The 55648-nt window shown below is 71.3% G+C and carries 51 protein-coding genes, 2 tRNA genes and 1 pseudogene (1 of these 54 cut by a window edge); 29 read left to right on the top strand and 25 right to left on the bottom strand.

What is annotated here, in order from left to right; all coding sequences use genetic code 11:
• The 3 genes in view from Ade02nite_RS31130 to Ade02nite_RS31120 are tightly spaced (at most 48 nt apart) and all read right to left on the bottom strand, a layout consistent with a single transcriptional unit that may run on beyond the window.
• Nucleotides 1–606, bottom strand: the start of a protein-coding gene (locus Ade02nite_RS31130; RefSeq protein ID WP_203771684.1) for a metallophosphoesterase family protein. It extends 1032 nt beyond the left edge of the window; only the first 606 of its 1638 coding nucleotides appear in the window; its start codon is at nt 604–606; its stop codon lies off the left edge, out of view.
• A gap of 47 nt (nt 607–653) precedes the next feature.
• On the bottom strand, nt 654–1832 hold the full coding sequence (locus tag Ade02nite_RS31125; protein ID WP_239169193.1) for a PQQ-dependent sugar dehydrogenase: 1179 nt from the start codon (nt 1830–1832) through the stop codon (nt 654–656).
• Between the two features lie 48 nt (nt 1833–1880).
• The gene (locus Ade02nite_RS31120; RefSeq protein WP_203771682.1) at nt 1881–2294 is read right to left on the bottom strand and encodes a PH domain-containing protein; all 414 of its coding nucleotides are present in this window, start codon (nt 2292–2294) and stop codon (nt 1881–1883) included.
• 64 nt (nt 2295–2358) lie between these two features.
• Between Ade02nite_RS31120 and Ade02nite_RS31115 the strand changes: the two genes are divergently transcribed.
• The 3 genes from Ade02nite_RS31115 (at nt 2359) to Ade02nite_RS31105 (ending at nt 6477) form a co-directional block, all read left to right on the top strand.
• On the top strand, nt 2359–3432 hold the full coding sequence (locus tag Ade02nite_RS31115; RefSeq protein ID WP_203771680.1) for a WD40/YVTN/BNR-like repeat-containing protein: 1074 nt from the start codon (nt 2359–2361) through the stop codon (nt 3430–3432).
• A complete protein-coding gene (locus Ade02nite_RS31110; RefSeq protein ID WP_203771678.1) occupies nt 3432–3707 on the top strand; it encodes a MoaD/ThiS family protein in 276 nt (91 codons plus the stop codon). Before Ade02nite_RS31115 ends, Ade02nite_RS31110 begins: the two co-directional genes overlap by 1 nt.
• Before the next feature lie 184 nt (nt 3708–3891).
• Nucleotides 3892–6477 carry a putative bifunctional diguanylate cyclase/phosphodiesterase gene (locus Ade02nite_RS31105; RefSeq protein ID WP_203771744.1) on the top strand — a complete coding sequence of 862 codons (2586 nt, stop codon included), beginning with the start codon at nt 3892–3894 and terminating at the stop codon, nt 6475–6477.
• Between the two features lie 1218 nt (nt 6478–7695).
• Here Ade02nite_RS31105 and Ade02nite_RS31100 read toward each other — a convergent pair.
• Nucleotides 7696–8067 carry a VOC family protein gene (locus tag Ade02nite_RS31100; RefSeq protein WP_203771676.1) on the bottom strand — a complete coding sequence of 124 codons (372 nt, stop codon included), beginning with the start codon at nt 8065–8067 and terminating at the stop codon, nt 7696–7698.
• Between the two features lie 64 nt (nt 8068–8131).
• Here Ade02nite_RS31100 and Ade02nite_RS31095 point away from each other — a divergent pair, with 64 nt between their 5' ends.
• The gene (locus Ade02nite_RS31095; protein WP_203771674.1) at nt 8132–8581 is read left to right on the top strand and encodes a MarR family winged helix-turn-helix transcriptional regulator; all 450 of its coding nucleotides are present in this window, start codon (nt 8132–8134) and stop codon (nt 8579–8581) included.
• 271 nt (nt 8582–8852) lie between these two features.
• On the opposite strand, the gene Ade02nite_RS31090 is transcribed toward Ade02nite_RS31095, so the two are convergent.
• From Ade02nite_RS31090 to Ade02nite_RS31075, 4 genes are all read right to left on the bottom strand, one after another.
• Nucleotides 8853–11327 (bottom strand): glycoside hydrolase family 2 protein, encoded by a 2475-nt coding sequence (locus tag Ade02nite_RS31090; protein WP_203771672.1) that lies wholly within the window; start codon nt 11325–11327, stop codon nt 8853–8855.
• Nucleotides 11328–11354: 27 nt separating this feature from the next.
• Nucleotides 11355–12134: a carbohydrate ABC transporter permease gene (locus tag Ade02nite_RS31085; protein ID WP_203771742.1), complete on the bottom strand. Its 780-nt coding sequence runs from the start codon at nt 12132–12134 to the stop codon at nt 11355–11357.
• 77 nt (nt 12135–12211) lie between these two features.
• The gene (locus Ade02nite_RS31080; RefSeq protein WP_203771670.1) at nt 12212–13195 is read right to left on the bottom strand and encodes a carbohydrate ABC transporter permease; all 984 of its coding nucleotides are present in this window, start codon (nt 13193–13195) and stop codon (nt 12212–12214) included.
• Between the two features lie 56 nt (nt 13196–13251).
• Nucleotides 13252–14538 (bottom strand): ABC transporter substrate-binding protein, encoded by a 1287-nt coding sequence (locus Ade02nite_RS31075; protein ID WP_203771668.1) that lies wholly within the window; start codon nt 14536–14538, stop codon nt 13252–13254.
• Nucleotides 14539–14849: 311 nt separating this feature from the next.
• Here Ade02nite_RS31075 and Ade02nite_RS31070 point away from each other — a divergent pair, with 311 nt between their 5' ends.
• A complete protein-coding gene (locus Ade02nite_RS31070) occupies nt 14850–15899 on the top strand; it encodes a LacI family DNA-binding transcriptional regulator (protein WP_203771666.1) in 1050 nt (349 codons plus the stop codon).
• Here the strand turns inward: Ade02nite_RS31070 and sigJ are convergent.
• The 3 genes from sigJ to ilvD all read right to left on the bottom strand — a co-directional run bounded on the left by sigJ (nt 15870) and on the right by ilvD (nt 19716).
• Nucleotides 15870–16775: an RNA polymerase sigma factor SigJ gene (gene sigJ, locus Ade02nite_RS31065; RefSeq protein WP_203771664.1), complete on the bottom strand. Its 906-nt coding sequence runs from the start codon at nt 16773–16775 to the stop codon at nt 15870–15872. The two genes, Ade02nite_RS31070 and sigJ, sit on opposite strands and share 30 nt — an antisense overlap.
• On the bottom strand, nt 16775–17719 hold the full coding sequence (locus Ade02nite_RS31060) for an NAD-dependent epimerase/dehydratase family protein (protein WP_203771662.1): 945 nt from the start codon (nt 17717–17719) through the stop codon (nt 16775–16777). Before Ade02nite_RS31060 ends, sigJ begins: the two co-directional genes overlap by 1 nt.
• A gap of 149 nt (nt 17720–17868) precedes the next feature.
• The gene (ilvD, locus tag Ade02nite_RS31055) at nt 17869–19716 is read right to left on the bottom strand and encodes a dihydroxy-acid dehydratase (RefSeq protein WP_203771660.1); all 1848 of its coding nucleotides are present in this window, start codon (nt 19714–19716) and stop codon (nt 17869–17871) included.
• A gap of 224 nt (nt 19717–19940) precedes the next feature.
• On the opposite strand from ilvD, the gene Ade02nite_RS31050 reads away from it, so the two are divergent.
• The 6 genes from Ade02nite_RS31050 to serA all read left to right on the top strand — a co-directional run bounded on the left by Ade02nite_RS31050 (nt 19941) and on the right by serA (nt 28693).
• A complete protein-coding gene (locus Ade02nite_RS31050; protein ID WP_307871238.1) occupies nt 19941–22127 on the top strand; it encodes a putative bifunctional diguanylate cyclase/phosphodiesterase in 2187 nt (728 codons plus the stop codon).
• A 204-nt stretch (nt 22128–22331) separates the two neighbouring features.
• Entirely contained in the window at nt 22332–24164 is a 1833-nt protein-coding gene (locus tag Ade02nite_RS31045; protein ID WP_203771658.1) for an acetolactate synthase large subunit, read from the top strand.
• A complete protein-coding gene (gene ilvN / locus Ade02nite_RS31040; RefSeq protein WP_184955320.1) occupies nt 24161–24676 on the top strand; it encodes an acetolactate synthase small subunit in 516 nt (171 codons plus the stop codon). Before Ade02nite_RS31045 ends, ilvN begins: the two co-directional genes overlap by 4 nt.
• A gap of 20 nt (nt 24677–24696) precedes the next feature.
• Nucleotides 24697–25710, top strand: a complete 1014-nt coding sequence (gene ilvC / locus Ade02nite_RS31035) for a ketol-acid reductoisomerase (protein WP_203771656.1) — start codon at nt 24697–24699, stop codon at nt 25708–25710.
• A 122-nt stretch (nt 25711–25832) separates the two neighbouring features.
• The gene (gene mpgS, locus Ade02nite_RS31030) at nt 25833–27044 is read left to right on the top strand and encodes a mannosyl-3-phosphoglycerate synthase (RefSeq protein WP_203771654.1); all 1212 of its coding nucleotides are present in this window, start codon (nt 25833–25835) and stop codon (nt 27042–27044) included.
• 44 nt (nt 27045–27088) lie between these two features.
• A complete protein-coding gene (serA, locus tag Ade02nite_RS31025) occupies nt 27089–28693 on the top strand; it encodes a phosphoglycerate dehydrogenase (RefSeq protein WP_203771652.1) in 1605 nt (534 codons plus the stop codon).
• Here the strand turns inward: serA and Ade02nite_RS31020 are convergent.
• Nucleotides 28680–29051 (bottom strand): hypothetical protein, encoded by a 372-nt coding sequence (locus Ade02nite_RS31020; protein ID WP_379036850.1) that lies wholly within the window; start codon nt 29049–29051, stop codon nt 28680–28682. The genes serA and Ade02nite_RS31020 overlap by 14 nt on opposite strands.
• Nucleotides 29052–29408: 357 nt before the next feature.
• Between Ade02nite_RS31020 and Ade02nite_RS31015 the strand changes: the two genes are divergently transcribed.
• The 3 genes from Ade02nite_RS31015 to Ade02nite_RS31005 all read left to right on the top strand — a co-directional run bounded on the left by Ade02nite_RS31015 (nt 29409) and on the right by Ade02nite_RS31005 (nt 33446).
• The gene (locus Ade02nite_RS31015) at nt 29409–30440 is read left to right on the top strand and encodes a 3-isopropylmalate dehydrogenase (RefSeq protein ID WP_203771648.1); all 1032 of its coding nucleotides are present in this window, start codon (nt 29409–29411) and stop codon (nt 30438–30440) included.
• Nucleotides 30441–30589: 149 nt separating this feature from the next.
• Entirely contained in the window at nt 30590–31687 is a 1098-nt protein-coding gene (locus Ade02nite_RS31010) for a branched-chain amino acid aminotransferase (RefSeq protein ID WP_203771646.1), read from the top strand.
• 778 nt (nt 31688–32465) lie between these two features.
• Entirely contained in the window at nt 32466–33446 is a 981-nt protein-coding gene (locus Ade02nite_RS31005; protein ID WP_239169191.1) for a LacI family DNA-binding transcriptional regulator, read from the top strand.
• 12 nt (nt 33447–33458) lie between these two features.
• Here Ade02nite_RS31005 and Ade02nite_RS50405 read toward each other — a convergent pair whose 3' ends face one another.
• A complete protein-coding gene (locus Ade02nite_RS50405; RefSeq protein ID WP_203771642.1) occupies nt 33459–34757 on the bottom strand; it encodes a LacI family DNA-binding transcriptional regulator in 1299 nt (432 codons plus the stop codon).
• Between the two features lie 16 nt (nt 34758–34773).
• Here Ade02nite_RS50405 and Ade02nite_RS30995 point away from each other — a divergent pair, with 16 nt between their 5' ends.
• Nucleotides 34774–35946 carry an MFS transporter gene (locus Ade02nite_RS30995; protein ID WP_203771640.1) on the top strand — a complete coding sequence of 391 codons (1173 nt, stop codon included), beginning with the start codon at nt 34774–34776 and terminating at the stop codon, nt 35944–35946.
• A 4-nt stretch (nt 35947–35950) separates the two neighbouring features.
• Here the strand turns inward: Ade02nite_RS30995 and Ade02nite_RS30990 are convergent, their stop codons facing one another.
• Entirely contained in the window at nt 35951–36700 is a 750-nt protein-coding gene (locus tag Ade02nite_RS30990; protein WP_203771638.1) for a tyrosine-protein phosphatase, read from the bottom strand.
• Between the two features lie 231 nt (nt 36701–36931).
• Between Ade02nite_RS30990 and cimA the strand changes: the two genes are divergently transcribed.
• A complete protein-coding gene (cimA, locus tag Ade02nite_RS30985; RefSeq protein WP_203771636.1) occupies nt 36932–38503 on the top strand; it encodes a citramalate synthase in 1572 nt (523 codons plus the stop codon).
• Nucleotides 38500–38874: a RidA family protein gene (locus tag Ade02nite_RS30980; protein ID WP_203771634.1), complete on the top strand. Its 375-nt coding sequence runs from the start codon at nt 38500–38502 to the stop codon at nt 38872–38874. The genes cimA and Ade02nite_RS30980 overlap by 4 nt, the downstream gene beginning before the upstream one ends.
• On the opposite strand, the gene thrS is transcribed toward Ade02nite_RS30980, so the two are convergent.
• From thrS to Ade02nite_RS30940, 8 genes are all read right to left on the bottom strand, one after another.
• Nucleotides 38840–40039 (bottom strand): threonine--tRNA ligase, encoded by a 1200-nt coding sequence (thrS, locus tag Ade02nite_RS30975; protein WP_203771740.1) that lies wholly within the window; start codon nt 40037–40039, stop codon nt 38840–38842. The genes Ade02nite_RS30980 and thrS overlap by 35 nt on opposite strands.
• Nucleotides 40040–40186: 147 nt before the next feature.
• On the bottom strand, nt 40187–40735 hold the full coding sequence (locus tag Ade02nite_RS30970) for a GNAT family N-acetyltransferase (protein WP_203771739.1): 549 nt from the start codon (nt 40733–40735) through the stop codon (nt 40187–40189).
• Complete coding sequence (locus Ade02nite_RS30965) at nt 40735–41676, bottom strand: endonuclease/exonuclease/phosphatase family protein (protein ID WP_203771632.1); 942 nt, start codon at nt 41674–41676, stop codon at nt 40735–40737. Before Ade02nite_RS30965 ends, Ade02nite_RS30970 begins: the two co-directional genes overlap by 1 nt.
• 14 nt (nt 41677–41690) lie before the next feature.
• Nucleotides 41691–42692, bottom strand: coding sequence for an endonuclease/exonuclease/phosphatase family protein (locus tag Ade02nite_RS30960; protein WP_203771630.1), 1002 nt, complete (start codon nt 42690–42692; stop codon nt 41691–41693).
• A gap of 75 nt (nt 42693–42767) precedes the next feature.
• A complete protein-coding gene (locus tag Ade02nite_RS30955; protein ID WP_203771628.1) occupies nt 42768–44114 on the bottom strand; it encodes a M16 family metallopeptidase in 1347 nt (448 codons plus the stop codon).
• Entirely contained in the window at nt 44111–45418 is a 1308-nt protein-coding gene (locus tag Ade02nite_RS30950) for a M16 family metallopeptidase (protein WP_203771626.1), read from the bottom strand. Before Ade02nite_RS30950 ends, Ade02nite_RS30955 begins: the two co-directional genes overlap by 4 nt.
• A gap of 52 nt (nt 45419–45470) precedes the next feature.
• Nucleotides 45471–46109, bottom strand: coding sequence for an RloB family protein (locus tag Ade02nite_RS30945; RefSeq protein ID WP_498370404.1), 639 nt, complete (start codon nt 46107–46109; stop codon nt 45471–45473).
• Complete coding sequence (locus tag Ade02nite_RS30940) at nt 46109–47374, bottom strand: AAA family ATPase (protein WP_203771622.1); 1266 nt, start codon at nt 47372–47374, stop codon at nt 46109–46111. The genes Ade02nite_RS30945 and Ade02nite_RS30940 overlap by 1 nt, the downstream gene beginning before the upstream one ends.
• A 140-nt stretch (nt 47375–47514) precedes the next feature.
• On the opposite strand from Ade02nite_RS30940, the gene arfB reads away from it, so the two are divergent.
• The 3 genes from arfB to Ade02nite_RS49695 are packed head-to-tail and all read left to right on the top strand — an operon-like array spanning nt 47515 to nt 48735.
• The gene (gene arfB, locus Ade02nite_RS30935) at nt 47515–47955 is read left to right on the top strand and encodes an alternative ribosome rescue aminoacyl-tRNA hydrolase ArfB (RefSeq protein ID WP_379036856.1); all 441 of its coding nucleotides are present in this window, start codon (nt 47515–47517) and stop codon (nt 47953–47955) included.
• A 25-nt stretch (nt 47956–47980) separates the two neighbouring features.
• Nucleotides 47981–48166, top strand: a complete 186-nt coding sequence (locus Ade02nite_RS30930; protein WP_203771620.1) for a hypothetical protein — start codon at nt 47981–47983, stop codon at nt 48164–48166.
• 11 nt (nt 48167–48177) lie between these two features.
• Entirely contained in the window at nt 48178–48735 is a 558-nt protein-coding gene (locus Ade02nite_RS49695) for a P-loop NTPase family protein (protein ID WP_239169200.1), read from the top strand.
• 105 nt (nt 48736–48840) lie between these two features.
• Here Ade02nite_RS49695 and Ade02nite_RS49690 read toward each other — a convergent pair.
• Nucleotides 48841–49011 (bottom strand): annotated as a pseudogene (locus tag Ade02nite_RS49690) (helix-turn-helix domain-containing protein); the annotation flags it as partial.
• A 170-nt stretch (nt 49012–49181) separates the two neighbouring features.
• Between Ade02nite_RS49690 and Ade02nite_RS30920 the strand changes: the two are divergent.
• The gene (locus Ade02nite_RS30920; RefSeq protein ID WP_379036858.1) at nt 49182–49379 is read left to right on the top strand and encodes a hypothetical protein; all 198 of its coding nucleotides are present in this window, start codon (nt 49182–49184) and stop codon (nt 49377–49379) included.
• Here the strand turns inward: Ade02nite_RS30920 and Ade02nite_RS30915 are convergent.
• Nucleotides 49366–50307, bottom strand: coding sequence for a 3-methyladenine DNA glycosylase (locus tag Ade02nite_RS30915; protein ID WP_203771616.1), 942 nt, complete (start codon nt 50305–50307; stop codon nt 49366–49368). The genes Ade02nite_RS30920 and Ade02nite_RS30915 overlap by 14 nt on opposite strands.
• A gap of 183 nt (nt 50308–50490) precedes the next feature.
• Between Ade02nite_RS30915 and Ade02nite_RS30910 the strand changes: the two genes are divergently transcribed.
• The 4 genes from Ade02nite_RS30910 to Ade02nite_RS30895 are packed head-to-tail and all read left to right on the top strand — an operon-like array spanning nt 50491 to nt 53347.
• Entirely contained in the window at nt 50491–51417 is a 927-nt protein-coding gene (locus Ade02nite_RS30910) for an ABC transporter ATP-binding protein (RefSeq protein WP_203771733.1), read from the top strand.
• Nucleotides 51414–52256, top strand: coding sequence for an ABC transporter permease (locus Ade02nite_RS30905; RefSeq protein WP_203771614.1), 843 nt, complete (start codon nt 51414–51416; stop codon nt 52254–52256). The genes Ade02nite_RS30910 and Ade02nite_RS30905 overlap by 4 nt, the downstream gene beginning before the upstream one ends.
• Nucleotides 52257–52293: 37 nt before the next feature.
• The gene (locus Ade02nite_RS30900) at nt 52294–52515 is read left to right on the top strand and encodes a helix-turn-helix transcriptional regulator (RefSeq protein ID WP_203771731.1); all 222 of its coding nucleotides are present in this window, start codon (nt 52294–52296) and stop codon (nt 52513–52515) included.
• A gap of 40 nt (nt 52516–52555) precedes the next feature.
• Nucleotides 52556–53347, top strand: coding sequence for a fumarylacetoacetate hydrolase family protein (locus tag Ade02nite_RS30895; protein ID WP_203771612.1), 792 nt, complete (start codon nt 52556–52558; stop codon nt 53345–53347).
• Here Ade02nite_RS30895 and Ade02nite_RS30890 read toward each other — a convergent pair.
• Nucleotides 53336–54070: a TetR/AcrR family transcriptional regulator gene (locus tag Ade02nite_RS30890; protein ID WP_203771610.1), complete on the bottom strand. Its 735-nt coding sequence runs from the start codon at nt 54068–54070 to the stop codon at nt 53336–53338. The two genes, Ade02nite_RS30895 and Ade02nite_RS30890, sit on opposite strands and share 12 nt — an antisense overlap.
• Before the next feature lie 46 nt (nt 54071–54116).
• On the opposite strand from Ade02nite_RS30890, the gene Ade02nite_RS30885 reads away from it, so the two are divergent.
• The 4 genes from Ade02nite_RS30885 to Ade02nite_RS30870 all read left to right on the top strand — a co-directional run.
• Nucleotides 54117–54914, top strand: a complete 798-nt coding sequence (locus Ade02nite_RS30885) for an NAD(P)H-binding protein (protein WP_203771608.1) — start codon at nt 54117–54119, stop codon at nt 54912–54914.
• Between the two features lie 88 nt (nt 54915–55002).
• A tRNA-Gln gene (locus Ade02nite_RS30880) sits at nt 55003–55074 on the top strand.
• Between the two features lie 100 nt (nt 55075–55174).
• Nucleotides 55175–55247 (top strand) — tRNA-Glu (locus tag Ade02nite_RS30875).
• 144 nt (nt 55248–55391) lie between these two features.
• On the top strand, nt 55392–55648 hold a 257-nt coding region (locus Ade02nite_RS30870), incomplete at its 3' end, for a hypothetical protein (protein ID WP_203771606.1).

Genomic DNA, 55648 nt, shown 5'->3' with positions numbered 1-55648 from the left:
CTCGGCGATCGAGTCGGGGCGCAGCGTGCCGGCCGCCAGGCCGAGACTGCCCCCGGTCACCACCAGGGCCGTCACGCCCGCGGCGGCCACCCGGCGCACGTTCCGGAAGATCAGGGCCGAGAGGATCAGCGCGCTGAGCACCGCGATGCCGAGCGTGCGCACGCCGAGCCGGATCACGCCGGTGCGGACGTCCTCGACCGCGTTCTCGCCGGCCGAGCTGATCGCCGTGGGATCGTCGATCAGCGCCTCGGTGCGGCTCTGGTCGAGCGACGCCAGGTTGACCTTGAGGTGGATCGGGCCGCTGTGGCTGTCGAGGTGGAGCGAGCCGAGCGGCGGCAGGTCGACCTCGGTGCCGCCGAACAGCGACGGGCTGATCGACATCTCGGCGCGGAACGGGCCGACGTTGAGGTCGGCGTGCGCGAAGAGCATCGTGCCGACCACCACGCCGCCGACACCGACCAGCGCGATCGCCGCGCCGGTGCGCACCCTGCGGGTCCAGCGGCTGCGGCGCACCCGTCCGGCGAACCGGGCGGTCGCCCGCGCGTATCGGTCAACTGCTGCCCACCCGCGGCGCCACGTCGCCGCCGAGGCCTTGTGCTCGGTCATCGTCGGCTCCCTGCCCCCACCCGCTTCCCGTCAAACCGTGTCACCGGTCAACTGCGGCCGGCGCCACCATCGGAGAAGACCAGCCGAATGATGCGGTCGTCGTCGGTCGCGGGATTGCCGTCGTCCTCCCGGTTGGACGTGCTCACCCAGAGCGAGCCGTCGGGGGCGGCGACGATGCCGCGCAGCCGGCCGTACTCGTCGGTGAGCACCGACTGCGGGGTGCCGAGCACGGTGCCGTTGCCGGTGACGCTCAGCAGGTAGACCCGCTTGCCGGCCAGGCAGGCCGTGGCCACTGTCTGCTCCAGCGCGGCCACGCCGGAGCAGGAGGACTCGGCGATCGGCCAGCTGACCATCGGGTTGGTCAGCTTCGGGTCGGTCGCCGCGCCGTCGGCCTTGGGCCAGCCGTAGTTCTTGCCCTTGACGATCACGTTGAGCTCGCCGGACTTCTTCTGGCCGGTCTCCGTCGCGTACATCCTCTTGGTCTTGTCCCAGGTGATGCCCTGGACGTTGTGGTGACCGGAGGACCAGACGAGCGAGGTCGCCACCGGGTTGCCCGGTGCGGGCTTGCCGGCGGTGGTCATGCGCAGGATCTTGCCGCCGAGGCTCTTCGGGTCCTGCGCGAGCGTGCCAGCGCTCGTGCCGTCGCCCGTCCCCGCGTACAGGAAATTGTCGGGGCCGAAGGCGAGCGCGCCGCCGTTGGCGTCGACGGAGCGCGGGATGCCGGTGAGGATCGGGGTGAGCTTGCCGCCGAGGGTGAGCTTGCCGATCCGGTTGTCCTTGGCCGTCGAGTAGTAGACGTAGACGGTCTTGTCGCTCTCGTACTTCGGCGACACCGCGATGCCGAGCAGGCCGCCGTCGCCCGACGCCTGCACCTCGGCGAGGCGCTGCGCCTCGGTGATGGTCAGGCCGTCCGCGTTGGAGTCGGGACCGATCTCGAGGATGCGGCCGGTGTCGCGCTCGGTGACCAGCGCCGCGCCGTCGGGCAGGAAGGCCATGCCCCACGGGACGTCGAGCGCCCTGGCCAGCACCGTGATGGCGACCTCCTGGGTGCCGCCCTCGGGCTCGCCGGCCTCGCCGGACGGCACGGCGGCCGAGGGCTTGGGCAGGTTGGGCGGGGCGCCCTGCTGATCGGGATCGGGCGGCCCGAAGCTGCACCCCGCGGTGAGCGCGAGCACGGCGACCAGCGCGGCGGCGCCGGCCCGGCCTCGGCGGGAACGCACGATCACTCGACCTCCTCGATCTCGACGCACCCCAGGGTAGCGGCGCAACCTGAGTCAGTCGGCGTCCTTGATCTCCTCGTCGCCGGTGATCTCCTGGCCGTCGGCGGAGATCTTCTGCTTGCCCGCGGCGAGCACGTTCGGCAGGTTGTGGGTGGTCACGGCGGTCAGCTTGATGACGTTGCCGTTGTCGAGCAGGGCGGAGACCTGGCCGCGCTCGTCGGGCGCCAGCTCGGCGATCCGCGGCCACGGCACCCGGGTGCTGCCCACGAGCGCCTTGACGCGCAGCTCGTCCTCGTAGACATCGGTGCCGGCCCGCCACGCCCAGACGAAGAAGACGACGGGGATCAGCAGGATCGGGGTGAGCTCCCACCGGGCGCCGGCGAACGGGATGGCGCCGAGGAACGCCAGCACGGCCGCGACCAGCAGTGCGCCGGTCTTGCGGACGCGGAGAAGGGGCTTAGAGCTCACCCGTTCATTCTCCCACCCGCCTTGTGCGCCATTTATGTCGGACCCTCGGCGCATACTCATCGGCATGACAACGCTGCTCGCGATCGGAACGCAGAAAGGGCTGTTCCTGGCCACCAGCGACGACCGCCGGACCTGGCAAGTGGGACCGGCACAGTTCTCCGGCACGGCGATCTACACGATCGGCGTGGACAACCGGGGTTCCCGGCCGCGGCTTCTCGCCGCGGTGGACAACTCACATTTCGGGCCGAGCGTCGCGGTGAGCGACGACCTGGGCGAGACCTGGGCAGAGCCCGACTCCGCACCCATCGCCTTCCCCGCCGACACCGGCGTCTCCGTCGAGCGCATCTGGCAGATCGTCGCCGGCGAGCCCGGCGTGATCTACGCGGGCTCCCAGCCGTCCGCGCTCTTCCGCTCCACCGACGGCGGCCGCTCCTTCGAGCTCGTGCGCGGCCTGTGGGACCACCCCCACCGCACCGAGTGGGGCGCCGGCTTCGGCGGGCAGGCCATCCACACGATCCTGCCGCACCCCACCGACCCCGCCCGCGTGCTCGTGGCCATGTCCACCGGCGGCGTCTACCGCACCTCCGACGGCGGCGAGACCTGGGCGCCCGCCAACAAGGGCATCAAGGCGTATTTCATGCCCGACCCCTGGCCCGAGTTCGGCCAGTGCGTGCACCGGGTGGCCCGCGACGGCGCCGACCCCGACCGGCTCTACGCGCAAAATCATCACGGTGTCTACCGCTCCACCGACGGCGGCGACTCGTGGCAGTCGATCGCCGACACGCTCCCCAGCGACTTCGGCTTCCCGATGGTGGCCCATCCCTCCCGGCCCGGCGTGATCTGGAACTTCCCGCTGACCGCCGACTCCCAGCGGCATCCCACCGAGCTGCGCTGCCGCGTCTTCCGCTCGACCGACGGCGGCGACAAGTGGGAGGCACAGGAGACGGGGCTGCCCGACGGGCCTTACTACCCCGTGGTGCTGCGCGACGCGATGTGCGCCGACGACGGCAGCCCGGCCGGCGTCTACTTCGGCACCCGGGCCGGCGAGGTCTTCGCGAGTCACGACGAGGGCGAGACGTGGACCATGGTCGCCGCCCACCTGCCCGACGTCCTTTCCGTGCGGGCGGTGTCGGTCTGATGCCGGTCATCCTCGTGCCGGGCGTGCTGCGCGCCGAGGCGGGTGGCGCGTCCCGGCTGGAGATCACCGCGTCGGGCACGCTGGCGGCCGTGTTCGCCGAGGTCGACGAGCGATGGCCCCGGCTCGCCCGGCGCATCCGCGACGAGCAGGGCGCGGTGCGGCGCTACGTCAATGTCTACGTGGACGGTGAGGACAGCCGTCGCACCGCGGGGCTCGAGACCCCGGTGACCGCGAGCTCCGAGATCCAGGTGCTGCCGTCGGTCGCCGGGGGCTGATGTCCATAGCAGACGATCTGGGCGTGCGCGCCTGGTTCACTCGGCCGTAACCTGTTCGAGGGACGCGTCGTTTAACCGGTGCAACGCCCCGACCACCCCCACCCGGCGAGAATCACAGAGGATCGTCGATTTGGCAGTGCCGCCCCCCACCGCACCTGCCACCCGGTTGTCTCATCGCCGGGTGATGGTGCTCGGTGTGCCCGCGGCCCTCGCCATGATCATTCTGCTGGCCGGTGCGACCGGGCTTGTCCCGGGCCGGGTCGCGCTGGCCGTGGCGGTCGGCGGCTACGGGCTCGTCGCCGCCGCGGTCCTCGTCCGCGCCGCCCTGGCGATCCACCACGCCGACGGCACGTTCGTGGCGTGCCGCGGTGCGGGCTTCGTCGGCATGGGCGGCCTCGCGACGGCCCTCACGGCGATCGTGCCCGCCTGGCCGCCGCCGGGGGCGGGAGTGTGGGCGACGGCCGGGCTAGGTGTGGCCGCGGCGTGCTACTCCGTCGGCACCCTGCTGCTCCCCGGCGCCGGGCGCGGCTGGGCGCTGCACAGCCGGCGCGCCTTCGACGGGCTCGGCCTCGGCGTCAGCATCGCCTTCGCCGGATATCTCATCCCGCCGGTCAAGGACGCGCACGCGGCCACCCTGCCGGTCACGCTCATCACCGCCACGGGCATCGCGATCGTGCTGGTCTCGGTGCTGCGCGGCACGCCGCACCGGCGTCCCGCCATCCGCTGCGGCGCCGGGGCGATCACCGTGCTCATCGGGCTGTCCGCCGTCGCCACGCTGGTCACCCTGGGCCGCGGCGACACGGCCGCGCTGGCCCTGATCGGCGTGCCGCTGGTGGCCGGGCTCGCGCTGACGGCCGACGGCGGCTCCCGCCGCGACCTGCCGCTGCCGCCGCTCGAACCGCGCAACCCCGACCAATACCTGGCGAGCTACCCGCTGCTCGCCGTCCCGGCCGCGGTCGGCGTGATCGCGGCGATCTGGCATCTCGTCGAGGTCCGCAGCTTCGACCCGACCAGCATCATCCTCGGCATCGCGATGGTCGCCGTGCTCGTGCTGCGCGAGCTGCTCGTGGTCCGCGACATCCGCAAATACGCGGGACAGCTCCAGACCGCCGAGGCGCACTTCCGCTCGCTGGTGGCCGGCGCCACCGACCTCACCCTCGTGCTCGACGAACAGCTGCGCATCCGCTGGCAGTCGCCGGCCGCGTCCCGCCTGTTCGGCCTCTCCGACGACGAGGTGGTGGGCAAGGCGTTCCGCGACCTGATCCACCCCGACGACGTGGCGGACGCCCAGGAGGTGATCGACTCGGTGCTGGCCGGCGAGCACGCCGACGGCCCGCCCGCGCTGGTCACCGCCCGCCTGCGAGACGGCGCCGAGCTGTGGCGCGACACCGAGTCGACCATCGCCGACCAGCGGTCGGTGCCCGAGGTGGCGGCCCTCGTCGTGCACGTGCGCGACATCGGCGAGCGGCGTCACCTCGAGCGGGCGCTGCACAAGCTGTCGTACACCGATCAGCTCACCGGGCTCGCGAACCGGCGGGCGCTCATGCGTGACCTGCTGGCATACCGGCGCCGCGCGGGCCGGCAGGGCACGCTGCTCGTGATCGACCTGCACGGCCTCGGCGAGATCAACGACGCGCGCGGCCGCGAGACCGGCGACGCGGTCCTCATCGAGGTGGGCCGCCGCCTGCGCGCGCTCCTCGGTGACGACGACGTGCCCGCCCGGCTCGGCGGCGACGAGTTCGCGGTGCTCACCGCCGACGGCGCGGTGCTGGCCTACGCGCTCGCCACCCGCATCGCGACCGTCCTGGCCGAGCCCCACCAACTGCCCGGCGCGGTCGTCGAGGTGCACACCAGCATCGGCCTGGCCGAGCTGGCCGGTGGCGCCGACTCCGACGAGGTGCTGCGCCACGCCGACCTGGCCCGCAAGCGCGCCCGTCAGCTGGGCCTCGACCGCGTGGAGTGGTACGACCCCGACGTCGAGATGAAGCTCAACCGCCGGATGGACCTGGAGCGCGAGGTGCTCGGCGCGGTCGAGCGAGGCGAGCTCGACCTGGTCTTCCAGCCCGTCGTGGGCCTGCGCGACGACCAGCCGGCCGGCGTCGAGGCCCTGCTGCGCTGGCGCCACCCCACCCTCGGCACCATCATGCCGAACGAGCTCCTCCCGATCGCCCGGGCCGTGGGCATCGCCGCCGATCTCGACGAATGGGTCCTCGACACGGCCTGCAAACACCTGTCAGCGTGGTCGACCGGAGACAACGGCTTCTGGCTCTCCATCAACGTGGCCCCGCGCGAGCTACTGACGGCCCGCTTCCCCGACCGGGTCGCCGCCACCCTGCGCCGCTACGGCATCACGCCCGAGCGCCTGGTCATCGAGGTCGCCGAGACATGGATCGCTGAGGACGTCCCGGCGATCGTGGCGTCGCTCTCCGGCCTGCGCAAGCTGGGCGTACGAGCCGCGCTCGACGACTTCGGCGCCGGCCAGGCGTCCCTGTCCCACCTGCGCCGGCTCCCGGTCGACATGCTCAAGCTCGACGCCTCCCTCACCAACACCGCGCCCGAAGCCACCCCCGGCAGCGGCCCCGCGGTCATCGACGTCGTGGTGAGCCTCGGCCGCCGCCTCGGCCTGGAGATCGTCGCCAAGGGCCTGGAAGCACCCGAGCAGATCGATCGCGCCGCCCAGGCCGGCTGCCTCTACGGCCAGGGGTTCGCGCTGGGGCGCCCCGCCCCCGCGGAACGCATCGAGGCCTATCTGGAGAGCCACCGCGCCTGAGTCGGGCGCCTTTGTCGTGCGGGCGGGGCGCAGGTGTGGCGCTCTCAGCCAACGTGTGACCTGTGTTCACGGCGGCCAGGGGTTCGGGTTGGGCTGCCCAGTCGTCGCGGAACGTATCGAGGCTTACCTGGAGAGCCGGCGCGCTTGGTCCGGGCGCCTTGTCGTGCGGGCGGCGCGCTTGATCCGGGCGCCTTGTCGTGCGGGCGGCGCGCTTGATCCGGGCGCCTTGTCGTGCGGGTGCGGCGCGGGCGCGGTGCCCGCAGCGGGCTTGTGAGCCGTGTCCACGACGGCCAGGGAGTTCGCGCTGATCCGCCGCGGAACGCACTGGTGACTCCCTGGCGAGCCGCCGCGCCCTAACTGGGCCCCGTGTCGTGCGGGCGAGGTGCAGACCTGGCGCTATCAGTACCCCCATCCGACCTGCAATCCGCAACCGCGATCGCCGTTCTCCTCGAACGCGCTGGATCGGCGGGCCTCGGTCGACGTCCTCCAGTGGGTGCCCGAAGTTCGCCGACGCGGCGCGCGGGATGTGGAAGGCGGGGTGAAGGGAAGGGCGCACCGACGCTATGTCCGGATGTGGAGGCGGGTCCGTGGAGGAAGCGCTGGTTCTGTGTCCGGATGGCGGGCGGGTGACAAGAGGTGCACTGGCTCTGTGTCCGTGTGTGGCGGCGGGTGGGGAAGGCCCGTTGGTGGGGGTGTGGCGGTGGGTTCGGGGAGGCGCGTTGGTCGGGGTGGCGGTGGGTCCGGGGAGGTTCCGTTGGCCCGGATTTGGCGGCGGGCCGGGGGATGCCCGCTGGCCCGGTGTGGCGGCGGGTCGGGGATGTGCGCTGGCCGGGTGTGGCGGCGGGTCGGGGATGTGCGCTGGCCCGGTGTGGCGGCGGGGCGAGGGATGCGCGCTGGCCCGGTGTGACGGCGGGTCGCGGAGGTGCGCTGGCCCGGTGTGGCGGCGGGTCGGGGATGTGCGCTGGCCGGGTGTGGCGGCGGGGCGGGGGAGCGCGCTGGCCCGGTGTGGCGGCGGGTCGCGGACGTGCGCTGGTTTGGGTGTGCGGCGGGGCCGGAGATGCGCGCTCGTTTCTGCGTCTGGGTTTGGGAGCGGGTGGCCGGAGGCGGGCTGGTTCGTGTCCGGACGTGGGGAGGGCCGGGGCGCGCTGGCCGGAAGGTTGAGGACGGGCGCCAGGGTGGGGTCCGCCGTCCCTGGGCCCGGTTGCTGGAGGCGGCGCCCTATGCCTTGTCGTGGATGGTGATGGCGTAGCCGTCGGGGTCGCGGAAGGTGAAGGTGCGGCCGAACGGGCCGTCGATGGGGGCGGCGACGATCGGCACGCCGGTGGCGGCGAGGTTGTCGTGCAGGGACTGGGCGTCGTCGGCGTGCAGCCACAGGGCGACGCCGGTGCCGGGGTGTGGGGTGGCGGCGTCGAGGTCGACGCCGGGCTGGGGCTCGCGCACGGCGAAGGCGATGGGGGTGGTGGCGAAGACGACGGCGTGCGGCGGGCTGACCGGGGCGCGGCGCAGGCCGAGGCGCTTCTCGTAGAAGTCGGCGGCGGCGTCGAGGTCGCGCACCTGCAGGGCGAGGAAGTCGGGTCCGGTGACCGGCATGGGAGTTCTCCTTACGTGGCTATGTCAGGGTCCTGACATAGCCACACTATGTCAGGATGCTGACATGACGCAAGGAGTGGGCGACCTCGACCTGTCGGTGGGCTACGCGTTAAAGCAGGCGGCGGTCGCGCTGCGCACGGCCATGGACGCGGGGCTGCGGCCGCTGGGGCTGTCGGTGTCGCAGTACTCGTGCCTCGAACTGCTCGGGCAACGGCCCGGCCTGTCCGCGGCCGAGTTGGCGCGGGGCACCTTCGTGACGCGGCAGTCGATGCACGCCGTCCTGCTGGGGCTGGAGGAGCGCGGGCTGCTGGAACGGGCCGCGGCGGCTCCGCAGGGCCGGGCCCTGCCGACACAGCTGACGCAGGCCGGGCGCGAGATTCTCGCCCAGGCGAGCGGCATCGTCGCGGCCGTGGAGGGGCGGATGACCGCCGCGTTGTCGGCGGCCGAGAAGCGGCGCCTGCTCGCCGATCTGGCCGGCTGCGTGGCGGCCCTCAGCGGCGACCGGGAGGAATAGGGCGCGCGAGGCAGGAACGCGGGGCGAAGGGGCGAGGGCCGCCGGTCAAGGGCCGCGGAGGTGCGCCAGCGAGGGTGGCTGGTCAAGGGCCGCGGAGGTGCGGCAGCGAGGGTGGCTGGTCAAGGGCCGCGGAGGTGCGGCAGCGAGGGCGGCTGGGCAAAGGCCACAAAGAGTTCGAGGGGCCACAGAAGGCGGCGTGAAACGGGAGGCCGGCCCAGAGGCGAGGTGGGACCCGGCGCTCCCAGGGTGGGACTGGGAGCGCCGAGCCGGCTCAGTGCACCACGTCGTTGACGCAGCGCAGGACGGGACGGCGGGACAGGGCCGCCGGGTCCAGGTCCACGTCCGAGTCGATCGTGAAGGTGACCGACTCGCCCGGGAGCACGGTCACCGCCGCCCGGTCGGCTTCCGCGGTGGGGTGGAGGCGGTCCGGGAAGAGGGTCAGCGAGCGCAGAATCGTCGCCGCCGTCACGGTGACCCGTGTGGAGCGGCCGCTCTCGACCGAGACCGTGTAGTCGGGGGCGGGCCATGCGATGTCCTTGTCCGCGGCGAAGAACCACCACGTCCGCCGGCCCTCGATCTCGGCGATCACGAACTCCGTCGCCCGGTCGCCCGGGGTGATCAGGTCGGCGGGCAGGGGCAGGGTCACCGCTTCGGAGGGCCCCGCCGTCGCGTCGAGCACCGCCGAGGCCAGGACGTCGCCCGCGAGATTGCGGCGGGTCACCGTGGCCGAGAAGGCCCAGGGGGTACGGCTGTCGTTCACCGCGACGAGCCACGGGTCGCCGGCCGGCGGGACCACCGCGCCCGGCTCGATCTCGGTGAGCGGGCCCCCGGGTTCCAGCGGGGCGCCGGTGCGGGGCTGGAGGGTGACGAGCCGGTCGGCGTAGGCGTCGCGCATCGCGTACCACAAAGGCTTCTTGTGCCCGTCGCCGTCGACGGCGGCCCAGGACGTCACCGGCCAGCAGTCGTTGAGCTGCCACATGATCGCGCCCGTGCAGAGCGGGCGCAGCGACCGGAAGTGCTCGATGCCGAAGGACACCGCGCGGGCCTGGTTGAGCTGGGTCAGGTAGTGCCAGTCGTCGAAGTCGCGCGGCTGCGGCAGGTGGTTGGCGAGGCCGCGGGCGAGCTTCAGGTCGCCGTCGCCCGCCTTCTGGTGGTGCCGCATGCCGGGCGAGTCGGGCGCCAGCGGATCGTCCGAGATGGACCGTCGCAGCGTCGAGTAGGTCGGCGGGCCCTGGAAGCCGAACTCGGCCACGAAGCGCGGGCGGTAGGCGGCGTACTTCGTGTAGTCGTCGGTGTTCCAGACGTCCCAGATGTGCGACGTGCCGTACGCCGGATCGTTCGCGTGCCGGCCGGGCGTGCCCGAGTACGGGCTGCCGGGCCAGTACGGCCGGGTCGGGTCGAGCTCCGCCACGACGCGGGGGAGCAGCTCGTAGTAGTACGCCGCACCCCAGGAGAGCCCGTTCAGGACCGGCTTCCAGTCCCAGTCCTCGTGGCCCCACAGGTTCTCGTTGTTGCCGGTCCAGACCACGAGGCTCGGGTGCGACGCGAGCCGCAGGACGTTGTGCCGCGCCTCCGCCTCGATCTCCGAGCGGAACGGCTCCTCCTCCGGGTACGCCGCGCAGGCGAACAGGAAGTCCTGCCCGACCAGCAAGCCCATCTCGTCGGCGAGGTCGTAGAAGTCGCCGGACTCGTACCGGCCGCCGCCCCAGACGCGCAGGTAGTTGACGTTCGCGTCGGCCGCCTGCCGGAAGCGGGCCGCCAGCCGGTCGCGGGTGACCCGGTTGTCGAAGACGTCGTCGGGGATCCAGTTGACGCCGCGCACGAAGACCGGCACGTCGTTGACGATCAGCGTGTAGCCGTCGCCGGAGGTGTCGACCCGCACCGAGCGGAAGCCGATGCGCCGCGACCAGCGGTCCAGCTCGGCGCCGGACGGGGAGGTGGCGACGACGTCGAGGTCGTACAGGGGCTGGTCGCCATAGCCGCGCGGCCACCACAGCGACGGGTCGTCGACGGTGAGGATCAGCAACGCCTCGGTGCCGTCCACTGTGGCCTGAGCGCTGCGGCCGGCGACCGTCGCGGTGATGGTGACCGGCTCGTCCGAGGCGCGTTCCAGGCGCACGCGCAGCTCGACGCGGCCGGTGCCGTCGGCGACGGTCACCTGCGGGCGCACCTCGGCGAGCCGCGCGACCGTCCAGGTCTCGAGCCCGATCGGCTGCCAGATGCCGGCGGTCACCAGGATCGGTCCCCAGTCCCACCCGAAGTTGCAGGCCTGTTTGCGGATGAAGTTGAACGGCTCGTCGTACGCGTTGGGGCGGTGGCCGAGCCTCCGCTGCTCCGCCTCGGCGTACGCGTAAGCGCTGGTGAACTTGATCTCGAGGGTGTTGGCGCCCTCGCGCAGCAGCGAGCCGACGTCGAAGCGGTAGCCGCGGTGCATGTTGGCGGTCGACCCGACGGGCGAGCCGTTGAGGGTGATCGACGCGATGGTGTCGAGCCCCTCGCAGACCAGGTCGGTGCGGTCGCCGCCGAGCGGGAGGGCGCCGGGTGCGAAGGAGAACGTGGTCGCGTAGTCCCAGTCCGTCCGGCCGATCCAGGCGAGCTTGTTCTCGTTCTCGTCCAGGTAGGGGTCGTCGATCCGCCCGGCCGCGAGCAGGTCGGTGTGCACGCAGCCGGGGACGGTCGCCGGGATGTCCGAGAGGTCACCTCCCGAGACGGTCCAACCTTCGTGCAGGGATCGGTACGAGGTCACGGCTCTCCTTCGCAACGCGGAACAGCGTCAGGACTTGACGGCGCCTTCCATGATCCCCCGGACGAGTTGCCGCCCGCCGATCAGGAGCAGAACGATCAGCGGAACCGTCGCCACGAACGCGCCGGCCAGCACCCGCCGGTAGATCACGTAGTTTCCGCTGGCCAGGTCCGACAGGGCGACCATGGACGTCGGGAACTCGGTGCCGTTCAGCGTGATCAGCGGCCACTGGAAGTCGTTCCAGGCCATGACAAAGGTGAGCAGCCCCAGCACGGCCAGCGCCGGCCGGATCGCGGGTAGCACGATGTTCCAGTAGACGCGCATGGTGAGCGCGCCGTCGATGCGGGCCGACTCGACCAGCTCGTCCGGTACGGCGTGCGCGATGAACTGCCGCATGTAGAACACGCCGAACGCGCTGACCAGCCCGGGCGCGATCACCGCGAGCAGGGTGCCGTTCCACTGGAGCTTGCCCATCACGATGTAGAGCGCGACCACGCCGAGCTGGTTGGGCACGGTCAGGGTCAGGATCACCACGACCATCAGCGCGTTGCGCCCGCGAAAGCGCAGCTTGGCGAAGGCGAACCCGGCCAGCGAGCAGAAGAACAGCGTCGCCACCGTGATCGTGAGGGCGGTGATGAAGCTGTTGATCAGCGAGGCCGTGAAGTAGACGTCCTGGAGCGTGAACACCTCGTTCAGGTTCACCAGCAACTGATTGCCGGGGATGACCGATGGCGGCATCTGGGTGACCGCCTCGTCGGTGCTCGTGGCGATCACGAACATCCAGTAGACCGGGAACGCCGAGAAGGCCATGATCGCGGCGAGGCCGAGATAGGTCTTCCACGAGCCGGGCGTGTCCTGCGGCGCGCGCAGGGCGTAGCGGTGCGAGGTCACCGGTCACCTCCGATGCGCTTGGTGAGCAGGGCGTTGACGCCGGCCACGATCAGGATGATCAGGAACAGCGCCCAGGACATCGCGGCCGCGTACCCGAGGTTGAGGTCCTTCCAGCCGACCTTGTAGATGAGCTGGGCGATGGTCTGGAACTGGTGGTCGGAGCCGCCGCTCGCCGACTGCGGGTTCTCGTCGAACATCATCGGCTCGTTGAACAGCTGCAGCCCTCCGATGGTCGACAGGATCACCGTGAACACCACGACCGGCTGGATCATGGGTACGGTGATCCGCCACAGCTGCCGCCACGGCCCGGCGCCGTCCACCGCCGCGGCCTCGTACACGTCCTTGGGGATGGTCTGCATCGCGCTCAGGTAGAGCAGCGCGTTGTAGCCGATCCACTTCCAGTTGACCATCGTGGCGATCGCGATCCAGCTGCTCCACTTCGCGGCCCGCCAGTCGAGCGGGTCGCTCTCGCCGAAGCCGACGAGCGAGAGGAACCAGTTGGCCATCCCGTAGTCCCGGGAGAAGAAGACCGCGAAGACCAGCGTCGAGGCGACCACCGGGGTCAGGTACGGCAGCAGTACGCCGATGCGCCACCAGGTGGTCGCGCGGAGCCTGCGGTTGAGCACGCTCGCCACGATCAGCGCCGCGAGCAGCTGCGGCACCGTCGAGAGGAGGAAGATGCCGAACGTGTTGCCCAGCGCGTTCCAGAAGTCCTCGTCGGAGAGCAGCTTGGTGAAGTTGCCGAAGCCGGCCCAGCCGGTCAGGGTCGGATCGTCGAGTCGCCAGTTCCGCAGCGCCACGACGCCGTTGAAGATGATCGGGAAGAGCCCGAAGACGCCGAAGAGCAGGAAGAACGGCGCGATCAGCGCGTACGGAACCGTCTTGGTGTCGAAGCGGTAGAGCCAGAGCTTGACCTTGTTCGGGGTCCTGGGCGGTTCGGCCCGGTGCTGCGCCGACGGCCGGAGCTGAGTGAGGGACACGGCCACTCCTAGGTACGGGCGGGGCGGCCCACGCCGCCCCGCCGCTCGACTGGAGGTCAGGACTTGGCGGCCTTCTCGGCTTCCTTGACCGCCTCGGCCCAGGCCGCTTCGGGCTTCAGGCCCCCCTGCTGTACGCGGGTGATGACGTTCTCGACCGCCACGCGCGTCGGCCCGTTCTTCTTGCCCAGGTACTGCGGCTGGAGGTTCTCCGCCGTGGCCGCGAAGATCTGCCCGGTCGGGGCGTTGCTCATGAACTCCTTCTTGTAGTCGAGCACCGCCGGGTCCTTGTAGAGCGCCGGCTGCGAGGGCAGGTTGCCGACGGTCTTGAAGACCTCGATCTGCTGCTCCGGCTGGACCATCCACTTCACGAAGTCGACCGCCGCGTCGACGTTCTTGCCCTGCGACGGCACGGTCCACCAGGAGCCGCCCCAGTTGCCGCCGCCGCCGGGGATCGCGGCGATGTCCCACTTGCCCTTCTGCTCGGGCGCGGTGTCCTGGATGTGGCCGAGCATCCACGCCGGGCAGGCGAGCACGGCGAACTGGTCCTTCTTGAAGCCCTGGTCCCAGTTGGGCTGGAAGCTGGCGAGGTCGGCGGAGAGGTCGGCCTCGATCGCCTTCATGCTGACGTCGAAGGCGACCTTGGGGCCGCCCTCCATCTGGAGCTGCTCCTGCTCGTTGTAGAAGCCGACCGGCTGCTGGGCGAGCACGGGGTTGAACATGTTGGTGCCGGAGTCGACGAACTTCTTGCCGGTCTTGGCCACGTACTGCTTGCCGACGTTGAGGAAGGCGTCCCAGTTGGGCCAGAGCTTGGAGACGGCGTCGCGGTCGGTGGGCAGGCCGGCCTTCTGGAACAGGTCGGTGCGGTAGCACATGGCGAGGCCGCCGACGTCGGTGCCGAGGCCGATCTGCTTGCCGTCCGGCGACAGCGACTGCTTCCACTTCCAGGGCAGGTACTTCGACTCGAACTCGGCGCCGCCCTTGTCCAGGTAGTTGACGAACTTGTCCGCCTGGCTGCGGAACTGGACGATGAAGCCCTCGTCGATCGCGGAGATGTCCGGCGCGCCGCTGCCGGCCACCAGCTTCTTCTGCAGGTCCTCGTGCTGGGCGTTGTACTCGCCCGAGTTCAGCACGATCTTGACGTTCGGGTGGTCCTTCTCGTACGCGGCCTTGAGCTTGTCGAGGCCCATGTCGCCCCAGAACGCGACCTTGAGCGTCACCTGACCGCCGCTCGCGTTGTCCTCGTTGCCGCCCTCGAGATCCTGTCCGCTGCACCCCGCGATCGCGAGAGTCGCCGCGACGCCCGCTGCGGTGGCACGCAGAGTCCGTTTGCCCAGCCGTTCCATTGCGCCTCCATGACGGAGAGAGAATTCACTGAACCGGATAAGTGGTGGAGACGCTAAAGCCGGACCTCGATGAGTGTCAATACCGTGTTACGGCGGTGATCTGGCATCGTTGTCAGTTGCCGGTAAGCGGGACAATTAGGTCTTAGTAGGTGATCGGCGTTTACAAAGGGAGCTGTGGGCCGCGACACTTAACCGATCAAGTCGACGGGCCGCCACTCGCCCAGACCGCCACGCGTTTCCGTGAGAGCGCTCTACCGATCCGTGCAAAGGCGTGCTCCGCCGGTAAGCTCGGCGGGAACAGAGGAGACCGAGTGAAGCGGCCGACGATCGCCGACATCGCGCGGCGTGCCGGAGTGTCGAAGGGCGCCGTCTCGTACGCGCTCAACGGGCAGCCGGGAGTCTCCGAGGCGACCCGGCAGCGCATCGTCGCGATCGCCCAGGAGATCGGCTTCAACCCGAACAGCGCTGCCCGGGCGCTGTCCGGCGCCAGCGCGCGCGCCGTCGGCCTCACCCTGTGCCGGCCCGCGCGCATGCTCAGCATCGAGCCGTTCTTCATGGGCCTGATCAGCGGCTTCGAGTCCGAGCTCGCCGCCCGGTCCTACGCGCTGACCCTCCAGGTCGTGGCCACCCCCGAGCTCGAGGTCGAGGTCTACCGCCGCTGGTGGGGCGAGCGCCGCATCGACGGTGTGATCGTCACCGACCTCCGCGAGAACGACGTCCGCATCCAGGTGCTCCAGCAGCTCCAGTTGCCCGCCGTGGTGATCGGCGGTCCCGGCGACACCGGCCGCATCGCCCAGATCTGGTCCGACGACGCCGGCGCGATCACCGAGACGGTCCGCTACCTGGTCGCGCTCGGCCACCGGCGCATCGCCCGGGTCAGCGGCCTGCCCGACCTGCTGCACACCCAGACGCGCACGAGGGCCTTCCACGAGGTGTGCGCGTCGCTCGGGCTCAACGAGGCGGTCACGGTGCCGTCCGACTACACCGGCGAGGAGGGCGGCCGGGCCACCCGGCGCCTGCTGATCGGCAACGACCGGCCCACGGCGATCATCTACGACAACGACGTGATGGCGGTGGCCGGCCTCGCCGTCGCCCAGGAGATGGGCCTGGCCGTCCCCGGCGACCTGTCCATCGTCGCCTGGGACGACTCGCCGCTGTGCAGCCTGGTCCACCCGCCGCTCACGGCCCTGACCCGCGACATCGCCGAGTACGGCGCCCACGCGGCCCGCGAGCTGCTGGCCGCGATCGACGGCAAGCAGGTCGGCAACGTCGAAGCGGGCGCCGCCCACCTCACCCCGCGGGGCAGCACGGCCCCACCGCGCCAGCCCGGCTCAGCGGCGCCCGCGCAGCCGGAGCCCTAGGTCACTGACCGGCCCGAGGTGCCGCAGCTTGTCGGGGTTGACGATCGAGTGGACCGCCCGCACCCGGCCGTCGGCGATGTCGAGCGCGAGGACGCCGACGAGCAGGTGCCGGTCGTCGTACGCCATCGCGCCCGGCTGGCCGTTCACCTCGGCGATCGCCACCCGCACGCCGAGGCGCGCCATCGCCGCGATCCCCGCGGCGAGGGTGCGCGCGACGCGCTCGCGGCCGGCGACCGTGCGGCCCAGCGCGGGCACCTTCCCGCCGCCGTCGGCGTGCAGCGCCACGTCCTGGGCCAGCATCGCCTCCAGCGCCGGCAGGTCGCCCCGGCCGGCGGCGGCGAAGAAGCGCTCGGCGAGCTCCTCCCGCTGCCGCGCCGAGGCGAAGTAGCGGGGCCGGCGCTCGCGGACGTGGGCGCGGGCCCGCGCGACGAGGTGGCGGCTGCTGTCCACATCCGTCCCGAGAACCTCGGCCACCTCGGGGTACGGGTAGTCGAAGACCTCGTGCAGCAGGAACGCGGCCCGCTGCGCCGGCGACAGGCTCTCGAGCAGCACCAGGAACGCCAGCGACAGCGAGTCGGCCGTCTCCGCCCGCTCGTCCGGCGTGGGCTCGCCGACCACCGGCTCGGGCAGCCACTCGCCGACGTACCGCTCCCGCCGCGCCCGCGCCGAGCGCAGCTGGTCGATGGCGAGCCGGGTCACCAGCGTGGCGACGTACGCCCGCGGTGAGGCGATCTCCTCGTCGCGGCCCAAGGTCTGGTGCAGGCGCAGGAAGGCCTCCTGCACCACGTCCTCCGCCTCGCTGACACTGCCGAGCATCCGGTACGCGATGGCAGTCGCCCGCGGCCGCAGCTCCTCGAAGAGATCCGGGGCGGACATCAGCCCAGGCCCTCGGCGAAGCCCTGCCGCCGGCTCGGGTAGCGCAGCGTCCAGCCCAGCTCGCGCTTGGCCTTCTCGCTGGAGATGCCGGGCGCCCGGGTCATCATGTCGACCGGGCCGGGGCCGGCCACCAGCCGCACGAGCCAGGCCGGCAGGCGCCGGGGCGGCGGGGCGCCGAGCGCGCGGGCCAGCTCGGGCAGCCAGACCCCGATGGGCTCGGGTTCGTCGTCGGCGACGTGATAGACGCCCCGCCTGCCCTTCTCGATCGCGGCGACCGTGGCCGAGGCGGCATCGGCGATGTGCACCAGCGACCACACCCCGGTGCCACCGCCCACGACGGGGAACTTGCGCCCGCGGATCAGGTCGGCCATGACGCTGCCCGGAGCGGTCTCGATGCCTGTGCCCGGCCCATAGAAGGCACCGTAGCGAAGCGCGATGCCCTCGGCCCAGGTGATGCCGGTGACCGCGTCCTCCAGGTGGCGCAGCGCGGCCACGGCCTCCGCCGCGTCGGCGGGCGGGTTCGGCTCGATCCGGCCGTTCTCGTCGGCGACCCGTGCCCCGGCGCGCTCCATCCACATGGCGTTGCTCTGCGCCACGAAGGTCCGCACGCCGACGGCCCGGGCGGCCGCCAGCAGGTGATCGGTGCCCTCGGTGCGGAGCCGGTTGGTGGCGGCCGCCATCTGCTTGGCTCGCCGGAAGTTCGGCGGGCCGCTCAGCGCCGTCAGCTGGTGGACGACGACCTCGGGCGCGGCCTTGGCGACCGCGTCGGCCACCGAGTCGGGGTCGAGGGCGTCGACGACGGCCGGCTCGGCGCCGAGGGCGCGCACGGCGCCGGTCCGGGATGCCGAGCGGGTGGTGCCGACGACCTCGTGGCCGTGCGCCACCAGCTGGGGCACGAGGTGACGGCCGATCGCGCCGGACGCTCCGGCTACGAAGATCCTCATGAGCTTCTCCGTTCGCTTGCTGCCTGCGAAGGAGACGAGATGGCCGCGCCGGCCATGAACGGCCGTTACCCATGTCACACCGGACCCCGGGAACGGCCGAGGCCCCGCACCGGGTCGGTGCGAGGCCTCGGGGTGCTGCTCTCCGGCTCCTACTCCGGGACGCGGCGGTACGCGCCGTCGCTGGCGCTGGTGGCCATGGAGGCGTAGGCGCGCAGCGCGGCCGAGACCGGGCGCTGCCGGTCGACCGGGGTGTACGGCTTGGCGCGCCGCTCCTCCTCGTGCCGGCGCTGGGCGAGCTCGTCGTCGTGGACGTTGAGCGTGATGCTGCGGCCCGGGATGTCGATGGTGATCTCGTCGCCGGTCCGGACCAGCGCGATCAGGCCGCCGGCCGCCGCCTCGGGCGAGACGTGGCCGATGGAGAGCCCGCTCGTGCCGCCGGAGAAGCGGCCGTCGGTGATCAGCGCGCACGCCTTGCCGAGGCCGCGGCCCTTGAGGAAGCTCGTCGGGTAGAGCATCTCCTGCATGCCGGGGCCGCCCTTGGGGCCCTCGTAGCGGATCACCACGACGTCGCCCTCGACGACCTCCTTGCCGAGGATGCCCTCGACGGCCGCGTCCTGCGACTCGTAGACGCGGGCCGGGCCGGTGAACTTCCACAGCGACTCGTCCACGCCGGCGGTCTTGACGACGCAGCCGTCGGGCGCGAGGTTGCCGAAGAGGATCGCCAGGCCGCCGTCGACGGTGTAGGCGTGGTCGATCGAGCGGATGCAGCCGTTCTCGGCGTCGGTGTCGAGCGTCGCCCAGCGGTTCTCCGTGCTGAACGGCTGCGTGGTGCGCACGCCGCCGGGAGCCGCGTGGAACAGCTCCAGCGCCGCCTCGGACGGGCTGTCGCCGCGGATGTCCCACTCGCCGAGCCAGGTGGTCAGGTCGGGGGAGTGCACCGAGCGGACGTCGGTCTTGAGGGCGCCGCCGCGGTGCAGCTCGCCGAGCAGGGCCGGGATGCCGCCCGCGCGGTGCACGTCCTCCATGTGGTATTTCACGCTGTTGGGCGCGACCTTGGAGAGGCACGGCACCCGGCGCGAGATCGCGTCGATGTCGGCCACGCTGAAGTCGAGCTCGGCCTCGCGGGCGGCGGCCAGCAGGTGCAGCACCGTGTTGGTCGAGCCGCCCATCGCCACGTCGAGCGCCACGGCGTTCTCGAACGCGGACCGGTTGGCGATGGCGCGCGGCAGGACCGACTCGTCGTTCTGCTCGTAGTACTGCTTGGCGATGTCGACGATCAGCTCGCCGGCCTTCTCGAAGAGCGCCTTGCGGGAGGCGTGGGTCGCGAGCGTCGAGCCGTTGCCCGGCAGGGCCAGGCCGATCGCCTCGGTCAGGCAGTTCATCGAGTTGGCGGTGAACATGCCGGAGCAGGAGCCGCAGGTCGGGCAGGCCGAGCGCTCGATGGTGTCGAGCTGGGCGTCGGTCACCTTCTCGTTGGCGCTGGCGCTCATCGCGTCGATCAGGTCGAGCTTCTCGTGAACGATGCCCTCGATGGCGACCGTCTTGCCGGCCTCCATCGGGCCGCCCGAGACGAAGACGGTCGGGATGTTGAGCCGCAGCGCGGCGATCAGCATGCCCGGCGTGATCTTGTCGCAGTTCGAGATGCAGACCAGGGCGTCGGCGCAGTGCGCGTTGACCATGTACTCGACGGCGTCGGCGATCAGCTCGCGGCTGGGCAGCGAGTAGAGCATGCCGCCGTGGCCCATCGCGATGCCGTCGTCGACCGCGATCGTGTTGAACTCGCGACCGACACCGCCGGCCTTCTTGACGGAGTCGGCGACCAGTCCGCCGAGGTCCTTGAGATGCACGTGACCCGGTACGAACTGCGTATAGCTGTTGGCGATCGCCACGATGGGCTTGCCGAAGTCGTCGTCGGTCATCCCGGTGGCGCGCCACAGGGCACGCGCGCCGGCCATGGTCCGACCATGGGTCGAGGTCCGGGAACGCAGGTCAGGCATCCCCTCATAGTGCCACTGCTCGGGACGTGATCGACCGCGGAAGTCCACGGATCGGGACGTGAGGGGTCGTGAAATCGACGGAGATCGAGCATAGTGTCTCCGTGCAATCACCGTCCGGCGTGGAGCTGGCCGGGCTGTTCGGCCTTCTGGTCGCGGTCCCGGCCGTCGCATTGCTGGGCAATTCGGGCCGCCGGCACACGGGAGCCGCCCGCCGGGCCCACCTGATGCTGGCCGCCGGCGGCGCGATCGTCACCGCCGCGGCCCTGGCCGGCGTCATCAGTGTGCTGATCACCACGGCCCAGCCGCCGCGCATCAGCCTCGGCACCGCGGTCGCCGCGGGCACCGCCATCGGCGTCCTCGTGCTGCTCGTCGGCACGGCCGTGCTGCCCGGTGCCGCCGAGACACCGGGCGTGGCCGTCCGGCGCCTGCTCGACGGGCTGGTCGTCGCGGCGGCGATCTGGTTCGTCGGCTGGGTGCTGCTGGTCGAGCCGACCCGCGTCCTGGGCGACGCCACGCCGATGGCCTGCCTGTCGGTGGTGGTGCCGGCCGGCCTCGCCGTCGCCTCGCTCGGCCTGACCATCGTCCTGGCGATGCACGCGCACCGTCCCCGCCTGATCACCGTACGGGTGGCGAGCGGCGTCACGTTCGTCGCCTTCGCCGCCGTCGCCATCGCCTCGGGCATCTGCCAGGACCAGGACGGCGTGGTGCTGGCCGGCGCCCTCCTGCTCCCGGCGGGCCTTTTCGTGATCGCCCGCGCCGTCGAGGTGGCCGACCGGCCGGTCGAGGTGGTCGGCGACGTGCCCGACCGCAGCAACCCGGCCTTCGCGGTCGTGCCGATCGTGGCCGGCGTGTCCGCGCTCGGCTATCACCTCGCCCGGGGCGGCACCCTCGACCTCTACGGTTACCTCGGCATCTGCGTCGTGGGGCTGGCCCTGGTCGGGCGGCAATGGCTGGCCCTTCGGGACGTACGCCACTACACGCTCGAGCTGCGCGAGCGCGAGGCCCACTTCCGCGAGCTCGCGCACACCGACCCGCTCACCGGGCTGGCCAACCGCCGCGGCCTGCGCGAGGCGCTCGCCGCCGCCGAGGAGCCCCAGGTGCTGGTCGGCATCGACCTCGACGGCTTCAAGACGGTCAACGACATGCGCGGCCACGACGTGGGCGACGCGGTGCTGGTCGAGGTGGGCGAGCGCCTGCGCCGCAACCTGCTCGACGGCGACGTGGCGGCCCGGCTCGGCGGCGACGAGTTCGCGGTGCTCATGCGCGGCACGGCCGACGAGGCGATGCTGACCGCCCACCGGCTGCTCGCCGTGCTCTGCGAGCCGTACGAGGTGGACGGCGGTTCGGTCTTCCTGTCGGCGAGCATCGGCGTGGCCGACACCGGCGAGCTGATCCGCGACGCCGACCTCGCCCTGCGCTACGCGAAGCAGCGCGGCAAGAACCGGGTGGAGCGCTACCAGGCCCGCTACGACGAGCTGCTGCGCCGCCGCGGCACGCTCGAGAGCGAGCTGCGCCACGCCATCGACCGCGACCAGCTGCGCCTGGTCTTCCAGCCGGTGGTGGCGCTGCCGTCGATGCGCCCGGTCGGCGCCGAGGCGCTGCTGCGCTGGCACCATCCCACGCTCGGCGCGGTGCGCCCCGACGAGTTCATCCCGGTCGCCGAGGAGTCCGGCCTGATCAACCGGATCGGCGCCTGGGTGCTCGAACAGGCCTGCGTGCAGCTCGCCGACTGGCTGTCGCGGGGGCACGACGTCTGGGTCTCGGTCAACCTGTCGCCCAAGGAGCTGCACGCCGTCGACTACGCCGGGCAGGTCGCCGACGTGCTGGCCGAGCACGGCGTCCCGGCGCAGCGGCTGGTGCTCGAGGTGACCGAGCACGCGGTGGCCACCGACATGGAGGAGCTGATCAGCCGCCTCGCCGAGCTGCGCGCGACCGGTGTGCGGATCGCGCTCGACGACTTCGGCGCGGGCTATTCGTCGCTCGGTCAGCTGCGCACGCTGCCGGTCGACATCCTCAAGATCGACCATGCGCTGGTGGCGGAGCCCGAGTCGCGCACGGGCACGGCCGCGCCCCTGGTCGACGTCGTCGTGCGCATCGGGCACCGGCTCGGGCTCGAGGTGCTGGCCGAGGGCATCGGCACCCCGGCGCAGCGGGCCGTGGTCGAGGAGGCGGGCTGCCGGCTCGGGCAGGGCTCGCTGTTCGGCTGGGGCGTGCCGGCCGAGCATCTCGAGGCGCAGTTGCAGACCTTGCGCACGGGCACAAGAACCCTCCCCGCGCCCAAGCCGGCGCCGCCCAAGGACCTGCCCGCGCGCAGTCAGGTGGTGGCCCTCGGGCCCGGGATGCGGCAGCTCAGGGCCCTGCTGCCGACCGACCCCGCGTTCGACGCCCGAACGGGTGAGCCCACCGAGTGATCAAAATGTGGGATCAGTTGACTCACCGCGTGAGATGCGGGAAGGTGGTTCCCATGTGCTTCGCGTCCCGAGTACTTATGTGAGCGCACTCCCGTCGGCTGAGCTGCCGACCAGAGTGCGCCAGGTCCCGTGCTTTCCCGCACGAGGGCCTTTTTTGTTGCTCAAGTACCGGACCGACTGACCCGTAAAGGTTTGTGAGTTGCCATGACGAGACCCACACCTGAGACTCTCGCCCACCGAGCCAACCCGGCCACTGTCGCGGCGGCCGCGTCCTCCGCCCAGGCCGTAGCCTCCCCGGTCCCCACCTCGGGCGCCGGGTCGCTCGTGCGGTCGCTCGAGGCGCTCGGGGTCGAGGTCGCGTTCGGCATCCCCGGCGGCGCGATCCTCCCGGCGTACGACCCGCTCTACGACTCGAAGGTCCGGCACATCCTGGTGCGCCACGAGCAGGGCGCCGGGCACGCCGCCACGGGATACGCGCAGGCCACCGGCAAGGTCGGCGTCTGCATCGCGACCAGCGGGCCGGGCGCGACCAACCTGGTGACGCCGATCGCCGACGCCTACATGGACTCGGTGCCGATCGTCGCGATCACCGGGCAGGTCGGCCGGCCGTACATCGGCACCGACGCCTTCCAGGAGGCGGACATCCAGGGCATCACCCTGCCGATCACCAAGCACAACTTCCTCGTGCAGACGGCCGAGGAGATCCCGCGCATCCTCGCCGAGGCGTTCCACCTGGCGGCGACCGGCCGTCCCGGCCCGGTCCTCGTCGACATCCCCAAGGACGTGCTCCAGGCGCAGACCACCTTCGCCTGGCCGCCCGCGCTCGACCTGCCCGGCTACCGCCCCACGCTGCACCCGCACGGCAAGCAGATCCGCGAGGCGGCCCGGCTGATCGCCGCCGCCAAGCGCCCGATCCTGTACGTGGGTGGCGGCGTGCTCAAGGCCGGCGCCACCGACGGGCTGCGCAAGCTGGCCGAGCAGACCGGCATCCCGGTCGTCACCACGCTGATGGCGCTGGGCGCGTTCCCCGACTCGCACCCGCAGCACCTGGGCATGCCCGGCATGCACGGCACGGTCCCGGCGGTGTACGGCCTGCAGAAGGCCGACCTGCTGATCGCCCTGGGCGCGCGCTTCGACGACCGGGTCACCGGCGCGCTCGAGTCGTTCGCGCCGGACGCCAAGGTCGTGCACGCCGACATCGACCCGGCCGAGATCGGCAAGAACCGCCACGCGGACGTGCCGATTGTCGGCGACGCGCGGCACGTGATCGACGAGCTGATCGCCGCGGTCTCCGCGTCGGCCGACGGCGCCGGGCGGTACGAGTCGTGGTGGGCCACCCTCAACGACCTGCGCGAGCGCTACCCGCTGGGCTACGAGGAGCCGGACGACGGCTCGCTCGCCCCGCAGTACGTGATCGAGCGGATCGGCGAGCTCGTCGGCCCCGAGGCGATCTACGTGGCCGGCGTCGGCCAGCACCAGATGTGGGCCTCGCAGTTCATCAAGTACGAGAAGCCCGGCACGTGGCTCAACTCCGGCGGCGCCGGCACCATGGGCTACGCGGTCCCGGCCGCGATGGGCGCCAAGGTCGGCAAGCCGGACACCCAGGTCTGGGCGATCGACGGCGACGGCTGCTTCCAGATGACCAACCAGGAGCTCGCGACCTGCGCCCTGGAGGGCATCCCGGTCAAGATCGCCGTCATCAACAACGGCAACCTGGGCATGGTCCGGCAGTGGCAGACCCTGTTCTACGACGGCCGCTACTCCAACACCGAGCTCGGCACCCACAAGCACCGGATCCCGGACTTCGTGAAGCTGGCCGAGGCGCTGGGCTGCATCGGCCTGCGGTGCGAGTCGAAGGACGACGTCGACAAGATCATCAAGCAGGCCATGGAGATCAACGACGCCCCGGTGGTCATCGACTTCACGGTCGGCAAGGACGCGATGGTGTGGCCCATGGTCCCGGCCGGCACGAGCAACGACGAAATCCTGTTCGCCCGGGACCTTCGTCCCGACTTCGACGAGGACGGCCTCGCATGAACAAGCACACCCTGTCCGTGCTGGTCGAGAACAAGCCGAGCGTGCTCGCTCGGGTGAGTGGCCTCTTCTCCCGGCGCGGTTTCAACATCGACTCCCTGGCGGTGGGCGAGACGGAGAACCCGGACGTCTCCCGCATCACGATCGTGGTCAACGCCGACTCCTCACCCCTGGAGCAGGTGACCAAGCAGCTCAACAAGCTGGTGAACGTCCTGAAGATCGTGGAGCTGGACCCGCAGCAGTCGGTCCAGCGCGAGCTCCTGCTGGTCAAGGTGCGCGCCGACCGTGCGCAGCGCAGCCAGGTGCTCGAGACGGTCGAGCTGTTCCGGGCCAGGGTGATCGACGTCGCTCCGGACACCCTCACGATCGAGGCCACGGGCAACCCCGACAAGCTGGACGCGTTGCTGCGCGACCTCGAGCCGTACGGCATCAAGGAAATGGTCCAGTCCGGGCTCGTGGCCATCGGCCGCGGCTCCCGCTCCATCACCACCGGCCCGGCCCTCCGAGCCGCGTGATCACACCAAGAAGGAATGTCATGACCGCCGAAGTTTTCTACGACGACGACGCCGACCTCTCGATCATCCAGGGCAAGAAGGTTGCCGTGATCGGGTACGGCAGCCAGGGCCACGCCCACTCGCTGTCCCTGCGTGACTCGGGCGTCGAGGTGGTGGTCGGCCTCAAGGAGGGTTCCAAGAGCCGCGCCAAGGCCGAGGAGCAGGGCCTCGAGGTCAAGACCCCGGCCGAGGCGTCCGCCTGGGCCGACGTGATCATGCTGCTCGCGCCGGACACCGCGCAGCGCAAGATCTACGCCGAGTCGATCGCCCCCCACCTGTCCGCGGGCAAGGCGCTCTTCTTCGGCCACGGCCTCAACATCCGGTTCGAGCTCATCAAGCCCCCGGCCGACGTGACCGTGGCCATGGTCGCCCCCAAGGGCCCGGGCCACCTGGTGCGCCGCCAGTACGTGGACGGCAAGGGCGTGCCCTGCCTGGTCGCCGTCGAGCAGGACCCGACCGGCGAGGGCCTCGCGCTCGCGCTCTCCTACGCCAAGGCGATCGGTGGTGCCCGCGCGGGCGTCATCAAGACCACCTTCAAGGAGGAGACCGAGACCGACCTCTTCGGCGAGCAGGCCGTGCTCTGCGGCGGCACCGCCGCCCTGGTGCAGACCGGCTTCGAGGTGCTCACCGAGGCGGGCTACGCCCCGGAGATCGCCTACTTCGAGTGCCTGCACGAGCTCAAGCTGATCGTCGACCTCATGTACGAGGGCGGCATCTCGCGCATGCGCTACAGCGTGTCGGACACCGCCGAGTTCGGTGACTACGTCAGCGGCCCGCGGGTCATCAACGCCGAGACCAAGGCGGAGATGAAGCGGATCCTCGCCGACATCCAGTCCGGCGAGTTCACCCGCCAGCTGATCGAGGACGACGACAACGGCCGCCCGCTGCTGACCAAGTACCGCGAGCAGGGTCCCAACCACCCGATCGAGGTCACCGGCCGCAAGCTGCGCGACATGATGAGCTGGGTGGACCGGCCCATCACCGAGACCGCCTGATTCTCGTCCTGAATGCCCGGCCCTATTTCCCGGGCCGGGCATTTTCATTGTCGAAACAGCTCTGTTACGCGGCATTTACGTGGGGCCATGTAGGAGTGGATTTCCGCAGGTAGCCTCGCGACATGAGACTGGCTGATTCTTTCCGGAGTGAGCGTTTCGGGGCGGTCCGGATCCACGAGCTCCAGAGGGTCATCGAGCTGGATTCCGGCAGCTCGGAGGCGCTGCGCGCGGTCGAGTCGCAAATGGTTGTCGTCGTTCCGTGCATGAATGAGACACGCTCCGTCATCGAGGGTGTCCTTTCCGGAATTCCGCACGACTGCCTCATCGTGCTGGTCTCGAACAGCGACCGGCAGCCGGTCGACCGCTACGAGAGCGAGGCCCAGACGGTCGAGCAATTCTGCCGTCTCGCCGGCCGCTCGGCGATCACCGTGCACCAGCGCGATCCCGGCGTGGCCGCGGCCGTGAAGGCGGCCGGCATGCCCGAGCTGATCGACGACGACGGGCTCGTGCGCGCCGGCAAGGGCGAGGCGATGCTGCTCGGCATGGCGCTCGCCGCGATGACCGGGCGCCGCTACATCGGCTACGTCGACGCCGACAACTACGTGCCCGGCTCGGTGCACGAGTACTGCAAGGTCTACGCGGCCGGGCTGGCGCAGGCCGGCTCCCCGTACGCCATGGTCCGGATCTCCTGGCACTCCAAGCCGAAGCTGCGCGACGGCCGGCTGTTCTTCAGCCGCAGGGGCCGCAGCTCCCAGATCACCAACGAATGGCTCAACCGCTTCCTCGCCGAGTACTCCGGCTTCGGCACCGAGGTGATCGCCACCGGCAACGCCGGCGAGCACGCGATGACCCTCGACCTCGGCCTCAAGCTGCGGCTCGCCGGCGGCTTCGCCGTCGAGCCGTACGAGTACCTCGACCTCTTCGAGCAGTTCGGCGGCGTGCTGGAGAGCACCGACCCGGACGTGATGGCGACCTCGGTGCCGGTGCTCCAGATCGAGACCCGTAACCCGCACTTCCACGACAACAAGGGTGAGGAGCACGTGCAGGGCATGCGCATGCAGGCGCTGAACGTCCTCTACCACTCGCCGGTGACGCTGCCCTCGGTCCGTCAGGCGATCCTCGACTTCATGGTCGAGCAGGGCGCCCTCGCCACCGGCCAGGAACCGCCGCGCGAGCGCGTCTACCCGCCCGTCGGCACGCTCGACCTGGACCTTCTCTACGACGCGCTCGACGCCGAGGCGCTCAGCTTCCGTCAGCCCGACGGCCTCGCCCTCACCGGCCGGCCGCCGTCCCCGCCGATCGACCGCGCCTCGATACCACGGAGGGTGGCTTAGCGCTTACCATCGCGGACATCGATGTCCGCAATGGATGGAGCCGCATGGCAGCCGTCGTCCTGATCGCCGAGGAACTCGCACCGTCCGCCATCAGCGTGCTCGCGCACGACTACGACGTGCGGCGGGTGGACGGCGCCGACCGCACCGCCCTGCTCGCCGCGGTCGGGGAGGCCGACGCGCTGATCGTGCGCAGCGCCACCACGGTCGACGCCGCGGTGCTCGCCGCCGGGCCGCGGCTGCGGGTGGTGGCCCGGGCCGGGGTCGGGCTCGACAACATCGACGTGGCCGCCGCCACCGCCCGGGGCGTGCTGGTGGTGAACGCGCCGACCAGCAACATCGTCTCGGCGGCGGAGCAGGCGATCGCGCTGCTGCTCGCCGTCGCGCGGCACACGGTCAGCGCCGCGACGGCGTTGCGGGGCGGGCGCTGGGAGCGGTCCCGCTTCACCGGGGTCGAGGTGCAGGGCAAGACCGTGGGGGTGATCGGGCTCGGGCGCATCGGCGTGCTCTTCGCCCAGCGGATGGCCGCGTTCGGGACCCGCCTCATCGCGTACGACCCGTACGTCCAGCCGGCCCGGGCCGCTCAGCTCGGCGTGCGCCTGGTGGGCCTGGCGGAGCTGCTGCGGGAGAGCGACTTCATCTCGGTGCACCTGCCGCGCACCCCGGAGACCATGGGTTTGCTCGGCGACAAGGAGCTGGCGCTGGTCAAGCCGGGCGTGCGGATCGTCAACGCGGCCCGCGGCGGCCTGATCGACGAGGACGCCCTGGCCGCGGCGCTGCGCGAGGGCCGGGTGGCCGGCGCGGGGCTCGACGTCTTCGTCACCGAGCCGCTGACCTCGTCGCCGCTCTTCTCGTTCGACAACGTCGTGGTCACGCCGCATCTGGGCGCCTCCACCGTCGAGGCGCAGGACAAGGCGGGGCTCTCGGTGGCCCGCAGCGTCAAGCTGGCGCTCGACGGCGAGTTCGTGCCGGACGCGGTGAACGTGCAGGCCGGCGGCGTGGTGGACGAGGACGTGCGGCCGCTGCTGTCCCTCGCCGAGAAGCTCGGCCGGGTCTTCACCGCGGTGGCCGGCGGGGTGGCCGCCGGCGTCTCCGTCGAGGTGCGTGGCGAGATCGTCTCGCACGACGTGGCGGTGCTGCGGCTGGCGACCACCAAGGGCCTGTTCACCTCGGTGGTGGACGAGCGGGTGACGTACGTGAACGCGCCCCAGCTCGCCGCCGACCGGGGAGTGGAGGTTGACCTCGTGGTCAGCGAGGAGCCCTGCGAGCATCAGAACCTGCTGACCGTGCGAGGCGCCCTGCCGGACGGCCGCCGGGTCAGTGTCGCCGGCACGCTGACCGTCACGGGTGCCCGGGAGATCGCCAAGCTGACCGGTGTGGACGACTTCGACCTCGACCTGAACGCCGACGGGGTGCTGCTCTTCTTCCGCTACAGCGACCGGCCCGGCGTGGTCGGCGCGATCGGCACGATCCTCGGCGAGGCCGGGGTGAACATCGCGGCGATGCAGGTGGCGCGGCGCTCGGCCGGTGGCGAGGCGCTGATGACGCTGACCGTGGACTCCTCGGTCGGCGCCGAGCTGCTCTCCACCGTGGCCTCCGCCATCGGGTCGAGCCGCGGACACGTCGTCGATCTGCGGATCAACGGGTCCTGAGCGGCGGCGGATAGACGGTGCCGTCCTGGAGGTCGAGCAGGTCGAGGTTGAGCTCGGCGGCCAGCCGCTCGATGGTCTCCAGCACGACGTCCGGGCAGTTCTCGTCCAGCCTCATCTGGATGTGGTCGGCGGCAGCATGCAGCGGCGCGTGCGCCCAGGGGGAGCCGGGCGCCGAGGCGCGCGGGCCGCGGTCGGGATAGTCGCTGGTCAGGGCGTCATAGAAGGCGACGACACGCGGGTCGGCCGGGCGTTGCGGGTGCTCGCCGCGCGCGCAGCGCGCGTTGGCGGCCCGCACGGCGTCCGGCAGGTCCGTCTGGTCCATCGCCCACACCACGAGGTCGAAACTCACCCGGCGCATGCTGCCATCCGGCGCGTGCGAACTACGTCGCCGACACGCGGGGGATGCGTCTTGCGCGTCTTTAGTCCGCATCGCTAGCGTTGTCCCTGCCGCGTTCCTCGGCGGGCCCGTCTTCGGGTGACGTGTCCGCTGCCGTGTGCGCGGTTTGAGGAAATTTCGGCGGGACCGAGCCACGCGTACTCGTCGCATCAGCCCCCGTGACCGTTTGCCGCGGTCCGGGGGCTGTTCGCTTCCGCACCCTTGCTCTCCTTCCCCCGGTCAGCCTCCTTAACGGCCCATCAGGTGGGACCGCTGTACCGAAGATCGAGACTGGCGCGCTAGATTGAGCCTCGAAGGACCCGACCCTGAGGAGCAGACGTGAGCGTGGCGCGGATCGCGGTGGTGGCCGGCGACGGCATCGGTACCGAGGTGACCGCGCAGGCCCGCAAGGTGATCGAGGCCGTGCTCCCCGGCGCCGAGTTCCAGGACTACGACCTGGGCGCGCGCTTCTACAACCGCACCGGCGAGGTCCTGCCCCAGTCCGTCGAGGACGAGCTGGCCGGCCACGACGCCATCCTGCTCGGCGCGATCGGCGACCCCAGCGTCCCGCCGGGCGTCCTCGAGCGCGGCCTGCTGCTCAAGCTCCGCTTCGACTTCGACCAGTACGTGAACCTGCGCCCGTCGAAGCTCTGGCCCGGCACCACCAGCCCGCTCGCCGGCGTGAAGCCCGGCGAGATCGACATGGTGGTGGTCCGCGAGGGCACCGAGGGTCTCTACGTCGGCGCCGGCGGCGTCCTCCACCAGGACACCCCCGCCGAGATCGCGACCGAGGAGAGCCTCAACACCCGGCACGGCGTCGAGCGGGTCGTCCGCGACGCCTTCGCGCGCGCCCAGCGCCGCGAGCGCCGCCACCTCACCCTGGTCCACAAGACCAACGTGCTGACCAAGGCCGGCAGCCTCTGGGCGCGCACGTTCACGGCCGTCGCGGCCGAGTTCCCCGAGGTCACCACCGAATACCAGCACATCGACGCGGCCAGCATGTTCATGGTCAGCAACCCGCAGCGGTACGACGTGATCGTGACCGACAACCTCTTCGGTGACATCCTCACCGACATCGCCGCTGCCGTTACCGGCGGCATCGGCATGGCGGCCAGCGGCTCCGTCAACCCGGAGCGCGCCTACCCGTCGACGTTCGAGCCGGTGCACGGCTCCGCGCCCGACATCGCCGGTCAGGGCATCGCCGACCCGGCGGCCGCCATCCTCTCCGCCTCGCTGCTCCTCGAGCACCTGGGCCACCACGACGAGGCCCGGCGAGTATCCGAGGCGGTCGCGGCCGAGGTCGCGTCCCGCGTCGCGGGCGCGCCGCTGCGTACCGCCGAAGTCGGCGACCGCGTCGCCGCCGCCCTCTGACTGAACTTTTCCGCACGCCGCTCGTCCAAGGGGACAGGTGGCTTCTCCACCCGCGGTCATTGTTTTAACGACCGTTCGGGGTAGATTCTTGAAGCACTACGGGTGCTTCCGCATGCCTAATTCTTGAAGAGAAAGCAGGTCCACCTGTCATGAGTGGTGGTGACAACCTCGATTTCGAGATCCGTCCGAACCCGGCACCCGTGGGCGACGCCGAGCGCGCCGCGTTGCTCGCCAACCCCGGCTTCGGCCGCATCTTCACCGACCACATGGTCACCGTGCGCTACGCGGACGGCAAGGGGTGGTACGAGCCGCGCGTCGAAGCGCGGGCGCCGATCCCGATGGACCCCGCCGCGGCGGTGCTGCACTATGCCCAGGAGATCTTCGAGGGCCTGAAGGCCTACACGCTGCCCGACAGCGGCGTCGCGATGTTCCGCCCCGATGCGAACGCGGCCCGCTTCGCCGAGTCGGCCCAGCGCATGGCCATGCCCCAGCTGCCCGTCGAGACGTTCCTCCGGTCGCTGCACGAAATCATCAAGATCGACCGCCAGTGGATCCCGCAGAGCGACGAGGGCAGCCTCTACCTGCGCCCCTTCGCGTACGCGAGCGAGGTCTTCCTCGGCGTCCGCCCCGCGATGGAATACCTCTACCTGGTCATCGCCTCCCCGGTGGGCCCCTACTTCTCGGGCGGCGTCAAGCCGGTGTCGGTCTGGGTGACCCCCGACTACACCCGCGCGGCCCCGGGCGGCACGGGCGCGGCCAAGTGCGGCGGCAACTACGCGGCCGGCCTCTCCGCGCAGGCCGAGGCGATCGAGAACGGCTGCGACCAGGTGGTCTATCTCGACGCGGTCGAGCGCAAATACATCGACGAGCTCGGCGGCATGAACGTCTTCTTCGTGCTCGACGACGGCACCCTGGTGACGCCGCCGCTGACCGGCACGATCCTGCCCGGCATCACCCGCGACTCGGTCATCAAGCTCGCCGGGCGCGCCGGCCACAAGGTCGAGGAGCGCCCGGTCAGCCTCGAGGAGTGGCGCACCGGCGCGGCCTCCGGCAAGATCCGCGAAGCCTTCGCCTGCGGCACCGCCGCCGTGATCACCCCGATCGGCACGGTGAAGAGCGCCGACTCCCAGTTCACCGTGGCCGACGGCGGCACGGGCGAGGTCACGGCCGCCCTGCGCAAGCAGCTCGTCGACATCCAGCGCGGCCGCGCCGAGGACCCCTTCGGCTGGGTCCACCGAGTCATCTGACGGTTCCCGGCCGGCCCCCTTCCTCGGGCCGGCCGGGCCCACCGCCCTGCGTGTCAGCGCGGCCTCTCGGCCGCTGCCACGGCGTCCGCGCCCACGCCCCTCTCGCTCACGTCTCTGCTCGTGCCGGTCTCGGACCGGTTGCGCTCGCTCGTGGCTCTGTTGGCCGCGCTGTTTCCGCTTGCGCTCGTATCGGCCGGGCCGCCGTCGCTCCTTGCGTCCTTGGCCGGGATGTTCCTGCTCCCGCTGGTCTCGATCGGGCTGCTGTCGCGCCTGGCCTCCTTGCCCGCGATGTTCCTGTTCCCGCTGGTCTCGGGCGGGCCGCAGTCGTCCTCACCGTGATCGCGGGCCGCGTTCCTGCTAGTGCGATCCCGGTCAGGCCGAGTCTGCCCTCCGTCGCTCTCGCGTGGGGCGTTGAGGCCCCCGCCACGTCGCCGATCTCCCCCGGCGCCCGCAGCAACGTCAGCGCCAGCGGATCGGCCGCCACCGGCACCAGCACGCCCGTGGGTCTCCCAGGGCTCCGGCGATGTCTGCCCGATGTCTTCGGCGCCGCCCTGTGCCCGGCCCCAGCGGTGCCACCATCGGCGGCGCGGCGGTCTGACCGCGGCGTTCGGCAGGGCCGAGCAGGCCTCCCGGCGCGTTGCCTCAACGCTCAACACCAGTGCTCCCCAGTTCATGATCGTTCCTCTCTCGCTCCGTTAACGGTCACGTGACCGTTAACGGCATCGTGCGCGTCATGGTCCGGAGGCGTCAAGGGGGTTCGGTCTACGATTTGCGCATCGTGGAGAACAAACGGGCGACCCTGCGGGACGTGGCTCGGCTGGCCGGCGTCTCGCACCAGACCGTGTCCCGAGCCATAAACGACAAGGGCGAGATCGATCCCGAGACCCGCAGGCGCGTCCTCGAAGCGGCCCAGCAGCTGAACTACCGGCCGTCCCGCTTCGCCCGCGGGCTGGTCAAGCCGGACACCACCACGATCGGCCTGATCGTCTACGACGTGGTGAACCCGTTCTTCCCCGAGCTGATCGCCGGCGTGATCGAGGCGGCGGAGCGGCGCGGCTGGCAGGTGGTGGTGAGCAGCAGCCAGGACGACCCCGGCCGCGAGGCGGACCTGCTGCGCTCACTCTCGGGGCAGGCCGACGCCGTGATCGCCTACCTCTTCCAGCCGAACGACGTGATCACCGCGGCCGTGTCCGGCGTGCCGCTGGTAGTGATGAGCCGTCGCAACGAGGGCCAGAGCTTCGGCGCCGTCGACATCGACGTGGAGGCGGGCGTCCGCGCCGCCGTACGACATCTGGTCGCCCGCGGCCACCGGCGCATCGGCATGATCGACTGCCCCGCCGCGGCCGACCCGGGCCGCCGCGCCGGCTTCCTGGCGGAGGCTGCCGGCCAGGGCCTCACCGTGCCCGCCGAAGCGATCGTCCCGGTGGAGCAGTCGTTGACCGGCGGCGGCGCCGGCTTCGAGCGCCTGCACGCCGAGAACCCCGGCCTCACCGCCGTGGTCGCCTTCAACGATCTGGTAGCGCTCGGCGCCTACCGCGCCGCCCGCCGCCTCGGCCTCGACATCCCGGGCGACATCGCCGTGGTCGGCTTCGACGGCCTCGGCATCGGCGAGCTGCTGGACCCGCCGTTGACGACGATCGCCCTGGACAAGCGCCGCATGGGCGAGCTGGCCGTCGCCGAGACCGAACGACTCCTGGCCGGTGAGCCCCCCGGTCTGTCTGTGGTGGAGCCGCGCCTGCTCATCCGCGGCTCCGCCTGACGGCCCATCGCCTCAGCGCGCCTGCCGGCTCGTTCCCCGGATCACGACCCGCCACTCGTGCATCGCGGAGGCCGTCGTGGGCAGGCCGAGCGCCGCGCGGGCGCAGTGTGCTCCCTGCTCGCGCAGTGACTGTGCCAGCGTGGTGAGCCCGTCGGTGGCGGCCGTGCCGCTGTCGTCCCAGCCGGTGACGGCCACGTCGCCGGGGGTTCGCAGGCCGGCGCCGGCCACGGCGCGCAGGGCGCCCAGGGCGAGCTCGTCGCTCATCGCGGCGATGGCGTCCGGCGGGTCGGTGCCGTCCAGGAGCTCGGCGGTGAAGCGCTCGCCCTCGGTGAGGTGGTTGACCGGGCACACCGCCAGCCGGAGCCGGTCCTCAGCGTGCCCGCCCGCCCTCCAGGCGTCGAGGAAACCCTCCCAGCGGTGCCGCGTCACCGGGAACCGCACCTCGCCCACCTGGTCGCCGTCGAGCAGCAGCCGTTCGCGTGCCCGGTCGAGCGGGAAGCCCAGCACGAGCGGCCGCCGCGCACCGGCGAACGCCACCGCTCCCATCGCCGCGGCCGCCGCCCGGTCGTCGATGCCGATCACCGGGATCTCCCGCCCCGAGCGGGAAACGAACACCGGCCGTGAAGAGGGGGAGGACGAGGAGGAGGGCAAGGCCGCCGAAAAGGAGCGGAGGGCAGCGCCGGCGGGAGGAGCCGCGCCGGCGGAGGAGGCCGCGCGGGTGGAGGAGGCCGCGCTGGCGGGGGAGGCCGCGCTGGCGGGGGAGGCCGCGCTGGCGGGGAAGGCCGCGCGCGACGGGGAGCCCGCGCCCGAGGAGGTGGCCGCGGCGGCGGGAGAAGCCGGCCCCGCGTGGATGACCGCGGGCAGCCCGGTCTCGGCCACCGCCTCCAGGACCGGGTCGTCGTCGCTGGTGGTCCAGACGACGAACCCGTCGACGGCCGCCTCGGTGACCCTCCGCGCGTCGGAGGGCGACCCGCTGATCGGGACCAGGGTGAGCCCCACCCCCTCGGCCGCGCACACGTCCGAGACCCCGGCCAGGAAGCGCGCCGCCTGCGGGTCCTCGAAGGCGTAGCTCAACCGCTCGCCGAGCACGACCCCGAGCGAGCCCACCCGGCCCCGGCGCAGCGAGCGGGCGGCCGGGTGGGGGCCCGGATATCCCAGCTCCTGGGCGGCCGCGCGGACCTTGGCCGCGGTCTCCGGCGAGACCCGCTCCGGCTGGGAGTACGCGTACGAGACCGTCATCGTCGAGACGCCGGCGGCGCGGGCCACCTGGCTCATCGTCGGCCGTTTCGGGTTGCGGGCGGGGCGGGTCATGGCACAGACTGTACTTGTGTATCGATACACAAGCGCCGAAGAGCAGACGTTCACGCGCGACGAGCCGACCGTGCTGTCGTACGCGGTGCTGGGCTGCTTCACCTTCTGGCTGTACGCGTTCGGCCCGGCCGTGACGTTGCTCCGCGAGGAGCTGGGGTTCTCCTACACGCTGCTCGGCGTCTACTCCGTCGTCTGGTCGCTGGGCGCCGCCGTCGCCGGTGCCGCATTCGCGCAGGTGGCTCGCCGTACCACGCGGGGTGTGCTCTTGTGGTCGTCGGCCGCGGCGACTATCGGCGGCGCGGCCCTGTTCACCCTGACCCGGTCGGTGCCGGCCACCCTGCTCGCCGCCGCGCTCTTCGGCCTGGCGGGAGCGACCCTGCTGACCGTCACCCAGGCGATCCTCTCGGACCGGCACGGCAGCCGCCGCGATCGGGCGCTGACCGAGGCCAACATCGGGGCCGGCGCCTCCGCGGTGGTCGCCCCGCTGGTGCTCGGCGCGCTGGCCGCGACCGTGCTCGGCTGGCGTGCCGCCTTCGCGCTGCCCGGCGTCGTCCTTGTCGTGCTCTACCTGCGCTATCGCCGCGCGTCACTGCCGGCCGTGCCGCGCAGCCACGCGGCGGGCCGGCGAGGGCGGCTGCCCCTGGCCTGCTGGCTCTTCGCCGTGCTGACCGCGGTCAGCTCCGCGATCGAGTTCTGCCTGGTCTATTTCGGACCGCAGATGCTCCTCGGCACGGGCCTGTCCGCGGCCGCCGCCGGCACCGCGCTGAGCGCCAACTACCTCGGCATCCTGGTGGGCCGCCTGCTCGGTGCGCGGATCACCCGCCGCGCCGGGCGGGGAGTTCCCCTGCTGTACGGGTCGCTCGCGCTCACCGGCGCCGCCTTCGTGCTCTTCTGGCTCGCCGGCCACCCGGCCCTCGCCGTCGCCGGGCTCTTCCTCTGCGGGGCGGGCATCGCGAACCTCTATCCGATCGCGCTCTCGCTCACCCTCGACGCGTCGGACGGGCGCGAGGACCAGGCCAACGCCCGTTCCCAGCTGGTGCTCGGCGTGGTCGCGGCCGCCTCGCCGTACCTGCTGGGAAGTCTCGCCGACCGGCACGGGCTGACCGTCGCCTTCGCGCTGGAGCCGGTGCTGATCGGCCTGTGCGTCCTGCTGCTCTGGGCCGGCCTCCGGCACGCGCGCCCGGCGTGAGACGTCATGGGGTGGGCTCGAGCATGTGCTCCCGCAGCGAGGCGATCTCATCGCCCGTGAGGCCGATGTCGCGCACGAAGCCCTCCACCGAGCCGTGCAGCGCGCGCAGGTCGTCGAGGAAGAGCTGCATCGCCTCCGGCGGCGAGTCGAACATGTGCTCGTTGCCCTTCACCGCCTCGGGATTCTTCCTCAGCAGGTACGCCGTCAGCGGCGCCATCGCCGACGTGGTCAGCGCGTAGTCGGCCGTGATGTCCTCGTCGGACACGCCGAGCAGGGCCAGCGTGAGCGCGCAGACCGTGCCCGTGCGGTCCTTGCCGGCCATGCAGTGCACGATCACCGGTGACCTGCCCGGGTCGGCGATCAGCCGCAGCGACTCGAGCAGGCCGTCGCGGCCGTCCTCGGCGAAGTTGAGGTAGCGGTCGGCCAGCCACCGCTCGTGCACCACGTCGCCGGGGTGCCCGACCTCTTCCCAGTCGACGTGCTTGAGCACGATGTTGTGATAGTCGAGCCCGTGCGAGGCGGAGACGCGGCCGAATTTCTCGATCTCGTGCGGACGGCGCAGATCGATCACCGTGCGGACGCCCAGGGCCTCGAACGCGGAGGCGTCCGCCTCGCCGAGCCGGTGCAGCGCGTCCGATCGGAAGAGCCGCCGCCAGCGCACCGAGCGGCCGTCCAGACCTCGATAGCCGCCGACGTCGCGGAAGTTGTAGGTAGCGGAGAAACCGAGATTGCGGGGGTACTGTTCCACAGCCACGGACCCAACCTAACCCGCGCTGTCGATCCCCCTGTCGAGGGACAGCGTCCCAGCTGGTGGATTTCTCGTCCCAGCAACGATTGTCCGTGGCACACTTCGCTACGTGACCCACCTCGTGCTGATTATTGGCACCCAGCGCGCCGGCTGACGTTTTCGCCGACGCGCAGACCTCCCGCATCCGCGGGGGGTCTTTTTGTTGGGGGTCGTAAAAATCCTTGAAGGGAACGCGCCATGGAGTACCAGGTCTTCGACACCACGCTGCGCGACGGCGGGCAGCGTGAGGGGATCAGCTACTCGGTCGCCGACAAGCTGGCGGTCGCGAAGCTGCTCGACGAGTTCGGCGTGGGCTTCATCGAGGGCGGCTGGCCCGGCGCGATGCCCAAGGACACCGAGTTCTTCGAGCGGGCCAAGACCGAGCTCGACCTCAAGAACGCCGTCCTGGTCGCCTTCGGCGCGACCCGCAAGGCCGGCGCGAAGGTGGACGAGGATCCGCAGGTCCGGGCCCTGCTCGACGCCGAGACCCCGGTCGTCTGCGTGGTCGCCAAGAGCGACATCCGGCACGTCGAACGGGCGCTGCGCACCACCGGCGACGAAAACCTCGCGATGGTCCGCGACACGGTGCGTCACCTGGTCGCGAACGGCCGCCGGGCCTTCGTCGACTGTGAGCACTTCTTCGACGGCTTCCGCTACGACCCCGACTACACGGCGAGCGTCGTCAAGACCGCGATCGAGGCCGGCGCCGAGCGGGTCGTCATGTGCGACACCAACGGCGGCATGCTGCCCTCGATGATCACGAAGGCGATCAACGAGGTGGTCGAGCGCACCGGCGTGCCCGCGGACCGGCTCGGCATCCACTGCCAGAACGACACCTCGTGCGCTGTCGCGAACACCGTCGCCGCGGTCGAGGCGGGCGTCAAGCACTTCCAGTGCACGGCCAACGGCTACGGCGAGCGGCCCGGCAACGCCGACCTGTTCGCCACGGTCAGCAACCTTCAGCTCAAGCTCGGGCTGCCCGTCCTACCGGAGGGCTGCCTGGAGAAGGCGACGCGGGTCTCCACCGCGCTCGCCGAGATCGCCAACATCGCCCCCGACACCCACCAGGCCTACGTCGGGGCCGCCGCCTTCGCCCACAAGGCGGGGCTGCACGCGAGCGCGATCAAGGTGGATCCGCTGCTCTACAACCACGTCGACCCGGCGGTTGTGGGCAACGACATGCGGATCCTGGTGACGGAGATGGCCGGCCGGGCCAGCATCGAGCTCAAGAGCCGCGAACTCGGTCTCGACCTGGCCGGCCACCCGGACACCCTTTCGGCGGTCACCCGCAAGGTGAAGGACCTCGAGGCGGAGGGCTGGTCGTTCGAGGCCGCTGACGCGTCGTTCGAGCTGCTGGTGCGCGGGGAGCTGCCCGGTGAGGGGTACGCTCGCCCGTTCTCCCTCGAGACGTACCGCGTGCAGGTCGAGCACCGCGAGGACGGCACCGTGGTCTCCGAGGCGACCGTCAAGGTACGGGTGAACGGCGAGCGCGTGATCGCCACCGCGGAGGGCAACGGCCCGGTCAACGCGCTCGACGAGGCCCTGCGCGCCGCGCTGACCGCGCAGTACCCGCAGCTCAAGACGTTCGAGCTGAGCGACTTCAAGGTGCGCATCCTGGAGGGCAGCCACGGCACGAACGCGGTGACCCGGGTGCTGCTCGAGACCACCGACGGCGAGCGCGACTGGACCACGGTCGGCGTGCACGAGAACATCGTCGAGGCGAGCTGGGTGGCGCTGGTCGACGCCCTCACCTACGGTCTGGCGGAATGAGAAGGATCTTCAGCGGCTCCTCGTTCGAGGAGGAGATCGGCTATGCCCGTGCGGTGGTCGACGGCGACCGCGTGCACGTCTCCGGCACCACCGGCTTCGACTACGCGACGATGACCATCCCGGACGGCGTGGTGGAGCAGGCCGAGCAGTGCCTGCGCAACATCGGCGCCGCGCTGGCCGAGGCCGGCTGCTCCTTCGCCGACGTGGTGCGGGTCCGCTACCTGTTGCCGAACCGGGACGACTTCGAGCCGTGCTGGCCGGTGCTGCGCAAGTACTTCGGCGAGGTCCGCCCGGCCGCCACCATGCAGGTGTGCGGCCTGGCGGACCCCCGGATGCTCATCGAGATCGAGGTGGACGCGCGGCTTCCCTGATCTCGTCGAGCGCCGCGGCGACCGGCCTGGCCGGGACCTGACGGCCGTCGCGGTGCCGGAGGGCGACCAGGCCGTCCGGCGCCTCGCGGCTGCCGATCACGCCCCCGTACGGGATCTTGCGCTCCGCCACGGCCCGCACTCGCGCGCCGATCGACCCCTCGGCGTGCACCTCGGCACGCAGCCCGGCCTCGACCGCCGCCGCGGCCAGGGCGCGCGCGGCGCCGTCCTGCTCCTCGCCGACCGGCAGCACCGCGAGCTGCACCGGCGCGTACCAGACCGGGAAGGCGCCGCGGTGCACCTCGATCAGGTGGCCGAAGAGCCGCTCCATCGAGCCGACAAGGCTGCGGTGCACCATCACCGGCCGGGACCGCCCGCCGCGCGCGTCCACGTACTCCAGATCGAAGGCCGCCGGCTGGTGGAAGTCGACCTGGATGGTGGCGAGGGTCGACTCCCGGCCCAGCGGGTCGGCGATCTGCACGTCGATCTTCGGGCCGTAGAACGCGGCCTCGCCCGGCGCCTCGGAGTAGTCGACGCCGTCCAGGGCCTCGCGGAGCAGGGCCGAGGCCAGATCCCACATGGCGTCGTCCCCCGCGTACTTGCCGCCCTCGCCGCGCAGCGAGAGCCGGTAGGACGACGGCTCGAAGCCGAGCGCGGCGTGTGCCTCGCGCATCAGCCGCAGCACCCCGGCCACCTCCGCGCTCACCTGGTCGCGGGCGCAGAAGATGTGCGCGTCGTTGAGCTGGATCGACCGCACCCGGCCGAGGCCGCCGATCACACCGGAGCGCTCCGACCGGTACATCGGCCCGAGCTCGGCGATGCGCAGCGGCAGATCCCGGTACGACCGCTGCCGCGACTTGAAGATCAGCGCGTGGTGCGGGCACTGGCTGGGCCGCAGCACCAGCTCGTCGCCGCCGACGCGCATCGAGGGCCACATGTCCTCGGCGTAGTTGCGCCAGTGCCCCGACATCTCGTACATCTGGCGTTTGCCGAGGGCGGGGGAGTGCACGTGGCGGTATCCGGCGCGGCGCTCCAGCTCGTACAGATAGGACTCGACAGCGTGGCGTGCCGCGGCGCCGCCGGGAAGCCAGAACGGCAGGCCGGCGCCGATCAGCGGGTCGGAGTCGAAGAGGTCCAGCTCGCGCCCGAGCCGGCGGTGATCGACGATCATGACAGGTCTCCTTCGGGTGAAAGGCCCGACGGGACGACCGGAAACGGCCCGGGCGATCCCGCCCGGGCCGTTGCGTGAGGTCAGCGCGCGCCGGGTGGTCCCGGCGTCGTCAGCTGCTGACCGTGGAAGCTCATGTCGCCGATGCTAGGCCCGCTCCCGCGAGCCGGCATCCGAATAATCCTCCGCCAGCAGCTGGAAGAGGACGTGGTCCTGCCACTCCCCGGCGATCTTCAAGTAGCGCGGGGCCAGGCCGTACCGGCGGAAGCCGTTGCGTTCCAGCACCCTCTGGGAGGCGGCGTTGTGCACCAGCGTGCCCGCCTCGACGCGGTGCAGCCCCAGCTCGGCGAAGGCGAAGCCGGTGATCCGGGCGACCGCGGCCGAAGCGACACCGCGGCCGTTGGCGTGCGCGGCCACCCAGTAGCCGAGGTGGCACGACTGGAACGGGCCCCGCGCGATGCCGGTGAGCGTGATCCGGCCGACGATGCCGCCGTCCTCGACGATCACGTGCGGCAGCGCCGTGCCGCCGTCGTGCTGCCGCAGCACCTCCTTGATGAGCGCGCGCTGACCGTCGTCGGTGAAGTACTCGTCCGGGCGGACGGGATCCCACGGGGCCAGGAACTCCCGGTTCGCACGCAGCAGCTCCGCGACCTCGGCGGCGTCGCCCAGCTCGATCAGGCGGGTCGTCGCGGCCATCACGAGCCGGACGGCACGGTCAGCTCCGCCACGATCGCGCGGTGGTCGCTCCGGGGGATGGTGTGCACGCTGACCTCCTGTACGCCGATGCGCTCGTCCACCAGTACATGATCGATGGTGACCGGCGGGATCGGGTGCCCGTCGTACGGCCAGGTGCCGATCAGGCCCTTGCCGGTCGCGTCCGCGGCGTCCCGGTATCCGCGCGCGACCAGCTCACGCATCGGCGTGTGGTCGAGCGTCGCGTTGAAATCACCGAGCAGGATCCGCGGCGTCGCGCTCCCCTCCGCGTACGGCTCGGCCAGAAGGTCCCCACGCCACTTGCCGAGAACCGCCCGGGAGGCGGGAGCGAGCGGATGCGCCGACTCGACGATCACCGCGCCGGCGCCCGGCGGGTGCACCGTCGCGTACGCCTGCATGAAGCCACCCGCGTTGCGCGCGGCACCGCCCTCGGTGATCGGGAAGCGGGAGTAGAGCCCGGAACCGCTCGCCCCCGGCTCGTCGGCGAGCGACGAGTGCGGCAGCAGCGCGCCCAGCCCGGCCGCGGCCAGTGCCTCCCGGCCCTGCGGGGTGAACTCCTGCACGGCCAGCACGTCGACGTCGCGCTCGCTGACCAGCTTGACGATCGTGGCCGGGTCGGCACCGCCGAAGAGCATGTTGCTCGTCATCACGGTGAGCTTGACGCCGCGCGCCGGGCCACGATCGCGGTCGGGCAGCGCGCGCGGCAGCACACACGCGGCGAGCGCGACGGCCGCCACCAGCGCCACCGCGCCGACGGTCCAGCGCCGGGTGGCGAGGGCCGCGACAGCCGGCAGCCAGGACCACGCCGCCACGTACGGCGTGAAGGCGAACAGCTGCACCAGCGGCCCGCGCTCCCACCCGCCGAGGCGGACGGCCGCCCAGAGCAGGCCGGGCACGACCAGGAACCAGAAGAGCACAGTCATCGCGGTCCTCCTCACTACGCCGCCGGCACCGTGAGCACCGCGAGGACCGAGCGGTGATCGCTGCCCTCGACGCCGTGCACCTGCACGTCGCGGACCCCGACGCGCTCGTCCACCAGCACGTGGTCGAGGGTCACCGGCGGGATGGGCCGGCCCGCGTACGGGCCCCAGGTCGCGATCAGCCCCTTGCCCACGGTGTCCGCCGCGTCGCGATAGCCCCCGGAGATCAGATCGCGCAGCGGCTCGTGGTCGAGCGTCGCGTTGAAGTCGCCGAGCAGCACCCGCGGCGCGCCGTTCCGGTCCGCCCGCGGCTCCTCCTCGAGGTCCGCCCTCCAGGACGGCAGGGCCTCTTTCGAGTACGGGGCGAGCGGGTGAGCCGACTCGACGACGATCGGCGCCGCCCCCGGGACCTGGATCGTCGCGTACGCCTGAAGGTTGCCCGGCTGGAGGTTGTCGCCGTGGAACCGCTGCGACCCCTGAGCGGTCATCGGGTATCGCGAGTAGAGCCCCGACCCGGTCGTGCCCACCTCGTCGGCGAGCGCCCGGTACGGCAGCACCTCGCCGAGCCCCGCCGCGGCCAGGCCGTCGGCGGCGGCCGGGGTGAACTCCTGCACCGCGAGCACGGCCACGTCGTGCTCGCGGACCAGCTTCACGACGGCCGCCGGGTCGGCCTGGCCGACGAACATGTTGATCGTCATGACGGTCAGCGGAACGCCCGTGCCCGGGCTCGACCCCGGCAGCGCGCGCGGCAGGACGGCGACGCCGAGCAGGACCGCCGCCACCGCGGCGACGGCGGCGATCAGCCACTTGCGGGCCACCAGCGCCGCGGCCAGCGGCACCAGGGTCCAGGCCGCCACGTACGGCGTGAAGGCCATCACCATCACGGCGTAGCCGGGCTCCCAGCCGAGCGATCGGAAGACCCCCCAGACCAGGCCCGGCAGGGTCAGCAGGGCGAGAAGCGCGGTGCGCCTCACCCGCCGTCCCGGCCGGACCCCGGCCGGCGTCGTGGTGATCGTCATGGCGGCAAAGGTATCGGCCCCACCTTGCCGCACCCTGAGATCGCGCCCTAACTCACACGATCTCCATCTGCGCGGCTAGAGCTGGGCGTCGACGATCTCGCCGATCTCGGCCGCCACCAGCTCGTCGCGGATGATCGCGGCGTCGCCCTCGACCACGAGTGTGAGCCCGTGCGGGTGCAGATGGCCGGCCGCGGCGGCGGAGACCTCCGCGATCGGCGTCTCCAGGTAGCTGCGGCGCAGCCGTGGGTAGTAGTCGTCGGGCAGGCCGTAGAGGACCAGCGTGCTCAGCGCCCCCACGATCGAGCCCGGCGTCTGCATCTCCACGCTCAGCTGCCCGGCGCGCCACGAGCGGGCCACGGCGAGCTCCTCCTCGGTCACGCCGTCCCGCTGGGTGCGGCCGATCTCGCCGAGCGTGTCGACGATCGCCGGCACGGTCACCGCCGTCTGCACGCCCGCGGCCACCTCGAACCGGCCGAAGCGGCGCGACATCGCGTACGAGCCCCGGATGCCGTACGTGTAGCCCTTGACCTCGCGGATGAGGTGGTTGAGCCGGGACGTGAACGCGCCGCCCAGCACCGTGGCGGCCAGCGTCATCGCCACGTAGTCGGGCGTGGCCCGCTCGGGGGAGCGGTGCCCGATGCGCAGCGTCGACTGCACCGATCCGGGCCGGTCGACCAGGATGACCCGGCGGTGATCGCGCACCGGCACACCCAGCGGCGGCTCCACCGGCAGCGGGTCGCCCTCGGTGCCGGCGAAGGCGGCCTCGCCCAGCGCGGCCAGGTCGAGCGTGTCGAGGTCGCCGGCCACGAGCAGCACGCCGGGACGGCGCATCCAGCTCTGGTGGAAGGCGAGCACGTCGTCGACCGTCACGGCGGCCACCGAGGTGGGGTCGCCGTGCATCGGCCGGCCGAACCGCTCGGCCGAGCCGAACAGGTCGGCGCGCAGGGCGGCGTCGGCCCGCGGGCCGGGCTGCGCCCAGTCCATCCGCAGGGCGGTCACCTCGTCGTCGCGCACGCGCGCGACGTCGGCCGGGTCGAGCTTCGGGGTGCGCGCGGCCTCCGCGGCGAGGCGTACGGCGTCGAGCAGCTGCGGCACGGGCGCCGAGACGCCGACGCGGAACGTGTCCCAGTCGACCGAGGGGGACAGCTCGGCGCCGAGGCTCTCCAGCGCGATCGCGTACGCCGCCGAGTCGCGCCGCCGGGTGCCCTCCTCGAGCGACTTCGCGAGCACCGTGGCGGTGCCCTCGCGGCCCGCCGTCTCGCGGGCCGCGCCCGCGTCCAGCATCAGCATCGCGCTCGCCAGCAGCTGGCCCGGCAGGTGCGCGCCGATCACGGTGCCGCCGGCGACGGTGACCCGCTGAAGGTCGGGGAACGTGTACGGACGGGCCTCGCCCGGCTCCGGGCGGGTGGCGATGAGGGTCATGCCTTCTCCTCGGGGACGTACGTGAGGGTGACCCTCGACTCGGGCTTCAGGGTGAGCTCGGCGGCCTCGGTCACGTCGTCGGCGGTGATCGAGAGCCACTGCGGCAGGCGGTACGCGGCCGCCTCCGGCTCGCCGAACTGGGTCGCGTACCGGCTCAGGGTGTCGGCGCGGCCGCCGACCGTGGAGACCTGCCGCCACCAGGCGGTGGTGAGCAGCGCCTTGGCGCGCGCCAGCTCGTCCTCGGTGACCGGCTCGGTGACCAGGCTCCCGACGACCTCGCCGAGGCCCCCCTCGAGCTCCTCGACGGGCACGCCGTCCTTCGCGGTCGCCGTGATGATCAGCGGGGCCGGCGCGTGCGCCAGGTCGACGCCGTACGAGCCGATGTAGTCCGGCTGGGCGATCCGCTTGCCGTCGGCGAGACGCTGGTAGAGGCGGCTGCCGCGGCCGTTGCCGAGCACCGCGGCGAGCACGGTGATCGCGTCGTACCCCTTGGTGCCGAACGGGTGGGTCCGGTGCGACAGGTAGATCCGCGGCGCCGGAACGGCGGCCGTGACCGTCTCGCGCCTCGCCGGCTGCTCGCCGACCTGGCCGCTCGGCGCCGGCGGGATGCTCGGCACCGGCTCGATCGCCCCGAAGTACTTCTCGGCGAGCGCGAACACCTCGGCCGGCCCGGCGTCACCGGCCACCGTCAGCACGGCGTTGTTCGGCGCGTAATACTGCTGGTGGAAGGCCTTGAAGGTGTCCAGGCTCGCCGCGTTCAGGTCCTCCATCGACCCGATCGTGGCGTGATGGTACGGGTGGCCGGGCGGGTAGAGCAGCTCCAGCAGGCGCAGCCAGGCGTCGCCGTACGGCACGTTCTCGTAGCGCTGGCGGCGCTCGTTCTTGACCACCTCGCGCTGGTTGTCGAGCGTCTCCTGGGTGAGCGCCGGGACGAGACCGCCCATCCGGTCGGCCTCCAGCCAGAGGGCCAGCTCCAGATGCTCGGCGGGCATCGTCTCGAAGTAGTTGGTGCGGTCCGGGTTGGTGGTGGCGTTCAGCGAGCCGCCGTTGCCCTGCACGAGGCGCATGTGCTCGGTCTTGGCCACGTGCTGCGAGCCCTCGAACATCAGATGCTCGAACAGATGCGCGAAGCCCGTCTGCCCGGCCGGCTCGTGCCGCGAGCCGACGTCGTACCAGAGATTGACACAGACGACCGGTGCTGTCCGGTCCTCGCTCACCACGACCCGGAGGCCGTTGGCGAGTCGCGTGGTTTCGATGGGCCACGGGTAGCCGGTCGCGACAACCGGCGCGCTTGGGGACGTCACCCACCCATATTGCCTCCTGGGTCAACGTGCGCATCGCGAAAGGTGGCTGGGCTTACCGACCGTTCCGCTCCACGGAGGCGAGCAGGAGGTGCATCCCGCTCGACGGATTGTTGTCCGGAAAAGCCGTGCCGTCGCGCCGGTGCCTCTCGTCCAGCCGGGCGGCTCGCGCCGCCGCGGCATGGCGGTGAGGCATGTAGAGGCTGCCGTTCAAGCCCTTGTCGAGCTGGCCGTCGTGCTTCCTTCTGAGCTGCCGCGCTCCGCCGTTGTCCACCCAGGCGCCGTGATCGGCGAAATGTAGCGCCAGCCAGATCTCGAAGCAGGGGTTCGAGACAGCCAGCCTGATGTCGTTCTGGGCCGCCAGAGTGATCGCTTCGTTCAGATGAGGATGGTTTCGTGGCCATTCCACGTCGAAGAGACACCACACCTCATCAATCTCGGCCTGCTCCCTCGCGGCTTTCGCTTTAGCGGCGACGGCAGCCCGTACCAGGGTGAGCGGAGCGGAACCCGTCGTGGCCATCTCGATCTGGATGTCGACTGACGCGACATCCCGGATCTCCCGTTGCGAGCGGAGCGCGGCGAGGTAGTCCGGCTCCGTCCGTTCTCCCACACAGAACACGAGAAGTGTCTTGCGCGGCGCTCGAACCGCGACCCGGCGCCGCAGAGGCTTCGGCGTTTGAGACTTCCGCCCCATCACCCTTCTCCGAGCAATCCCAGGGCATGTCGCAGAGCGAACTGGTCTACTTGCGGCACCGCCCCGAAACGGCCCTGAAGATAGGCCCGCTCCAGGTTCGTCGACCGCCGGACCTTGTCGCCGCCGTACTCCGCGAGGGCTGTCAGGCTGGTAGAGCCGTCCTCGCCTTTCTCGGTAAGCCAGACCTCGTCGCGGTTCAGATGGTTGAGCAAGCTCGTGTCATGGGTGGTGAAGATCAGCTGCGCGTTCCGCGGATTCGTCTCAGGATCCTGAAAGAGCGTGAGCAGATGCGCGGACAGCAGGGGGTGAAGGCTGGCGTCGATCTCGTCGAGGAGGAGCACGCCTCCGGTGCGGAGGACACCGAGGACTGGCCCGATCAACGAGAACCAGACTCTTGTTCCGTCGGACTCCTCGCTCATGTGGAAGGAAGACCGATGCTCGCCCGCACGGTGTACGAGTTGGAGGCTCTTGCGGACTCCGACACCTCTCGCGCCCTCAATGTCCAGAACGTCGACATCATCGATCCCCAGATCGGCCAGGCGAAGCATGCTGATCGCCAATTCGCGGTCTTTGGAAAGAGCGGGCCCGACATCCTCTACGGCATCGTCGGCCGAGTAATCGAAGATCGAAGTCGTGCTCGGGAACCGCCTGCGCGAGTCGGCGCCGCGCCGCCGGTACGGCGACCGGTGGAGATTGAGGTGGGAGATGCCGGACAGGTCGCGCCCGAACGACGAGATCTCGGGTTCCTCGAACCGCATGGCAGCCGAGAGGGCGAGCGTGGTCGGAGTCAGCAATGTTCGAGCACCCACCGCAGCGGTCAGGCCGCGGCGAAGATGAAGATCCATCCCGTCACGCTCGAACAGAACCCGCCGGCGCCGCTCGGGGTAGCTGGCGAGGCTCTCGAACACAACTTCCGAATCGCTGACCTCAAGGTGGTACGCGTATCGGATGTCGTTGGTCATGAATTCGACCTCAAAAGCCGATGTTCGGGTTTCGCCCTCGCCGAATCGGAACGGCTCACGAGGTACGAAATCGCCCCATTGCCGTAGCGAAGAACCCACCGCCTCGGACAGCCACGCGAGTGCCTTGAGGACATTTGTCTTCCCCGAGGCGTTGGCGCCATAGATGCTCGCCAAGGTCAGGACCTTCTCCTGAAGGCGATCGAAACTGCGAGCGGCCACTCGATCCTCGTCGACGGCGATCATCGAGAGCTCGACCGTCTCCTTGATCGAGCGATGGTTGGCCACTTCGAACCTCAACAGCATGGCTGTTCCTCAAGCTCGTGCAAGTATGGTGTCATCCGCGTCAACTTCTGACGCTTTCGGCCAGTAGATTGCAGCATACTGCACATGGGATTTGTCGGTGGCGATCAAGAACTCAGTGGCTGAAGCCCTCGCCGAGTGCGATGCTGGGCGGCGTGTCAGAGGACGTGCGGGTCAACGACCGCCTGAGCATCCCGGCGGCTGAGCTCGCGTGGCGCTTCTCGCGTTCCAGCGGGCCCGGTGGCCAGGGCGTGAACACCACCGACTCGCGGGTCGAGTTGTCCTGGGATGTGGCCGGCTCGCGGGCTCTGCCCGACTTTCTCAAGGAACGTGCTCTCGCCTACCTGTCGAATCGTCTGGTGCACGGCGTGCTGACGGTCACGGCCTCCGAGTTTCGCTCCCAGTTGCGCAACCGCGAGGCTGCCGTCATGCGCCTGGCCGCGCTGGTCGCCTCGGCCGTCGCCCCGCCGCCCAAGAACCGTAAGGCCACCCGGCCGTCGCGCGGCTCGGTCGAGCGCCGTATCGCTGACAAGAAGCGCCGCGCCCAGACCAAGCAGAACCGCCGGTCTTTCCCCTCGGATTGACCCCTTCTGCCCCGATAATCGAGCGGTGAACCCGACCCGACTCGCCGCCGCCCTGGTCGCCGGCGGCAGCTTCACATGCAGCATCACCGCGATCCTCATGCTGGCCGTCATCCTCGGCCTGGGCGACCGCGCAGTCCTCGCCGGTCTGGTCGCTGTCTGCGCTCTGATCGCAACCACCATGCTCGTCGCGGCCACCCGTCTGCGACCGTAAGCTCCCTGCCCATGCGGCGTGTTCTGGTGGTGGGTGGCCCTGGCACGGGCAAGACCACCCTCGCGCGCCGTCTGAGCGCCACTCTCGACGTCCCGCACCATGACCTGGACCGCATCGCCTACGAGCCGACTGCCCCGGACGCCCCTTTCTGGCAGTGGACCCGCGTACCCGCCGAGCGTCGCCTCGTGGCCGCCCAGATCCTGCCGGCCACCGCCGGCTGGGTGGCCGACGGTCTCTACGCGGGCTGGACTGCACCGCTGCGCGACGCCGCCGACACCGTCGTCTGGCTGGATCTGCCCGCCTTCGTCGCCGTGCCGCGGGTCCTACGCCGAGCGGCCGTCCACCGCCTCCGCGGCGGCGACGACTGGGACCTTGCCTCGATCCGCCGCGTTGCCCGGGGCGCCCGCGCTTACCGCACACGCCCCGCCGCCACCCCGGCCGATCTCGCCGCCCGCGACAGTGCCAACAGCACCCGAACGCTGGCCCTGTTCCTCGCCTCGTCCGAGTCGCGGCTGATCCGTTGCCGATCGGCGGCCGACGTCCGCGCTGTCCTCAGCTGTTCGCGCTGAGCCGCGCCATTCGTCATCGGTCGCGCTCAGCGGCGCCGGCGGACGGCCGAGGACGGCCAGTAGGCGCCGGGCGGCGGGGGAGAGATCGGCGACCGCCACGAGTTCGCCCTTCGCGCCGTAGAGGTCGTCCAGCGCACGTGCGACGGCGAGGGTCGGGGAGCGCATGTCCCGCTCGAGGCGCGAGAGATGACCCGGGTCGATGTGGGCCTCGCGGGCGGCCTCTCTCAGCGGGCGATCGCCGCGTAGCCGCCGGGCGGTCTGGCCGAATGATTCCACAGCGCCTCCTCGATGGTGTTGCCAATTCGCGCGTTGACTTTGGCAACACGCGCCAACTGCTTGCGCGACTATAGTCCCTCGCCTAGTCCGATGTGGAGTGAGGGTCCTGTGTGATGCTGCCTCAACCTGGGGATGTGCTGAGTGTGGGCCGGTCGGCAAGCGTGCAATTCGTGACGCCGATCCGGTTCCGGGTCATCTGTGTCCACGACTGGCAGACGTACGCCGGGTGGGTCTGGATCGATGGTTACGAGCTCGACGAGGTCGGCGATGCGCTGGAGCGCCGCTCCATATTCGTGCAGATCTCCGGTCTGCGCCCCGCCGCCGAGGGGCTCGCCCCGGACGGGGATGAGCCGCTCAGCGATGGTTGAAGGGTGCGACCGCCTCGCGGTTGCGGGCGGCGTCCTCGGGGCCGAGGAGCTCCTCGCAGACGCGGATCAGGCGGGCGCGCAGGGCCGCGGCCCGCCGGGCGAACTCGCGCTGGCGGGCCACGTACTCGGCCTTGCCCTCGGGGGTTTCGATCTTCACCGGTTCGTGGCCGTAGGACGACAAATCGTACGGACTCGCCTGCATGTCGAGGAGCCGGATGTCACCCGCAAGAGCGAAACAGTCGAGCGCGAGCGCGCCGGGGACCGCGGGGCCGAGCTTGGTCGCCCACTTGTGCACGTCCATCGCGGCGTGCAGGCAGCCGGGCTGGTCGAGGTCGACCTGGGTGGCGCGGGTGGGCTGGAGCCGGTTGAGCCCGACCGCCTCGGGGGTGAAGAAGCGGAACGCGTCGTAGTGGGTGCACCGGATCGGGTGCTGCTCGACCACCCGGTCGGTCTCGGCCTGGCCCAGGCGCAGCGGCAGCGGGTGGCGATGCTCGGGGTCGCGGTAGACCATCGCCCACTCGTGCAGCCCGAAGCAGCCCGAGAACACCGGCCGCGACGCGGTCGCCGTCAGCAGGCCGTGGATGTAGCGCACGCTCTCGCCGCGCGCGTGCATGAAGGCGACCTCGTCGAGGGTCACCACCCCGTCGGGGTAGGTCATGTAGAACTTCCACGCCGCGTGCTCGGCCACGCCGTCGGGCGCGGGGGAGAGCCCGGTGCCGACGCCGGGGTGCCAGCGGCGCAGCACCGACGGGCGGGTGCCGTAGTAGTCGTACAGAAAGTCTTCGATGGCGTGTTTCTCGCCGGTGGCACGGCGGGCGCGGTGGCCCGCGGTCATCTCGTCGGCGCGCTCGGCGTGCGCTCGGGCGAGGGGAATCCAGGTGACCGAGGGCAGCGTCGTGGTGAGCGTCCTCACCTGCTTGATCCCCATCGCACCAGCGTATCCAGCCGAAGCGATCAACACGATCACCGTCACGCGCTAATGAGCCGCGCCACGGTGCTCACTCCGGGCATATCAGTTCAATTCGGATCGTTAAATTTTCCGACACCATAGAAATGCTCATAGGTGTAGTACATCTACTACATCCTTGATAACGTCCCGGACATGGGAGGAATGACCCTCACGGGGACGCTCGGCACCGGCGCGGAGGTTCCGGTCGGCGAGCGTGTCATCGACATCCATGACCTCCGCATGCGCTACGGCGCCAAGGACGTGCTGACCGGCGTGACGTTCGCCGCCCGCCGGGGCGAGGTCCTCGCGTTGCTCGGCCCCAACGGCGCCGGCAAGACCACGACCATCGAGATCCTCGAGGGCTTCCGCATGCGCTCGTCCGGAGAGGTGCGCGTCCTCGGCGTCGATCCCGCGCAGGGCGGCGAGCCGTGGCGCTCCCGCGTCGGTGTGGTCCTCCAGTCGTGGCGCGACCACGGCAAGTGGCGCGTCCGCGAGCTGCTGCACCACCTCGGCCGCTACTACCGGCGCTACGCCACGCCGGACAAGCCCCGGCCGTGGCCGGTCGACGACCTGCTCGACGCCGTCGGCCTCGCCCCGCAGGCCCAGACCAGGCTCTCGCGCCTCTCCGGCGGCCAGCGCCGCCGCCTCGACGTGGCGATCGGCATCGTCGGCCGTCCCGAGCTGCTCTTCCTCGACGAGCCCACGGTCGGCTTCGACCCGGCGGCCCGCCGCGAGTTCCACGACCTGGTCCACCGGCTGTCCGACGTCGACGACACGACCATCCTGCTCACCACGCACGACCTCGACGAGGCCGAGAAGCTCGCCGACCGCATCGTCATCCTGGCCGGCGGCCGCATCATCGCCGACGGCTCCGCCGACGAGCTGTCCCGCCAGGTGTCGCGCGAGAGCGAGATCCGCTGGACCCGCGACGGCCAGCGCTTCGTCCACTCGGCCGCCAACGCGACGCCCTTCCTGCGCGAGCTCCTCCTCCAGTACGGCGACGACATCGCCGACCTCGAGGTGCGCCGCACCAGCCTCGAGGACACGTACATGCAACTCGTCCGCGACTTCGAGGGGAGCGAGCGATGACCGAGACGCTGAGGAACGGTGTGTCCCGCGGCCTCATCGAGCTGCGCCACACGCTGACCACCCCGCTCGACCTCTGGGGCTACCTGTTCCCGACGGTGCTGCTGCTCGGCGTGCTCATCTTCATGCGCGGCGCCACCGTCCCCGGCACCGACTTCTCGCTCGGCGCCAGCGCCCTGCCCGGCATGCTCGGCATGAACCTGGCCTTCGGCGGCCTGATCACCATCGCGCAGCTGCTGGTCGTGGAGCGCGAGGACGGCACGCTGCTGCGGGCCAAGGCCACGCCGAACGGGATGAGCAGCTACCTGGTCGGCAAGGTGGTCGCGGTCGGCGGCATGACGCTGGTGTCCCTGATCGCCGTGCTGATCCCCGGCGCCTTCCTGGTCGAGGGGCTCGAGGTCGGCCCGAGCGGCTGGCTGACCCTGCTCTGGCTGATGCCGCTGGCGCTGCTGGCCACGATGCCGATCGGCGCGGCGCTGGGCTCGATCTTCGAGAGCCCGCGCGCCTTCCCGGTGATCATGTTGCCGATCTTCGGGGTGATCGCGATCTCCGGCGTCTTCTACCCGATCAGCCCGCTGCCCGGCTGGATCCAGGGCATCGCCCAGGTCTTCCCGATCTACTGGCTCGGGCTGGGCATGCGGTCGGCGTTCCTGCCCGACGCGTTAGCCTCGGTCGAGCTGGGCGACTCCTGGCGTCAGCTGGAGACGTTCGGCGTGCTGGCGGCCTGGGCGGTCGTGGGCCTCGCGCTGGCGCCGGCGCTGCTGCGGCGGATGGCGCGCCGCGAGTCCGGTTCGGCCGTCGCGGCGCGGCGCGAGCGGATGATGAGCACGGTCGGGCGGTAGGACATTGGGCAACGAGGTCACGTACAACCGGATCGCGATGCTGCGCGCCGAGCGCGGCATCTCGCGGCGGCAGCTCGCCGACGCCGTCGGGGTCCACTACCAGACCGTGGGCTACATCGAGCGCGGCGAGTTCAGCCCGAGCCTCCACCTGGCCCTCAAGATCGGCCGGTACTTCGAGGTCCCGGTCGAGGTGGTCTTCTCGCTCGACCCGTTTCCCCGTCTCGGTGCGACGGCGGACGACGTGCAGCGCCCGGCGTAGATTTCGAGGGAAGCTCTACAGCCGCGAACAGGAGATCATCGTGCGTTTCGCCCGTTTTGTCCATGCAGGTGGGGTCTCCTTCGGCGTCGTCGAGGGTGACGCGTCCGGCCTGACCATCGCCGAGATTTCCTCGCTGCCGTTCGAGGAGGTCCGCTTCACCGGCCAGCGATGGGCCCTCGCCGACGTCCGGCTGCTCGCCCCGATCTTCTCCAGCAAGGTCATCGGTGTCGGCCGCAACTACGCCGACCACGCCGCCGAGCTCGGCAACGAGGTGCCCAAGGAGCCGCTGATCTTCATCAAGCCGTCCACCTCCGTGATCGGCCCGAACGACGCGATCCGGCTCCCCCCGCAGTCGCAGCGCGTCGAGGAGGAGGCCGAGCTCGCCGTCGTGATCGGCGCGACCGGCGCCCGCCGCGTCGACCGGGCCGGCGCCGAAAAGGCGATCTTCGGCTACACCATCGGCAACGACGTCACCGCCCGCGACCTGCAGCGCAGCGACCCGCAGTGGACCCGGGCCAAGGGCTTCGACTCGTTCTGCCCGATCGGCCCGTGGATCGTCACCGGCCTCGACGTCAGCGACCTCGAGATCCGCTGCGAGGTCGGCCGCAACCCCGACGCCATGGAGGTGCGCCAGATCGGCCGCACCAAGGACATGGTCTTCGACGTGCCGACCCTCGTGTCATACGTGTCGCACGTCATGACCCTGCTGCCCGGCGACATCATCCTCACCGGCACCCCGGCGGGCGTCAGCGAGATCACGTCCGGCGACACCGTCTCGGTGAGCATCCAGGGCATCGGCGAGCTCCGCAATCCGGTCGTCTCACTCGACTGACCTCTCGATGCCTTCCAAGAGCAAGCCCAGGCCGTACGCGTACGCGTCCTGGGCTTGCTCGTCGGCGCCCCGGTCGAAGCCGCCCGCGTTCCACAGCGCGGTCATCGCCGGATGCGCCTCGACGTCGAACCACTTCTCCCACAGCTCGTTGCGCTGGAGCCACCAGTCGTCGTTGCCGAGCCCGGTCGACCGGCGCAGCAGGATGCTCTCCGCCTCGCCCCGCGCCGCCGAGGTGACCCAGCTCGACACGGTCAGGGCCGCCGTGTTCACCATCCCGGTCGGCAGACCCACCTCGGCGACGGCGGCGATCACGAACTCGCGCTCGGCCAGCATGCCCGGCCCGATCGGCGGCCGGTGCTGCGACACCCGCGCCAGCCAGGGGTGCGCCCGGTACATCGCGAACGTCTGCTCGGCGTACCGCCGGATCCGCTCCCGCCAAGGGCCCTCGCTTCGCAGCTCCCGGCGGCCGAGCACCTCGTCCACCATCAGGTCGGCCAGCTCGGGCCGGGACGGCACGTACGTGTAAAGGCTCATTGTCGCGACCGACAGCTCGCTCGCCACACGGGCCATCGAGGCCGCCTCCAGGCCCTCGGCGTCGGCGATCCGGATGCCGGTGTCCACCACGGCGTCGACCGTGAGCCTCGGCGGGCGGCCGACCGCCTTGCGCGCCGGCGCCGAACGCCTCCAGAGCAGCGGAAGGATCCGCGGGCTGAATTCCTCCATGATTCCGTATACCCTACGGGAAAGAGTTTCCGTAGGGGGTAAGGTAATGAAGATCCTCGTCACCGGCGCCACCGGAAACATCGGCCGGATGGTCGTCGACGAACTCCTGGCCCTCGGCGCCGACGATGTGAGAGCCCTCACCGTCGACCCCGCCCGCGCGGCCCTGCCCGACAGCGTCGAAGTGGTCCGAGGCTTCGTAGGGCGCCCCGAGGCGATCCCCTTCGCCGGCGTCGACGTGATGTACCTCGCTCCCCACATCCCCACGGCGAGGGAAACCTGCCGGCTGGCCGCCGAAGCCGGCGTCGGGCGCATCGTCGACCTCGCCGGCGCCAAAGGCGACCACTGGCAGGCCATCGAAGACGCCGTCGAAGCCTCCGGCCTGCCCCACACCCACCTCGAACCCGGCGAGTTCATGGCCAACGCCGGCATCTGGGCCGCCCAGATCCGCGCCGGCGACGAAGTCCGCGACGCCTACGGCGACGTCGCCAACGCGGCCATCGCCCAGGAAGACATCGCCGCCGTCGCCGCACGAGTGATCCTCGAAGAAGGCCACGACGGCAAGTCGTACGAGCTCACCGGCCCCGAAACCCTCACCCGCCGCGAAAAGGTCGCCGCCATCGGCCGAGCCCTCGGCCGTGACCTGACCTACATCGAACTGCCACCCGGCGAAGCCCTCGCCCAGTTCGAACAGGCCATGGGTGACTACGCCCAGTGGTACCTCGACGGCCTCGCCGCCTCCCGCGGCCACCCCCAACCGGCCGTCACCACCGTCGCCGACCTCACCGGCCGGCCCGCCCTCACCTACGAGCAATGGGCCCGCCGCCACCAGGAGATCTTCCGCTGACCCGGAACCCGATTTGTTGGCCAACCGGGGGTCAGGTAGAGTTCTTTCTCGGCACGGCAACGAGGCGAAAGCCAAGAGGCCAGGCCAATGGGGTATGGGGTAATTGGCAGCCCGACTGATTCTGGTTCAGTTAGTCTAGGTTCGAGTCCTGGTACCCCAGCGCTGACACTCCCGCGGGAGAGGCGGCGCTGGACTTCTGATAGAGTTCGGCCCGTCGCAAACGCGAGAGCGGAAGCACAAAGCAGTACAAAGCAAGTCCTGGCCCCGTCGTCTAGCGGCCTAGGACGCCGCCCTCTCAAGGCGGTAGCGAGGGTTCGAATCCCTTCGGGGCTACATTTTGGGGTGACCCCTGTCAGCGGAGTGCGCTGACAGGGGTCATTTCGCATATCTGCCTGGGGGGCGACCCCCCAGACCCCCACGGTGCGGTGGTTGCGCCGGTCTTGCTCGCTTGCGGTTGCTTGGCCTTCGGCCTTTGCGGTGGCATTCGCCGCGCCGCCCCGTCGCCGCGCCGTCACGCCCTCCCGCCACCCCGCCACGCTGTCCCGCCACGCCGTCCCGCCGCGTGGCCACCCCGCCGCGTGGCCACCCCGCCGCGTGGCCACCCCGCCCCGCCGCCACGCCCCGCCGCCACGCCCCGCCGTCCCGCCGCCACCCCGCTACGCCACGCCACCACCCCGCTACGCCACGCCACCACCCCGCCACGTCGTCCCGCCGCGCTGCCGCGCCGCCACGCC

Source organism: Paractinoplanes deccanensis (assembly GCF_016862115.1).
Taxonomy (GTDB): Bacteria; Actinomycetota; Actinomycetes; order Mycobacteriales; family Micromonosporaceae; genus Actinoplanes; species Actinoplanes deccanensis.
This window is presented reverse-complemented; position numbering and strand designations above follow the sequence as displayed.

Bases quoted from the DNA above. Each gene is read 5' to 3' on its own strand.
- Ade02nite_RS31095 (WP_203771674.1), top strand. From the start codon at position 8,132: ATGACGCAAGGAGTGGGCGACCTCGACCTGTCGGTGGGCTACGCGTTA.
- Ade02nite_RS30945 (WP_498370404.1), bottom strand. From the start codon at position 46,109: ATGGGGCGGAAGTCTCAAACGCCGAAGCCTCTGCGGCGCCGGGTCGCG.
- Ade02nite_RS30940 (WP_203771622.1), bottom strand. From the start codon at position 47,374: ATGCTGTTGAGGTTCGAAGTGGCCAACCATCGCTCGATCAAGGAGACG.
- Ade02nite_RS30910 (WP_203771733.1), top strand. From the start codon at position 50,491: ATGACCCTCACGGGGACGCTCGGCACCGGCGCGGAGGTTCCGGTCGGC.
- arfB (WP_379036856.1), top strand. From the start codon at position 47,515: ATGCTGGGCGGCGTGTCAGAGGACGTGCGGGTCAACGACCGCCTGAGC.
- Ade02nite_RS30970 (WP_203771739.1), bottom strand. From the start codon at position 40,735: ATGGCCGCGACGACCCGCCTGATCGAGCTGGGCGACGCCGCCGAGGTC.
- sigJ (WP_203771664.1), bottom strand. From the start codon at position 16,775: ATGTCCGCCCCGGATCTCTTCGAGGAGCTGCGGCCGCGGGCGACTGCC.
- Ade02nite_RS31010 (WP_203771646.1), top strand. From the start codon at position 30,590: ATGAGTGGTGGTGACAACCTCGATTTCGAGATCCGTCCGAACCCGGCA.
- Ade02nite_RS30890 (WP_203771610.1), bottom strand. From the start codon at position 54,070: ATGGAGGAATTCAGCCCGCGGATCCTTCCGCTGCTCTGGAGGCGTTCG.
- ilvN (WP_184955320.1), top strand. From the start codon at position 24,161: ATGAACAAGCACACCCTGTCCGTGCTGGTCGAGAACAAGCCGAGCGTG.
- Ade02nite_RS30980 (WP_203771634.1), top strand. From the start codon at position 38,500: ATGAGAAGGATCTTCAGCGGCTCCTCGTTCGAGGAGGAGATCGGCTAT.
- ilvC (WP_203771656.1), top strand. From the start codon at position 24,697: ATGACCGCCGAAGTTTTCTACGACGACGACGCCGACCTCTCGATCATC.
- Ade02nite_RS49695 (WP_239169200.1), top strand. From the start codon at position 48,178: ATGCGGCGTGTTCTGGTGGTGGGTGGCCCTGGCACGGGCAAGACCACC.
- Ade02nite_RS30955 (WP_203771628.1), bottom strand. From the start codon at position 44,114: ATGACCCTCATCGCCACCCGCCCGGAGCCGGGCGAGGCCCGTCCGTAC.
- Ade02nite_RS30905 (WP_203771614.1), top strand. From the start codon at position 51,414: ATGACCGAGACGCTGAGGAACGGTGTGTCCCGCGGCCTCATCGAGCTG.
- Ade02nite_RS31110 (WP_203771678.1), top strand. From the start codon at position 3,432: ATGCCGGTCATCCTCGTGCCGGGCGTGCTGCGCGCCGAGGCGGGTGGC.
- Ade02nite_RS31045 (WP_203771658.1), top strand. From the start codon at position 22,332: ATGACGAGACCCACACCTGAGACTCTCGCCCACCGAGCCAACCCGGCC.
- mpgS (WP_203771654.1), top strand. From the start codon at position 25,833: ATGAGACTGGCTGATTCTTTCCGGAGTGAGCGTTTCGGGGCGGTCCGG.
- Ade02nite_RS31100 (WP_203771676.1), bottom strand. From the start codon at position 8,067: ATGCCGGTCACCGGACCCGACTTCCTCGCCCTGCAGGTGCGCGACCTC.
- Ade02nite_RS30915 (WP_203771616.1), bottom strand. From the start codon at position 50,307: ATGGGGATCAAGCAGGTGAGGACGCTCACCACGACGCTGCCCTCGGTC.
- Ade02nite_RS31115 (WP_203771680.1), top strand. From the start codon at position 2,359: ATGACAACGCTGCTCGCGATCGGAACGCAGAAAGGGCTGTTCCTGGCC.
- Ade02nite_RS31060 (WP_203771662.1), bottom strand. From the start codon at position 17,719: ATGAGGATCTTCGTAGCCGGAGCGTCCGGCGCGATCGGCCGTCACCTC.
- Ade02nite_RS31020 (WP_379036850.1), bottom strand. From the start codon at position 29,051: ATGCGCCGGGTGAGTTTCGACCTCGTGGTGTGGGCGATGGACCAGACG.
- cimA (WP_203771636.1), top strand. From the start codon at position 36,932: ATGGAGTACCAGGTCTTCGACACCACGCTGCGCGACGGCGGGCAGCGT.
- ilvD (WP_203771660.1), bottom strand. From the start codon at position 19,716: ATGCCTGACCTGCGTTCCCGGACCTCGACCCATGGTCGGACCATGGCC.
- Ade02nite_RS30965 (WP_203771632.1), bottom strand. From the start codon at position 41,676: ATGACTGTGCTCTTCTGGTTCCTGGTCGTGCCCGGCCTGCTCTGGGCG.
- Ade02nite_RS30960 (WP_203771630.1), bottom strand. From the start codon at position 42,692: ATGACGATCACCACGACGCCGGCCGGGGTCCGGCCGGGACGGCGGGTG.
- Ade02nite_RS31085 (WP_203771742.1), bottom strand. From the start codon at position 12,134: ATGGCCTTCTCGGCGTTCCCGGTCTACTGGATGTTCGTGATCGCCACG.
- serA (WP_203771652.1), top strand. From the start codon at position 27,089: ATGGCAGCCGTCGTCCTGATCGCCGAGGAACTCGCACCGTCCGCCATC.
- Ade02nite_RS30885 (WP_203771608.1), top strand. From the start codon at position 54,117: ATGAAGATCCTCGTCACCGGCGCCACCGGAAACATCGGCCGGATGGTC.
- Ade02nite_RS31050 (WP_307871238.1), top strand. From the start codon at position 19,941: ATGCTGGCCGCCGGCGGCGCGATCGTCACCGCCGCGGCCCTGGCCGGC.
- Ade02nite_RS30900 (WP_203771731.1), top strand. From the start codon at position 52,294: ATGCTGCGCGCCGAGCGCGGCATCTCGCGGCGGCAGCTCGCCGACGCC.
- Ade02nite_RS50405 (WP_203771642.1), bottom strand. From the start codon at position 34,757: ATGACCCGCCCCGCCCGCAACCCGAAACGGCCGACGATGAGCCAGGTG.
- Ade02nite_RS31075 (WP_203771668.1), bottom strand. From the start codon at position 14,538: ATGGAACGGCTGGGCAAACGGACTCTGCGTGCCACCGCAGCGGGCGTC.
- Ade02nite_RS31105 (WP_203771744.1), top strand. From the start codon at position 3,892: ATGGTGCTCGGTGTGCCCGCGGCCCTCGCCATGATCATTCTGCTGGCC.